General features: G+C 66.9%; 34 protein-coding genes. 19 read left to right on the top strand and 15 right to left on the bottom strand.

The window, feature by feature from the left end; all coding sequences use genetic code 11:
* Nucleotides 1–274: 274 nt before the first annotated feature.
* The 5 genes from NQ204_RS16455 to NQ204_RS16435 all read left to right on the top strand — a co-directional run bounded on the left by NQ204_RS16455 (nt 275) and on the right by NQ204_RS16435 (nt 8,554).
* Entirely contained in the window at nt 275–1,660 is a 1,386-nt protein-coding gene (locus NQ204_RS16455; RefSeq protein ID WP_256644435.1) for an NAD-dependent succinate-semialdehyde dehydrogenase, read from the top strand.
* Nucleotides 1,661–1,722: 62 nt separating this feature from the next.
* Nucleotides 1,723–3,363: an acetolactate synthase large subunit gene (locus tag NQ204_RS16450; protein WP_256644434.1), complete on the top strand. Its 1,641-nt coding sequence runs from the start codon at nt 1,723–1,725 to the stop codon at nt 3,361–3,363.
* Nucleotides 3,364–3,526: 163 nt separating this feature from the next.
* The gene (gene lysS / locus NQ204_RS16445; protein WP_116863617.1) at nt 3,527–5,038 is read left to right on the top strand and encodes a lysine--tRNA ligase; all 1,512 of its coding nucleotides are present in this window, start codon (nt 3,527–3,529) and stop codon (nt 5,036–5,038) included.
* A 202-nt stretch (nt 5,039–5,240) separates the two neighbouring features.
* Nucleotides 5,241–6,386: a cyclic di-GMP phosphodiesterase response regulator RpfG gene (gene rpfG, locus NQ204_RS16440; RefSeq protein ID WP_116863618.1), complete on the top strand. Its 1,146-nt coding sequence runs from the start codon at nt 5,241–5,243 to the stop codon at nt 6,384–6,386.
* Nucleotides 6,383–8,554, top strand: a complete 2,172-nt coding sequence (locus tag NQ204_RS16435) for a response regulator (protein ID WP_256644433.1) — start codon at nt 6,383–6,385, stop codon at nt 8,552–8,554. Before rpfG ends, NQ204_RS16435 begins: the two co-directional genes overlap by 4 nt.
* Before the next feature lie 57 nt (nt 8,555–8,611).
* Here the strand turns inward: NQ204_RS16435 and NQ204_RS16430 are convergent, their stop codons facing one another.
* From NQ204_RS16430 to NQ204_RS16390, 9 genes are all read right to left on the bottom strand, one after another.
* A complete protein-coding gene (locus tag NQ204_RS16430; RefSeq protein ID WP_108768755.1) occupies nt 8,612–9,484 on the bottom strand; it encodes a crotonase/enoyl-CoA hydratase family protein in 873 nt (290 codons plus the stop codon).
* 161 nt (nt 9,485–9,645) lie between these two features.
* A complete protein-coding gene (locus NQ204_RS16425; protein WP_116863620.1) occupies nt 9,646–11,322 on the bottom strand; it encodes a long-chain fatty acid--CoA ligase in 1,677 nt (558 codons plus the stop codon).
* Nucleotides 11,323–11,535: 213 nt separating this feature from the next.
* On the bottom strand, nt 11,536–13,218 hold the full coding sequence (betA, locus tag NQ204_RS16420; RefSeq protein ID WP_256644432.1) for a choline dehydrogenase: 1,683 nt from the start codon (nt 13,216–13,218) through the stop codon (nt 11,536–11,538).
* Between the two features lie 111 nt (nt 13,219–13,329).
* Nucleotides 13,330–14,802: a betaine-aldehyde dehydrogenase gene (gene betB / locus NQ204_RS16415; RefSeq protein WP_116863622.1), complete on the bottom strand. Its 1,473-nt coding sequence runs from the start codon at nt 14,800–14,802 to the stop codon at nt 13,330–13,332.
* Between the two features lie 45 nt (nt 14,803–14,847).
* On the bottom strand, nt 14,848–15,438 hold the full coding sequence (betI, locus tag NQ204_RS16410; RefSeq protein WP_256644431.1) for a transcriptional regulator BetI: 591 nt from the start codon (nt 15,436–15,438) through the stop codon (nt 14,848–14,850).
* A 160-nt stretch (nt 15,439–15,598) separates the two neighbouring features.
* Nucleotides 15,599–16,231, bottom strand: a complete 633-nt coding sequence (locus NQ204_RS16405; protein WP_256644430.1) for an ATPase — start codon at nt 16,229–16,231, stop codon at nt 15,599–15,601.
* Complete coding sequence (locus NQ204_RS16400; protein ID WP_116863625.1) at nt 16,231–16,605, bottom strand: type II toxin-antitoxin system Phd/YefM family antitoxin; 375 nt, start codon at nt 16,603–16,605, stop codon at nt 16,231–16,233. Before NQ204_RS16400 ends, NQ204_RS16405 begins: the two co-directional genes overlap by 1 nt.
* Nucleotides 16,606–16,781: 176 nt before the next feature.
* Nucleotides 16,782–19,535 (bottom strand): aconitate hydratase AcnA, encoded by a 2,754-nt coding sequence (gene acnA / locus NQ204_RS16395; RefSeq protein ID WP_256644429.1) that lies wholly within the window; start codon nt 19,533–19,535, stop codon nt 16,782–16,784.
* Nucleotides 19,536–19,706: 171 nt separating this feature from the next.
* On the bottom strand, nt 19,707–20,609 hold the full coding sequence (locus NQ204_RS16390; RefSeq protein WP_116863627.1) for a LysR family transcriptional regulator: 903 nt from the start codon (nt 20,607–20,609) through the stop codon (nt 19,707–19,709).
* Between the two features lie 109 nt (nt 20,610–20,718).
* On the opposite strand from NQ204_RS16390, the gene NQ204_RS16385 reads away from it, so the two are divergent.
* The 8 genes from NQ204_RS16385 to acnB all read left to right on the top strand — a co-directional run bounded on the left by NQ204_RS16385 (nt 20,719) and on the right by acnB (nt 29,472).
* Complete coding sequence (locus NQ204_RS16385; protein ID WP_256644428.1) at nt 20,719–21,840, top strand: 4-oxalomesaconate tautomerase; 1,122 nt, start codon at nt 20,719–20,721, stop codon at nt 21,838–21,840.
* Nucleotides 21,841–21,916: 76 nt separating this feature from the next.
* Nucleotides 21,917–22,978, top strand: a complete 1,062-nt coding sequence (locus NQ204_RS16380) for an ABC transporter substrate-binding protein (RefSeq protein WP_116863647.1) — start codon at nt 21,917–21,919, stop codon at nt 22,976–22,978.
* Nucleotides 22,979–22,992: 14 nt separating this feature from the next.
* A complete protein-coding gene (locus NQ204_RS16375) occupies nt 22,993–23,826 on the top strand; it encodes an ABC transporter ATP-binding protein (RefSeq protein ID WP_256644427.1) in 834 nt (277 codons plus the stop codon).
* Complete coding sequence (locus NQ204_RS16370; protein WP_116863630.1) at nt 23,810–24,586, top strand: ABC transporter permease; 777 nt, start codon at nt 23,810–23,812, stop codon at nt 24,584–24,586. Before NQ204_RS16375 ends, NQ204_RS16370 begins: the two co-directional genes overlap by 17 nt.
* A gap of 134 nt (nt 24,587–24,720) precedes the next feature.
* Nucleotides 24,721–26,145, top strand: a complete 1,425-nt coding sequence (locus NQ204_RS16365; RefSeq protein ID WP_256644426.1) for an OprO/OprP family phosphate-selective porin — start codon at nt 24,721–24,723, stop codon at nt 26,143–26,145.
* A gap of 65 nt (nt 26,146–26,210) precedes the next feature.
* Nucleotides 26,211–26,435 (top strand): AbrB/MazE/SpoVT family DNA-binding domain-containing protein, encoded by a 225-nt coding sequence (locus tag NQ204_RS16360; protein WP_256644425.1) that lies wholly within the window; start codon nt 26,211–26,213, stop codon nt 26,433–26,435.
* 6 nt (nt 26,436–26,441) lie between these two features.
* The gene (locus tag NQ204_RS16355; protein ID WP_116863633.1) at nt 26,442–26,840 is read left to right on the top strand and encodes a type II toxin-antitoxin system VapC family toxin; all 399 of its coding nucleotides are present in this window, start codon (nt 26,442–26,444) and stop codon (nt 26,838–26,840) included.
* Nucleotides 26,841–26,880: 40 nt separating this feature from the next.
* Complete coding sequence (gene acnB / locus NQ204_RS16350) at nt 26,881–29,472, top strand: bifunctional aconitate hydratase 2/2-methylisocitrate dehydratase (RefSeq protein WP_116863634.1); 2,592 nt, start codon at nt 26,881–26,883, stop codon at nt 29,470–29,472.
* A gap of 73 nt (nt 29,473–29,545) precedes the next feature.
* On the opposite strand, the gene NQ204_RS16345 is transcribed toward acnB, so the two are convergent.
* Nucleotides 29,546–29,917 carry a hypothetical protein gene (locus tag NQ204_RS16345; RefSeq protein ID WP_256644424.1) on the bottom strand — a complete coding sequence of 124 codons (372 nt, stop codon included), beginning with the start codon at nt 29,915–29,917 and terminating at the stop codon, nt 29,546–29,548.
* A gap of 141 nt (nt 29,918–30,058) precedes the next feature.
* Entirely contained in the window at nt 30,059–31,306 is a 1,248-nt protein-coding gene (locus NQ204_RS16340; RefSeq protein ID WP_256644423.1) for a LysR family transcriptional regulator, read from the bottom strand.
* Nucleotides 31,307–31,407: 101 nt separating this feature from the next.
* Here NQ204_RS16340 and NQ204_RS16335 point away from each other — a divergent pair, with 101 nt between their 5' ends.
* The 6 genes from NQ204_RS16335 (at nt 31,408) to NQ204_RS16310 (ending at nt 37,791) form a co-directional block, all read left to right on the top strand.
* Nucleotides 31,408–32,079, top strand: coding sequence for a 4-carboxy-4-hydroxy-2-oxoadipate aldolase/oxaloacetate decarboxylase (locus NQ204_RS16335; protein ID WP_116863638.1), 672 nt, complete (start codon nt 31,408–31,410; stop codon nt 32,077–32,079).
* Nucleotides 32,072–33,127 carry a 4-oxalomesaconate tautomerase gene (locus NQ204_RS16330; protein WP_256644422.1) on the top strand — a complete coding sequence of 352 codons (1,056 nt, stop codon included), beginning with the start codon at nt 32,072–32,074 and terminating at the stop codon, nt 33,125–33,127. The genes NQ204_RS16335 and NQ204_RS16330 overlap by 8 nt, the downstream gene beginning before the upstream one ends.
* 43 nt (nt 33,128–33,170) lie before the next feature.
* Nucleotides 33,171–34,484, top strand: a complete 1,314-nt coding sequence (gene dctA / locus NQ204_RS16325; protein WP_256644421.1) for a C4-dicarboxylate transporter DctA — start codon at nt 33,171–33,173, stop codon at nt 34,482–34,484.
* Nucleotides 34,485–34,571: 87 nt separating this feature from the next.
* Nucleotides 34,572–35,855, top strand: coding sequence for a carbohydrate porin (locus tag NQ204_RS16320; protein ID WP_165835705.1), 1,284 nt, complete (start codon nt 34,572–34,574; stop codon nt 35,853–35,855).
* 23 nt (nt 35,856–35,878) lie between these two features.
* A complete protein-coding gene (locus NQ204_RS16315) occupies nt 35,879–36,901 on the top strand; it encodes an amidohydrolase family protein (RefSeq protein WP_256644420.1) in 1,023 nt (340 codons plus the stop codon).
* The gene (locus tag NQ204_RS16310; protein ID WP_256644419.1) at nt 36,901–37,791 is read left to right on the top strand and encodes an amidohydrolase family protein; all 891 of its coding nucleotides are present in this window, start codon (nt 36,901–36,903) and stop codon (nt 37,789–37,791) included. Before NQ204_RS16315 ends, NQ204_RS16310 begins: the two co-directional genes overlap by 1 nt.
* Nucleotides 37,792–37,984: 193 nt before the next feature.
* On the opposite strand, the gene NQ204_RS16305 is transcribed toward NQ204_RS16310, so the two are convergent.
* From NQ204_RS16305 to NQ204_RS16290, 4 genes are read right to left on the bottom strand one after another with little or no spacing between them, the layout of a single operon-like run.
* On the bottom strand, nt 37,985–39,058 hold the full coding sequence (locus NQ204_RS16305; RefSeq protein ID WP_116863644.1) for a protein-glutamate methylesterase/protein-glutamine glutaminase: 1,074 nt from the start codon (nt 39,056–39,058) through the stop codon (nt 37,985–37,987).
* On the bottom strand, nt 39,055–39,651 hold the full coding sequence (cheD, locus tag NQ204_RS16300) for a chemoreceptor glutamine deamidase CheD (RefSeq protein WP_150455801.1): 597 nt from the start codon (nt 39,649–39,651) through the stop codon (nt 39,055–39,057). The genes NQ204_RS16305 and cheD overlap by 4 nt, the downstream gene beginning before the upstream one ends.
* Nucleotides 39,648–40,517: a CheR family methyltransferase gene (locus tag NQ204_RS16295; RefSeq protein ID WP_116863648.1), complete on the bottom strand. Its 870-nt coding sequence runs from the start codon at nt 40,515–40,517 to the stop codon at nt 39,648–39,650. Before NQ204_RS16295 ends, cheD begins: the two co-directional genes overlap by 4 nt.
* Nucleotides 40,518–40,550: 33 nt before the next feature.
* Nucleotides 40,551–42,836 (bottom strand): methyl-accepting chemotaxis protein, encoded by a 2,286-nt coding sequence (locus NQ204_RS16290; protein WP_116863646.1) that lies wholly within the window; start codon nt 42,834–42,836, stop codon nt 40,551–40,553.
* Between the last annotated feature and the right edge of the window lie 728 nt (nt 42,837–43,564).

Below are 43,564 nucleotides of genomic sequence, written 5' to 3'. Positions count from 1 at the left end.
ATGGATGCGGCGACCGAGCTTACAGGGACGTACTTGCAGCGTCCCCCTCAACCGGACCCACCCCGCCATCCCACGGATAGCCAGCTCTTGAATTTGACGTTGCTCTGGCCTGTGGCGGGTGCAGGGCGCAGCCCTGCCATGCCCCCCCCCCTCCCAATACAGGTAACTCCAGGTCACAGGATAAGCAGACGCCTTGTTGCTGCCATCGAACAGGTCCACATTCCTGTGCAGGAGGCGGGCTGCCCGCCCGTTCTCGAGACAACAGGAGACCTGCATGTCCGCTGCCCCCACCACCGCCATCTCCCGCGATCCGGCCACCGGCCAGCAGATCGCCAGCCACCCCTTCGCCACCGCCGCTGAACTGGAAGATCTCCTGCAGCGCGGCCAGGTCGGCTTCGCCGCCTGGAGCACGCAGTCGCTGGACGCGCGCGCTGCCGTCCTGCGTGCCATGGCCGCCGTCCTGCGTCGTGACCGGGAGCCGCTTGCCGCGATGGCTACCGCCGAGATGGGCAAGGTACACGCCGAATCGCTGGCCGAGATCGAGAAGTGCGCGCTGCTGTGCGACTGGTATGCCGACAAGGGTGCGCAGTTCCTGCGCGACGAGCCCACCCAGGTGCCCGATGACAAGGCCTACGTGTCCTACCTGCCTCTGGGCGTTGTGCTGGGCATCATGCCGTGGAACTTCCCGTACTGGCAGGTGATGCGCGCGGCCGTGCCGATCCTGATGGGTGGCAACGGCTTCCTGCTGAAGCCGGCCGAGAACATCGTCGGTAGCGCGCAGCTGCTCGATGCGGCCTGGCGCGAAGCCGGCCTGCCGGACGGCACCTTCATCGCCGCCAACATCAGCCGCGAGGGCACCAGCGCCGCCATCGCCGATGACCGCATCGCTGCCGTCACCCTCACTGGCAGCGTCGCCGCCGGTCGCAGCATCGCCGCCCAGGCCGGGCAGGCACTGAAGAAGGTGGTGCTGGAACTGGGTGGCTCCGATCCGTTCATCGTGCTCGCCGATGCTGACCTCGACGCCGCCGTCGATGCGGCCGTGGCCTCGCGCTTCCAGAACACCGGTCAGGTCTGCATCGCCGGCAAGCGCATCATCGTCGAAGAGGCTGTCTACGAGCGTTTCGTGGCGCAGTTCTGCCAGAAGGTGAAGGCGCTGACCATCGGTGACGGCCGCGAAGCCGCCAACCGCATCGGCCCGATGGCCCGCCAGGATCTGCTGGAGCAGCTCGACGCGCAGGTGCGTGCGTCGGTCGATGCGGGCGCGCAGCTGCTGGTCGGTGGCCATCAGCTGGACCGGCCGGGCAGCTTCTACGCGCCGACCGTGCTGGCCGGGGTCGAGCCGGGCATGCAGGCCTTCGATACCGAAACCTTCGGGCCGGTGGCCTCGATCAGCCGCGCCCGCGACGCCGACCACGCGGTGGAGCTGGCTAACCAGAGCGAGTTCGGCCTCAGCGGCAACCTGTGGACCGGCAACCATGAACGGGCCATGCAGCTGGCACGCCGGCTGCAGACAGGCGGCGTGTTCGTCAACGGTTTCTCGGCCTCCGACCCGCGCGTGCCGATCGGCGGCGTGAAGAAGAGCGGCTTCGGCCGTGAGCTCTCGCACTTCGGCATCCGTGAGTTCGTCAACGCGCAGACGGTCTGGTTCGACAAGCGTTGACGCGCGGCTTCCACCCTCTCTGCAACGATCCATCATCAGTCCAGCGAAAAGGACGGCATCCAATGTCCAAGGGTTCAGATCTGCTTGTCGCCGCGCTTGAGAACGAAGGCGTCGAGCGCATTTTCGGTATTCCCGGCGAAGAAAACCTCGACGTGGTCGAGTCGCTGCGCCATTCCAGCATCGAGCTGGTCATTACCCGCCACGAGCAGGCGGCGGTGTTCATGGCCGCCACCTACGGCCGCCTGACCGGCAAGCCGGGCGTGTGCCTGGCCACCCTCGGCCCGGGCGCGCTGAACTTCACCACTGGCGCGGCCTATGCGCTGCTGGGGGCGTGGCCGGTCATCATGATCACCGGCCAGAAGGGCATCGTTGCCAGCAAGCAGGCGCGCTTCCAGATCGTGGACATCGTCAGCACGATGAAGCCGCTGACCAAGCTGGCCCGGCAGATCGTCTCGGCGCGCACCATCCCGACCATCGTCCGCGAGGCCTTCCGCGTGGCCCAGGAGGAGCGCCCTGGCCCGGTGCTGCTGGAGCTGCCCGAGGACATCGCCGCCACCGAGGTGGAGGGCGTGCCCCTCATTCCGACCCACGCGGTGGACCGGCCGATTGCCAGCCCGGAAGCGCTGGACCGCGCGGCGGAGATCATCCGCGGTGCCAAGCGGCCGCTGCTGATGATCGCCTCGGCGGCATCGCGCCCGCAGTCCAGCGAGGCGCTGTCGGCCTTCGTGCAGCGCGCCGGCATCCCGTTCTTCACCACGCAGATGGGCAAGGGCGCGGTGGCGGGCGGCTCGGGCCTGTACATGGGCACCGCGGCACTGACCGAGCGCGACTACGTGCACATGGCCATCGACCAGGCCGACGTGATCGTGACCATCGGCCACGAAGTGACCGAAAAGCCGCCCTTCGTGATGCGCCCGGGTGGCCCGACCGTCATCCATATCGGCTATTCGCAGGCGGCGGTGGAGCAGGTGTATTTCCCGCAGGTGGAGGTGATCGGCGATATCGGTCGCTCGCTGACCCAGCTCGCCGACCGCATCGAAGGCGCCGTGCCGCATTCCGATGCGCTGCTGCCGCTGCGCGCGACCATCCTCGAGCACCTTGCCGACCGTGCCGAGGAGGCCGGGTTCACCCCGCAGCGGCTGGTGCATGACGTGCGCCAGGTGATGCCGCCGGACGGCATCGTGGCGCTGGACAACGGCATGTACAAGATCTGGTTTGCGCGCAATTACCGCACCCAGGTGGCCAACACGCTGCTGCTGGACAACGCCCTGGCGACGATGGGCGCGGGCCTTCCGTCGGCGATCCTGGCCTCGATCCTGTATCCCGAGCGGCGGGTGCTGGCGGTCTGTGGCGATGGCGGCTTCATGATGAACAGTCAGGAGCTGGAGACAGCGCGCCGGCTGGGCCTGAACCTGGTGGTGCTGATCCTCAATGACGGCGCCTACGGGATGATCCGCTGGAAGCAGGCGGTAGATGGTTTCACCGACTACGGCATGACCTTCAGCAACCCGGATTTCGTGAAGTACGCCGAGGCGTATGGCTGCAAAGGCCATGAGGTGACCGCCATCGAGCAGTTCATCCCGACCCTGGAAGCGGCGTTCAACGACGGCGGGGTGCATCTGGTCTCGGTGCCAGTGGACTACTCGGAAAACCAGCGGGTGCTGGTGGAGGAACTACGGCAGGCGTTCCCCGGGAACGGGTGAGGTAGCGCCGGGCCACGCCCGGCGGATTTTGGACGACTGACCGCCGGGCATGGCCCGGCGCTACCGGCTCCGGCGGGGCCCGGGGAGGGCAGTTTTGATATGCTGTCCAACCGGCTGCGCCCGGCGCTGTACCCCCCTCCCACTACACGATTCCCGCAGATCCATGAGCGAAGCTACCGATACCCCCCCCGTCGACGAAAACAAGTTGATCGCCGAGCGCCGTGAGAAACTCAAAGCGCTGCGTGGGCAGGGCATCGCGTACCCGAACGACTTCCGTCGCGAGGACTTCGCCGGGCAGTTGCAGGCCGACTTCGCCGATGCCGGAATCTGGACCGCCGAAGCCCTGGAAGCCAACGGCCGCCAGGTGAAGATGGCTGGCCGCCTGATGGCCAAGCGCATCATGGGCAAGGCCAGCTTCGCCCAGATCCAGGATGAATCCGGCCGCATCCAGCTGTTCCTGCAGGGCGGTGCCCTGGGCGATGCCTACACCGCCTTCAAGGGCTGGGACGTGGGCGACATCATCGCCGTCGAAGGCGCCCTGACCCGTACCAAGACCGGCGAGCTGTCGGTCAAGGCCGAATCGATCCGCCTGCTGACCAAGTCGCTGCGGCCGCTGCCGGACAAGTGGCACGGCCTGGCCGACGTCGAGCAGCGCTACCGCCAGCGGTACGTCGACCTGATCGTGACCCCGGAATCGCGCGCGGTCTTCATCAAGCGCTCCAAGATCATCCGCGCCATGCGTGCGTGGCTGGACAACCGCGACTTCCTCGAAGTCGAGACGCCGATGATGCATTACATCCCCGGCGGCGCGGCGGCCAAGCCGTTCACCACCCACCACAACGCGCTGGACCTGGATCTGTACCTGCGCGTGGCGCCGGAGCTGTACCTCAAGCGCCTGACCGTGGGTGGCCTGGAGCGCGTCTACGAGATCAACCGCAACTTCCGTAACGAAGGCGTCAGCACCCGCCACAACCCGGAATTCACCATGATGGAGCTGTACGAGGCCTATGCCACGTACAACGAGATCATGGACCTGACCGAAGGCGTGATCCGTGACGTGGCCACCACCGTCAACGGTGGCACCGAAGTGGAGTGGGACGGCGCGAAGATCGACCTGGGCCCGGCCTTCCGCCGCTGGCGCATGGACGAGGCGGTGCGTCACCACAACCCGGAAATCTCGGCCGCCGACTGCACCGACCGCGAGGCGCTGCTGCGCCATTGCGAGCGCCTGAAGATCCGCGTCAAGCCGTCCTACGGCTGGGGCAAGCTGCTGCTGGAGATCTTCGAGGCGACCGTCGAGCACACCTTGATCCAGCCGACCTTCATCACCGACCACCCGGTGGAGGTCTCGCCGCTGGCCCGTGCCAACGACAACGATCCGGGCTACACCGACCGCTTCGAACTATTCGTCAACGGCAAGGAACTGGCCAACGGCTTCTCCGAGCTGAACGACCCGGAAGACCAGGCGCAGCGCTTCCAGGCCCAGGTGGCCGCGAAGGAAGGCGGCGACGACGAGGCCATGCATTACGACGCCGATTACATCCGTGCGCTGGAGTACGGCATGGCGCCGACCGGCGGCCTGGGCATCGGCGTGGACCGCCTGGTGATGCTGCTGACCGGCAGCAGCTCGATCCGCGACGTCCTGCTGTTCCCCTACATGCGTCCCGAGCAGTAAGACGCAGTTCCGCTCCCGACTGTGCGCGCCGTCCCGGATCCGGGCGGCGCCATTGACGCGATCCGCACTCGGCGTATGGTTGTGGCACGGCCTTGACACCCGCTATGGCTTGATGGGGTCGGGGAGGGTGCGATGTGGAGAACCCGCTTCACATTGTGACGACGATCATGAACCGGGGGAGCTCGTGACGGGAGTCGTACCGATGCAGGGTGCCAGTGTGCACAGCGGCGGGGTATCCTCGCTGGCTGATCTTCCAGCGTGGTCGAGAAGGCAGGCAGAGAACGCCTTGAACATCGTCATCGTCGACGACCAGACGTCCGCAAGGACGATGCTGCGCCATGTCATTGAAGACATCGCGCCCGAATTGAGCGTACACGACTTCGGTGATCCGCTCACCGCGCTTGCGTGGTGCGAGTCGTACCCGGTCGATCTGCTGCTGCTGGATTACCGCATGCCGGAGATGGACGGGCTGGAGTTCGCCCGCCGTTTCCGCCGGCTGCCCAAGCACCGCGACATCCCGGTGATCCTGATCACCGTGGTCGGCGACGAGCCGATCCGGCAGGCCGCGCTGGAAGCGGGCGTGATCGATTTCCTGGTCAAGCCGATCCGGCCGCGCGAACTGCGTGCGCGCTGCTACAACCTGCTGCAGCTGCGCCAGCAGGCCGAGAACGTGAAGCAACGTGCGCTGTCGCTGGAACAGCGGCTGCTGGCCAGCATGCACGAGGTAGAAGAGCGTGAACGCGAGACCCTTTCGCGGCTGGCGCGCGCCATCGAGTTCCGTGATGCCGGCACCAGTGCCTACCTCGAGCGCATGGCGCGCGTGGCCGGTCTGATCGCCGAGCAGCTGGGCCTGCCCGAAGAGGAGGTCAAGCTGATCGAGATGGCCGCCCCGCTGCATGACATGGGCAAGATCGCCATTCCCGATGCGGTCCTGCTCAAGCCGGGCAAGCTCAATGACGAGGAGCTGGCGATCATGCGCCGGCATCCGCGCATCGGCCACGAGCTGCTCAGTGGCAGCCAGAACCGCTTCATCCAGGTCGGCGCGCTGATTGCCCTGCGCCACCACGAACGCTATGACGGCAGCGGCTATCCCGATGGCCTGGTCGGTGACGCGATTCCGCTGGAAGCGCGCATCGTCGCAGTTGCCGATGTCTTCGATGCGCTGATCTCGCCGCGCCCGTACAAGGAAGCATGGACGATGGAAGCGACCCTGGCGTACCTGTACGCCCAGCGCGGCCGCCTGTTCGACCCGCGCTGCGTGGATGCGCTGCTGCGGGGCCGCGAGCAGCTGGAACAGATCTGCGCCGAGCATTCCACCGCCTCGGCGCGGCCGGGGATGGGCGCGTGACATCCCTGCTGTCGCGGATCCGCCTGCGGTTGTCCCAGCGCCACGACAGCGAACACGGGCAGCAGATCGTCCGCATCGTCCTGATCAGCTTCATCCTGGCCTACGTGCTGCTGCCGGCGCCGCGCCACGACCTGCCGCACGACCAGTACGTGGGCGTGCTGGCCATCGTCCTGACCGGCCTGTCGCTGTCGCTGCTGCTGTTCGGCTGGCTGCTGTGGAAGCCGGGGCGCTCCGATCCACGCCGCGTGCTCGGCATGCTGGCCGACTACGGCCTGATCGCCGCGGGCATGGTGCAGATGGGCGAACCGCTGTCGTGGGTCTACATCGTGGTGATGTGGGTGACCGTCGGCAACGGCATGCGCTTCGGCAACAACTACCTCTACGTCGCCGTGGCGATGGCGATGGTCAGCTTCGGCAGCACCGTGCTGCTGACACCTTACTGGGAGCAGAACCTGCGACTGGCGATCGGGCTCTGGCTGGGCCTGGCTGCGGTACCGTTGTATTTCTCGACCCTGCTCAAGCAGTTGACCAAGGCCATGGCCGAGGCGCGGCGTGCCAGTGAAGCTAAGAGTCGCTTCCTGGCCAACATGAGCCACGAATTCCGAACCCCACTCAATGGATTGAATGGCATGACAGAAGTATTGGCGACGACTCGCCTGGACGATGAGCAACGTGAGTGCCTGAACACCATCCAGGCTTCTTCCCGCAGCCTGCTGGCGCTGGTCGAGGAGGTGCTGGACATCTCCGCGATCGAAGCGGGCAAGCTGCGCGTGGTGGCCGAGGATTTCGTGCTGGCCGACGTGGTCCAGGCCATCGGCCTGATCCTGCTGCCGCAGGCCAAGGCCAAGCACCTGGACTACAAGGTCAAGGTGGCCGCGAACGTGCCCGCCACGCTGCGCGGCGACGTCGGCCACCTGCGGCAGATCCTGCTCAACCTGGCCGGCAACGCGGTGAAGTTCACCGACCACGGCAAGGTGGAAGTGCGCGTGGGCCTCGTCCACGCGGACACCAATGGCTCGGTGCGCCTGCGCTTCGACATCATCGATACCGGTATCGGCGTGCCGGTGGCCATGCGGCCGCGGCTGTTCGAAGCCTTCGAGCAGGCTGACGTCAGCATGGCTCGTCGCCACGAAGGCACCGGCCTTGGCACGACCATCGCCAAGGGCCTGGTTGAGGCCATGCACGGTGAGATCGGTTACCTGGACAGCCCGCCGCAGGGCAGCCACTTCTGGGTGGAGCTGCCGTTCGCGCCGCCGGAGCCGGTGGTGCCGGGCGCGGTCCCCAGTGTGGCCGTCGGCGAGGAAGTCGGCCCAGGCGGCAACGTCATCGCCTTCACCGACCCGTTCCTGCGCCACCGCGCCCGCGTGCGCAGCATGCAGATTCTGGTGGCCGACGACCACGAGGCCAACCGCATGGTGCTGCAGCGCCTGCTGCAGAAGGCCGGGCACAAGGTGATGTGCGTCGATGGCGGCGAGGCCGTGCTCGATGCGCTGGCCGAGAGCGAATTCGACGCCGCCATCGTCGACCTGCACATGCCGGGCATGAGCGGCCTGGACATGTTGAAGGAACTACGCGTGATGCAGTCCGGCGGTGGCCCGCGCACGCCGGTGTTGGTGCTCAGTGCCGATGTCACCCCCGAAGCGATCCAGCGCTGCACCCAGGCCGGCGCGCATGCATTCCTGGCCAAGCCCGTCGTGGCCGTGCGCCTGCTCGATACGCTGGCCGAGATCGCCAACAACGCCCAGCTGAAGGCGTCGGCGCCGCCGATCGTGCGCACCGCCACCAACCTCGATGGCGTGCTCGACACCGGCGTGCTGGATGAGCTGGCCTCGCTGGGCATGGGCGACGGTTTCGAGCGTGAGTTCATCCGCCAGTGCCTGGAGGACGCCGGGAACTGCCTGCGCAAGGCCGAGATCGACGGCGAGGCAGGCCGCTGGGGTGCATTCCGCGAACAATCCCACGCGATCAAGGGCGTGGCCGGCAACCTGGGCCTGGTGCGTGCCGCCAACCGCGCCGGTGAACTGATGCGGATGGCCGACTGGCAGCTCAAGGCCGAATGGCGCCCGCGCCTGGCCGTGCTGCAGGGCGCGATCAAGGAAGGACGGCAGGCCCTGGATGCACGCGCCGAGCGCAAGGCACGCGGCGCGGCCGACGACATGGAACGGTAGCCACGAAAAAAAGCCCGGGGGCCAGCCGGGCTTGAACCCAGAGGGAGAGCAGAGCAATCAGGCGGCGTCGAGGCCGGCGCGACGGGTCTGTGCCTTGATCAGGCGATCCATCGTGCGCAGCGAACGGTCACCCAGGGCCAGAGCGGAGTCGACCCAGACCTTGGTGATTTCCAGCAGCTCGTCGTAGCTGACCGACTGCGCCAGGTTGCGCGCCGCGTTCATCGCCAGGTACGACTGCGGCAAGCGCTGCTGGTGGCGGATCATGTCATCGACGGCGGCGCGGCCTTCCCCCTTCTTCACCAGCACGTCGACCACGCCCAGGGCGTGCATTTCCTCGGACGAATAGATGCGGCCGTCGAGGATGATCTTCTCGGCCAGCTGCGGCGACACCCGGCGGCACAGGAACGAGTACGCGCCCATGCCCGGGAACAGGCCGAACAGCACTTCGGGCAGGCCCATGCCGCAGCCTTCCTCGGCCACGATGGTGTGGCAGGCCAGGGCCATTTCCAGGCCGCCACCCAGTGCATCGCCCTGGATCAGCGCAATCGAACGCACGTCACCGCCGAAGCCGGTGTGCAGATGGTGCACGCCTTCCACGCAGCGCTGCGCATAGGTCAGCAGCAGGTCGCGATTGCCTTCGCGGATCAGGCGGGTGAACAAGTCCAGGTCGCCGCCCAGGTTGTAGGCAGCCGCATCGGAGGCCAGCACGAAATGGCGCAGCCGACCGCTATGGCGCTGGGCCGGTCCACGGGTGATGGCGCTCATGTAGCTCCACATCTCGTCCAGCATGTCCTTCCGGCAGCAGGGACGGATGCCGGTGGCCGCGTCGGCGTGCATGAACAACCAGTGGGCGGAGTCGTCGTCGTTGTCTTCGGTACGGATGGTGGCGAACGGCGAACCGCTGGCAGACAGCTTTTCAATGGTGCTCATGGAAGGGTCCTCGGCATGCGGCCCGCAGAGAGAAGTGGTGGCCGGCGGGCCGAACGGTCCACACACGCGGCGATGCTACACCGGGCGCGGCGCCGCGCACGCGAAAAGGCCCGGGTTGTTTCCAACCCGGGCCCTGAAGGTATTCAAATTCGCCGAAAGCCTTACGTGGCGGGCGTATCGCGAAGCTCGCGTCGGAGGATCTTGCCCACGTTGGTCTTCGGCAGTTCTTTTCGGAATTCTACGATTCTGGGGTGCTTGTAGCCGGTGAGGTTGGCACGCGCATGGTCTTTGACCATTTCAGCGGTCAGGTTCGGGTCCTTCCTCACGATGACCACCTTCACCACTTCACCGGACTTCTCGTCCGGCACGCCGACAGCGGCCACTTCCAGCACGCCCGGCATCATCGCGATGACGTCCTCGACTTCGTTGGGGTATACGTTGAAGCCGGACACCAGGATCATGTCCTTCTTGCGGTCGACGATGTAGAAGAAACCCTGCTCGTCCATCTTCGCCATGTCGCCGGTGTGCAGCCACTGGTCGGCATCGATGGCGGTGGCGGTTTCGTCGGGGCGCTGCCAGTAGCCCTTCATCACCTGCGGGCCACGGATGCAAAGCTCGCCCACTTCGCCCATGGCCAGCGTGTTGCCGTTGTCGTCCTTGATGCAGGCATCGGTGGACGGGATCGGCAGGCCGATGGCGCCGTTGTATTCCTTCAGGTCCAGCGGGTTGATGCAGGCCGCCGGCGAGGTCTCGGTCAAGCCGTAGGCCTCGACCAGGGTCACCCCGGTCACCTTCTTCCAGCGCTCGGCCACCGCACGCTGCACGGCCATGCCGCCGCCCAGGGTCACCTTCAGCGAGGAGAAGTCGACCGTGTCGAAGCCGGGGGTGTTGAGCAGGCCGTTGAACAGGGTGTTGACGCCGGTGATGGCGGTGAAGCGCACCGACTTGAGCTCCTTGACGAAGCCCTTCATGTCACGCGGATTGGTGATCAGGTGGTTGCAGCCACCGAACTTCATGAAGACCAGTCCGTTCGCCGTCAACGCGAAGATGTGGTACAGCGGCAGGGCGGTGATGATCCACTCCTTGCCCGGCTCGATGCCCGATGCGCCGATCCAGGCCGAGGCCTGCTGCATGTTGGCGATCAGGTTGCGGTTGGTCAGCATCGCGCCCTTGGCCACGCCGGTGGTGCCACCGGTGTACTGCAGGAAGGCGACGTCGTCGTGGTCGATCTCGACCTTGGGCAGGGTGTGGCGGCTGCCGAGCTTGAGTGCCTGGCGGAAGCGCACCGCGCCCTTCAGATGGTAGTTGGGCACCATCTTCTTGACGTACTTGAGCACGAAGTTGACGATCGTGCCCTTCAGCCCGAGCAGGTCGCCCAGACCGGTGGTGACGACGTGCTTGACCGGGGTGTCGGCGATGACCTGCTGGACGGTGTCGCCGAAGTTGTCGACCACCACCAGCGCGCTGACGCCGGCATCGACCAGCTGGTGCTTCAGCTCGCGCGCGGTGTACAGCGGGTTGACGTTGACCACGGTCAGGCCGGCGCGCAGCACGCCGAAAGTGGCGATCGGGTACTGCAGGCAGTTGGGCATCATCAGGGCGACGCGGTCACCCTTCTTGAGCTTGAGCTCACCCAGCAGGTAGGCGGCGAACTGCTCGACAAGGGCGTCGGTTTCGCCGTAGGTGAGGACCTTGCCGAAACTGGAGTAGGCGGGACGGTCGCGGAATTTCGCGACGGAAGCGTCGAAGACCGAAGCTACCGAATGGAACTCGTTGATGTCGATCTCGGCGGGAACGCCTTTCGGATAGCTCTGCAGCCAGGGACGATCCAGACTCATATTCCCCCTCCAGGAATCGTTTTTGATGGGCGCGGCGCGGACAGTATCCGCCGAAACCGCTGCGGCCAGCATACCGTTCCGTAGGGAAAACGCGAAGGGGGCCTTGCGGCGCGGGTTGGTCGGATACGTCAGATGCCGCCGGGCATGGCCCGGCGCTACCGATCAGGGTGCGGAAACCGGTAGCGGCGGGCCGTGCCCGGCGGGTTTTATGCGTCAGCCGCGGCTGCGCGCCGGGGCACCGTTGGCCTTGTAGTAGGGCGCGGTGCTGCGGGCCAGCGGTGTGCGGCCGCGGATCACGTCGGCCAGCTTCTCGGCAATCATGATGGTCGGCGCGTTGAGGTTGCCGGTGACCACCTGCGGCATGATCGAGGCATCGACGATGCGCAGGCCGTCCAGCCCGTGCACGCGGCCCTGGCCATCGACCACCGCCATCGGGTCATCGGCGTGGCCCATCTTGTTGGTGCACGAGGGGTGGTAGGCGGTCTCGGCGTGTTCGCGTACGAAGCCATCGATCTGCGCATCGGTCTGCAGCTCGCGGCCGGGCGAGATCTCGCGGCCGCTGTACGGCGCCAGCGCCGGCTGCGCGAAGATCTCGCGGGTGATGCGGATGGCGGCGCGGAACTCGCGCCAGTCCTGCTCGTGCGACATGTAGTTGAACAGGATGCTGGGGTGCACGCGCGGATCCTTGGACACGACCTGGACGCGGCCGCGGCTGGGTGACCGCATCGAGCCGACGTGCATCTGGAAGCTGTGCGCCTTGATCGGGTTGGAGCCGTTGTAATTGATGGCCACCGGCAGGAAGTGGTACTGCAGGTTGGGCCAGTCGAAGGCCTCGTCGCTGCGGATGAAGCCACCGGCCTCGAACTGGTTGCTGGCGCCGATGCCGGTGCCCAGGAACAGCCATTCGGCGCCGATGGCCGGCTGGTTGTGCAGCTTCAGTGCCGGGGCCAGCGACACCGGCTTCTTGCATTCGTACTGCAGGTACATCTCCAGGTGATCCTGCAGGTTGGCGCCGACACCGGGCAGGTGGTGCACCACATCGATGCCCAGGCTTCGCAGCAGATCGGCCGGGCCGACGCCGGAGCGCTGCAGGATCTGCGGCGAGGCGATGGCGCCGCCACACAGCAGAACTTCGCGGCGGGCGGTTGCGCGCTGCGGCTGGTCGTTGTGCAGCCACTGCACGCCTACCGCACGCTTGCCCGAGAACAGAATGCGGTCGGTGAGGGCGTGGGTGACGATGGTCAGGTTCGGGCGCGGCCTGGCCAGGTCCAGGTAACCGCGGGCGGTGCTGGAGCGACGGCCTTTGGGCGTGACCGTGCGGTCCATCGGACCGAAGCCTTCCTGCTGGTAGCCGTTGAGGTCATCGGTGCGCGGGTAGCCGGCCTGCACGCCGGCTTCGACCATCGCGGCGAACAGTTCGTTGTTGCCTGCCTTGGGCGTGGTCACCCGCAGCGGGCCGTCGCCACCGTGGTAGTCGTTGGCGCCGATGTCGCGGGTCTCGGCCTTGCGGAAGTACGGCAGGCAGTCCAGGTAGGTCCAGTCCTCCAGGCCCGGCATGCTGGCCCAGTTGTCGTAATCCATGGCATTGCCGCGGATGTAGCACATGCCGTTGATCAGCGAGGAACCGCCCAGGCCCTTGCCGCGCCCGCAATCCATGCGGCGGTTGTTCATGAAAGGCTCCGGGTCGGTCTTGTACGCCCAGTTGTAGCGCTTGCCCTGCAGCGGGTAGGCCAGTGCAGCCGGCATCTGGGTGCGGAAGTCGAGGCGGTAGTCCGGTCCACCGGCTTCCAGCAGCAGCACGCTGACATCGGCATCCTCGGTGAGGCGGGTGGCCAGCACGTTGCCGGCCGAACCGGCGCCGATGATGATGTAGTCGTACTCGTTGGGGGTACTCATGGTTGTTCTCCTGTTGGCCGGGATGCGCGTTGCGCAGCTCTCCCGGCGGAATGTCGATCCGGCGTTCGCGCCCGGCGGCTGGCTCTGGGCGCGCTGATCAGAACACGCTGATCAGAACACGCTGGCGTAGTCGCCCAGTTCGACCTGCACCGACTTGATGCGGGTGTAGTGGCCCAGCGTGGACAGGCCGTTCTCGCGGCCGACGCCGGACTGCTTGTAGCCTCCGACCGGCATTTCCGCAGGCGATTCGCCCCAGGTGTTGATCCAGCAGATGCCGGCTTCGAGGCGGTGGATGATGCGGTGGGCGCGGCTGATGTCACGGCTGACCACGCCGGCGGCGAGGCCGAACGTGGTGTCGTTGGCGCGGCGCACGGCTTCGTCTTCGTCGTCGTAGGCGAGGATGCTCATGACCGGCCCGAAAATCTCTTCGCGGACGATGGTCATGTCATCGCGGCAGTCGGAGAACACGGTGGGCAGCACGTAGGCGCCATCGGCCAGCGCGCTTTCCTTGGCACGGCCTCCGCCGGTGAGCAGGCGCGCGCCTTCGGTCTTGCCGCTGTCGATGTAGCGCAGCACGTTCTGCATGTGCGGGAAGCTGACCATCGGCCCGAAGTTGGTCTCGGCGGCCTGCGGATCGCCGATGCGGATGCGCTTGACCCGCTCGACCACCGCGGCCTCGAACGCGGCCAGCATGCTGCGCGGCACGAAGACGCGGGTGCCGTTGGTGCAGACCTGGCCGGAGCTGAAGAAGTTGGCCATCACCGCGATGTCGGCGGCGCGGTCGAGGTCTGCGTCATCGCAGATGACCAGCGGCGACTTGCCGCCCAGCTCCATGGTCACTTCCTTCAAGGACGACGATGCGGCGGCGGCCATCACCTTCTTGCCGGTGGCCACGCCGCCGGTGAAGGAGATCTTCTCGATCACCGGGTTCTCGGTGAGCCAGTTGCCGATCTCGCCGCCCGGGCCCTGCACGACGTTGAACACGCCGTCCGGCACCCCGGCTTCGCTGTAGATCTCGGCCAGCTTCAGCGCGGTCAGCGGGGTCACTTCGGAGGGTTTGAACACCATGGCGTTGCCGGCGGCCAGCGCGGGCGCCGACTTCCACAGCGCGATCTGGATCGGGTAGTTCCAGGCACCGATGCCGGCGACCACGCCCAGCGGTTCGCGGCGGGTATAGAAGAAGCTCGACTCACGCAGCGGCAGCTGGATGCCCTCGATGGCCGTGGCCAGGCCGGCGTAGTACTCCAGCACGTCGGCGCCGGTGACGATGTCCACCGTGGTGGTCTCGGCCAGCGCCTTGCCGGTGTCCAGGGTTTCCAGCTGGGCCAGTGCATCATTGCGTTCGCGCAGGAGGTCGACCGCGCGGCGCAGGATGCGCGAGCGCTCCATCGCGGTCATCGCCGCCCAGACCTTCTGGCCTTCGGCCGCGCTCTGCACCGCGCGCTCGACGTCGGCCTTGCTGGCGATCTGCACCTCGGCCAGGACCTGGCCATTGGCCGGGTTGATGGACTGGAAGGTCTTGCCGCTGGTGGCATCGACGCGTTGGCCGTGGATGTAGAGCTGTTGGACGGGCAGGGCGGTCATGGGGGCACTCCTGGAAACAAAAAAAGGGGAAGGGCTTGAGGCTGCTTATACGCCCTCGGGCTGCAGCTGGAAGTCGATGTAGGCGTAGGCCAGTGCGCGGGCGGCGGCGGTATCGAACGGGCCGCCGACCAGGCTGCCGCGCAGCCACAGGCCGTCGATCATCGCGGCCAGGCCACGGGCGGCGTCGCGGGCGCGTTCGGCCGGCAGCGCGCGGTGGAACTGATGGGCCAGGTTGGAATACAGCCGCTGGTCGTTGATGCGCTGCAGGCGGGCCAGTTCCGGCTGGTGCATGCTCGCCGCCCAGAAGGTCAGCCAGACGCGCATGGCCGGGCCGCTGGTCTGGGTCTGGTCGAAGTTGCCATCGACCAGCGCTCGCAATTGGGCCCGCGGGTCGGCATCGGCCTTGGCGCGGTACTGGGCGAAGGCGTCTTTCAGTTCGTTGAGGATCTGCCGCATCGCGGCACTGAGCAGGCCGGCCTTGTCGCCGAAGTAGTGGGCGACGATGCCGGTGGACAGGCCGGCCTGGCGTGCGATGGTCGCCACGGTGGCGTCGGCCAGGCCAATGTCGTGGATTACCTGGAAGGTGGCCTGGATCAGCTGCTCGCGGCGGATCAGTTCGATGCCTTTCTTCGGCACAGTCTCACCTGGGGCATGGGCGTTGGCCCGAGGTGGACAGTATCGCGTTCGTTGATTGAACGTTCAATCAATAAAAAGTGAAGGGGGTGTATGGGCGGGGGTCAGGGTCAGAGCCCTTTCCTGCGGAAAGGGATCCCACCCCGGGATCCGACCCCTTCAGTTACAGGCGGAGGGCGACTTCCAGCAGTGGGGTGGCCCAGGCGGGCGTGGCCGCCAGCTGGGCGAGGTTGTCGGGCTCGGGGTACAGCAACTGGCCATCTTCCATCTGCAGCAGCAGCTGTGGGTCGGGCACGGCCTCGCCGGGGGCGGCGTCGGCGCTGTTGTCGTAGACCTGCAATTGGGCCAGCACCGGCATCAGCCGCACCAGGTTCTGCTGGGCCAGCGGCCAGCGCCGGCGGATATCGGCCTCGTTGATCGGATGCCCACCACTGCGCACCCGCGCCTGCACCCGCGCGATGTGCTGCTCGGGGCTGGACAGCCCGCAGAACCACATCAGGACATCGTGGCTGTGGCTGGCTTCATGCAGCAGGGCGGCGATGGAATTGCCGCCCAGGGTGGTCTCGAAGGCGTGGTTGCGGCCCTGGTCGAGGGCATCGCGTATGCGGTTGACGCCTTCCTGCCAGGCCTGGGCATTGGCTTCGGCCTGCGACAGGCCCGACAGCTCGCGCAGCCCGCGGGCGAAGGTATCCGGGTTGAACCAGTCCAGGCCGGCCTCGCGCAGTACGTGGCCGCCCACCGAACTCTTGCCGGCGCCATTGACGCCGGCAAGGACATACAGGAACGGTCGCGACATCAGTGCCCCGTGCCGGCCTTGACCTGACCCTTCAGGCGGGCCGGGCGGCGCAGCAGGGCGCGCGCGGTGTCACCGGCCTGGGCCTGCTGCAGCACGGCCAGGCGCTGGTCGAAGCCGGCACGCAGTTCGGCCAGGCCCGGAGCCTGCCCGCGCAGTTCCTCCAGCGAGGATTCCAGTGCCTCCACCCGTGCCTGCAGGGCGCGGTACTGCTCGATGGAGACGATGACCGCCTGCGGCTCGTTGTGGTTGGTGACCACCACCATGCGCTGGTCGCGGACCTCCTGCATGACCTTGCGCCAGTGCTCCTTCACCGACGAGGCGGTGGTGTGGGTCAGCTCGTTGATCGGGTCGAAGCGGACGGGGAGGTGAAGCATGGCGAAGCTCCAGCGGGGGTATGGGCCCACCTTACGCCTGTTTCATGCGAATTGCATGAATCGGGAAAAATATGAATATTGCATGGAGGGCCGTAGAGCCGAGCCTGCGCTCGGCTGATGCTGGCAGGTCGCCAACCGCAGCCGAGCATGGGCTCGGCTCTACAACAGCCGGGGCGTTATCTGCTTGCCAGCTGGCGCAGCACGTACTGCAGCAGGCCGCCGTGGCGGAAGTACTCGACTTCCTTCGGGGTCAGCAGCATCACCGACACCTCGAAGGTCTTCTTCGTGCCATCGGCCTTGGTCGCGGTCACCGTGGCGCGCTTGCTGGCGCCGTCGTCCAGACCGGTGATGTCGATCGTCTCCGAGCCGTCCAGGCCCAGCGACTGCGCGTTCTCACCGTTGCGGAACTGCAGCGGCAGTACGCCCATGCCGACCAGGTTGGAGCGGTGGATGCGCTCGAAGCTCTCGGCCACGACCGCCTTCACGCCCAGCAGCAGGGTGCCCTTGGCGGCCCAGTCGCGCGACGAGCCGGTGCCGTATTCCTTGCCGGCCAGCACCACCAGCGGCACGTTGTCGGCCTTGTACTTCATGGCCGCGTCGTAGATCGCCAGCTTTTCCGGCTGGCCACCGTTGGCCGGGTAGTACAGGGTGTTGCCGCCTTCCTCGCCTCCGAACATCAGGTTCTTGATGCGGATGTTGGCGAAGGTGCCGCGGACCATGACGTCATCGTTGCCGCGGCGGCTGCCGTAGCTGTTGAAGTCGGCCTGCTGCACGCCGCGTTCCTGCAGGAAGCGGCCCGCCGGCGAATCCTTCTTGATGTTGCCGGCCGGGGAGATGTGGTCGGTGGTGATCGAATCGCCGAACAGGCCCATCACGCGTGCGCCGTGCACGTCGTCGATGCTGCCGGTCTGCATGGTCATGCCATCGAAGTACGGCGGGTTCTTGATATAGGTGGAGGCGTCGCTCCACTCGTACAGGTTGCCGTCCGGCGAGGCGATGGTGTTCCAGCGGCTGTCACCCTTGAACACATCGGCGTAGTTCTGCTTGAACATTTCCGGGCCGACGGTCGCGGCGATGACGTCGCCGATTTCCTTGTTGCTCGGCCAGATGTCGCGGAGGTATACCGGCTGGCCATCGCTGCCGGTACCCAGCGGTTCGGTGGTCAGGTCGATGTCGGTGGTGCCGGCGATGGCGTAGGCCACCACCAGCGGCGGGCTGGCCAGGTAGTTCATCTTCACTTCGGGGTGCACGCGGCCCTCGAAGTTGCGGTTGCCCGACAGCACCGAAGTCACCACCAGGTCGCCACTGGCGATGCCGGCACTGACTTCGGTCGGCAGCGGGCCGGAATTGCCGATGCAGGTGGTGCAGCCATAGCCGACCACGTAGAAGCCGATCTTCTCCAGCTCGGTGAGAACGCCGGCCTTTTCAAGATAGTCGGTGACCACGCGCGAGCCTGGGCCGAGCGAGGTCTTGACCCACGGCTTGCGGTCCAGGCCCTTGGCGGCCGCGTTGCGGGCGAGCAGGCCGGCGCCGATCATCACCGCCGGGTTGGAGGTGTTGGTGCACGAGGTGATGGCGGCGATGACCACCGCGCCATCCTTCAGCCTCACCTTCCTGCCGTCCATCTCGATGTCGGCGTAGCCCTTGGCCAGCTGCTCGTTGCCCACTGCGGTGCCACCGCCTTCATTGACGAAGGTGGAGACATCCTCGCTGCGCTTGTCACGGTTGGCAGTCATGCCGACCAGGGCGTCGCGGTAGTTTTTCTGCACGTCTTCCAGCAGCACGCGGTCCTGCGGGCGCTTGGGGCCGGCCAGGGAGGGCTTGACCGTGCCCATGTCCAGTTCCAGCGTGGTGCTGTACTGCGCATGCGGGCTGTTGGCGTCGTGCCACAGGCCCTGCGCCTTGGCATAGGCTTCAACCAGTGCGATCTGCTCTTCGCTGCGGCCGGACAGGCGCAGGTAGGTCAGCGATTCGTTGTCGATCGGGAAGATGCCGCAGGTGGCGCCGTATTCCGGGGCCATGTTGCCGATGGTGGCGCGGTCGGCCAGCGGCAGGTGCTGCAGGCCATCGCCGTAGAATTCGACGAACTTGCCGACCACGCCGAGCTTGCGCAGCATCTGGGTGACGGTCAGGACCAGGTCGGTGGCGGTGGCGCCCTCGGGCAGCTTGCCGGTCAGCTTGAAGCCGACGACCTGCGGAATCAGCATCGAGGATGGCTGGCCGAGCATGGCTGCCTCCGCCTCAATGCCGCCCACGCCCCAGCCGAGCACGCCGATGCCGTTGATCATCGTGGTGTGGCTGTCGGTACCGAACACGGTATCGGGGTAGGCCACGGCGCGGCCATCCTTGTCCGCGGTCATCACCACGCGGGCCAGGTTTTCCAGGTTTACCTGGTGGACGATGCCGGTGTTGGGCGGCACCACCTTGAAGTTGTCGAAGGCCTTCTGGCCCCAGCGCAGGAAGCCGTAGCGTTCCTGGTTGCGCTGGAATTCGATCTTGCCGTTGAGGTCCAGCGCGTCGGGCTTGCCGAACACATCGACCTGCACTGAGTGGTCGATGACCAGTTCGGAGGGGATCTGCGGGTTGATCTGCTCGGGCTTGCCGCCCAGCTTGACCACCGCATCGCGCATCGCGGCCAGGTCGACCACGCAGGGCACGCCGGTGAAGTCCTGCAGGACCACGCGCGCGGGCATGAAGGCGATTTCGGTATCCGGCTCGGCGCTGGGCTGCCAACGCGCCACCGCTTCGATGTGGTCGGGTCCGACGGTGGCGCCGCCGTCCTCGTGCCGGAGCAGGTTCTCCAGCAGGATCTTCATCGAGTAGGGCAGGTGGGAGATGTCGAAGCGCTTGCCGAGCGTGGGAAGGCTGAAGTAGTCGTAGGTCTTGCCGCCGACGTCCAGCTGGCTGCGGGTGGAGAACGAATCGCTCATTCGGGATGACTCCTCTTGCGGATGGCTTGCACTGGCCCACCGTGGCAGGCCTGCTTGCGTTTGCCGGTGGCGTTGCGGCCGCCGGATCCCCGCCAGTATGGCCGAGCAGGGAGGGGCCGGAACGCCCTTGGCGCAGGACGCAAGGTTACAGGGCTGTATGTAGTGCCGATGTCACGGTTTGCCGCGCCACTGGCTCATCAGCATCTGCAGGAAACGCTCGGCGGTGGGCGAGAGCAGGGCGCCGCGGCGACGCACGATGCCGATGGTGCGCGAGACGACCGGGTTGCCGATCGGGCGGGTCACCAGGATCGGGTGGTCGCCATCGGGGGTGGCCATCTTCGGCAGCACCGACACACCGATGCCCGCTTCGACCATGCCCAGTGACGTGGACAGGTGGGTGACTTCGTAGTGCCAGCTCAGTTTCAGGTTCTCGCGCGCCAGGGCGCCATCGAGCAGGGTGCGGTTGCCGCTGGTACGGTGCACGGTGATCAGCTGGTGCTGGGCCAAGTCCGCCCATTCGACCTTGCGTTTGCGGGCCAGGGGATGGTCGCGGCGGCAGGCGAGCACGAAGGGGTCTTCGGCCAGCACGTCGAAATCCAGGTTGGGGTCGTTGGCACCCATGAAGTTGATGCCGAATTCCACTTCGCCGCGTTCCACCGCCTGCAGCCCTTCGGTGGCCGGAATGTCCAGGATGCGGAAGCGCACGTGGGGATGCGCTTCGTGGAAGCGTGCCATCACGCTGGGCAGGAAGTAGAACGCGGCCGTCGGCAGGCAGGCGATGGTCACCGTGGCGCCACGGGTGTCCTCGCGGCCGCGCAATGAGAACAGCGAGCCGTCGAATTCCTCCAGCATGCGCCGCACCAGTGGCAGCAGGTTCTCGCCGACGGCGGTGGTGCTGACGCTGCGCGTGGTGCGCTCCAGCAGCGGTGAGCCCACGGCCTGTTCCAGCTTCTGGATGCGGCGGCTGAGTGCTGGCTGCGACACGTGCAGGCTTTCAGCGGCGCGGTGGAAGCTGCGTGTCTCGGCAACGAGGAGGAAGGCGCGAAGGTCCAGAATCTCGCAATTGATGCTCATTGGGTATCAATCATCAAAAAATCAGCAATTCACAGATCAATCAGGGTAATGCCATTATCGAATCACAGAGGGGGTATTCATCCCCTGCACGCATCAATCTAGCACACGTATGTCCAACGATCTGCTCAGCATTCCCTGCGTCCTCATGCGCGGTGGTACCTCCAAAGGCCCCTTCTTCCTGGCATCGGACCTGCCGGCGGACAGCGCCCAGCGCGACCGCCTGCTGCTGGAAGTCATGGGCTCGGGCCACCCGCTGCAGATCGACGGCATTGGCGGGGGCAACGCCCTGACCAGCAAGGTGGCGATCATCGACCGGTCCAGCCGCGCCGACGCGGACGTGGAGTATCTGTTCGCCCAGGTGCGGGTGGAGCAGCAGGTGGTCGACACCTCGCCGAACTGCGGCAACATGCTGGCCGCCGTCGGGCCCTACGCCATCGAGCGCGGGCTGGTGCAGGCGCAAGACCCGCAGACCCGGGTACGCATCTTCAACGTCAATACCGGCAAGCTGATCGTGGCCACGGTGGAAACACCGGGCGGTGAGGTGATCTACCGGGGTGATACGCGGATTGCCGGTGCGCCCGGCTCGGCATCGCCGGTGCGGCTGTCCTTCCTGGATGCGGCCGGCGCCCGTACCGGCAAGCTGCTGCCCAGCGGGCATGCCCAGGAAACCATCGACGGCGTGGTGGTGAGCCTGGTCGACTGTGCGATGCCGATGATGCTGGTGCGCGCCGAGGACATGGGTGTGCGCGGCGATGCCTCGCCGGCCGAACTGAATGCGGATGCGGGCTTCCTCGCCCGTCTTGAAGCGCTGCGCATCGAGGCCGGCGCCCGCATGGGCATCGCCGATGCTGGCAACAAGGTGATCCCCAAGCCGGTGCTGCTTTCTGCACCGCAGCACGGCGGCCACCTGCAGGTGCGCTATTTCATGCCCCACCAGTGCCACACCGCGCTTGCGATCACCGGAGGGGTTGGCCTGGCGACGGCGGCCGTCACCCCGGGCACGCTGGCCAACACTTTTGTCGGATGCCTGGGCCCGCCCGGCAGCATTACCCTCGAACATCCGAGCGGGGCCCTGGACGTGGGCCTGAGCCGAAGCTCGGACGATGCGCCGGTGGTTGCCAGCGTGGTCCGTACCGCCCGCCGCCTGTTCGAAGGCCGCGTGTTCGCGACCTCGCCCGCAACCACCGAGACCTGTTCCACCCAAGCCCGCCAATGGACCTCAGCGGCATGACCTGAAACCGGTCGGGCCCGCGCAGCCGCGCGTGGCCGACCACCACAACGTAGATGCTTCACTCCTGGGAGGGATGATGTACAAGCAGATGTTCATGGCCGCGCTGTGCGCGGCTGGCCTGGCCATGGCCGGGTGCAGCAAGCATGGGGCCGATGCGCAGGGCACGGCCGCCGGCAGCGCCGACACCACGCCGGTGCGGATCAGCGTGGGGTCCTACAACCTCAACAACCTGCCGTTCTTCATTGCCGATTCCAAGGGCTACTTCAAGGACGTCGGCCTGGAGGTAAAGACCGAGAACTTCGCCCAGGGCGGTTCGAAGGTGCTGCAGGCGCTGGTGGCCAATTCCACCGACGTGGCCGTGGGCTTCTATGACCACACCATCCAGATGCAGGCCAAGCGCAAGGACGTGGTGGGCTTTGTGCTGCTGTCGCGCAACTCCGGCCTGGTGATGGCCGGCCGCGACGACGCGACCTTCGACCCGGCACGCCCGGACACGATCAAGGGCCAGAAGGTCGGCATCACCGCGCCGGGCTCCTCGTCCGATTTCTTCGTTCGCCACTTCCTGGCCCAGCATGACATTCCGGTGGACAGCATCTCGCTGATCGGTGTCGGTTCGGGTGCGGCTGCCGTGGCTGCACTGGAGCAGGGCAAGATCGACCTGCTGGTGAACTACGACCCGGCCGCCACCCTGATCACCGAGCGCAAGGTCGGGAAGATCATCATCGATGCACGCAGTGACGAGGGCGCACGCCAGGTCTACGGCGGCCTGTACCCGACCTCGGTGATGTATGCCAACCGCAGCTTCCTGGAGCAGCGCCCGGAAGCGGCCGAGAAGATCGCCCGTGCCGAGCAGATGGCCCTGAAGTTCATCGCCGACAACAGTGCCGAGGACATCGTCGCCGCACTGCCGGACAGCTACGTCTCCGGCGACCGCGCCACCTATGCGCGTGCCGTGGAGAACGCCCGCGCGATCTTCACCACCGACGGCCACTTCACCGCGGCCGATCTGGAGACGCCGCTGAAGGTGCTGCGCGAGTTCAACAAGGATGTCGCCAACGCTGACATCGACCTGTCCAAGACCTACACCAATGCCTTCGTCGAGCGTGCCCACGCTGCGACGCCGGCTGCCCAACCGTAAGCGGAGGTAACCCCATGGCCCTCAACGCCACCGTGCGCCAGCTCAACGGCGCGCCGCAGCTGGAGCCTGCACAGACCATGGTTGCCATCAACAAGGTGACCATGTCCTTCGGCGAATTCACCGCCGTGCGTGATGTCGACATCCAGGTAGGCGACGGCGAGTTCCTCGCCATCGTCGGCCCCACCGGTTGCGGCAAGAGCACCATCCTCAATTCCGTGGCGGGGCTGCTGAAGCCCTCGTCAGGTGACGTAGCCATCGACGGCCGCACGGTCAGCGGCGTGCAGGAGTCGGTCGGCTACCTGTTCCAGCAGGACGCACTGCTGCCGTGGAAGACCGCCTACCAGAACGTCGAACTGGGCCTGCGCTTCCGTGGCGTGCCCGAGGCAGAGCGCAAGACCAAGGCCAATGCGTGGCTGGCCAAGGTCGGCCTGACCGGCTTCGAGCACCGTTACCCGCACCAGCTGTCCGGTGGCCAGCGCAAGCGCGTGCAGATGGCGCAGGCGCTGATTGTCGAGCCGAAGGTGATCCTGATGGACGAGCCGTTTTCGGCGCTGGACATCCACACCCGCCACCTGATGCAGAACGAGCTGCTGCGCCTGTGGCAGGAGGATCGCCGCTCGGTGATTCTGATCACGCACGATCTTGAAGAAGCCATCGCCCTGGGTGACCGCGTGGTGGTGCTGTCCTCCGGTCCGGCCAGCCGCGTCGTGCGCAGCTTCGACGTGGGTCTGGAACGGCCGCGCAATGTTGCCGAAATCAAGCTGGACGAACGTTTTACCGACCTGTACCGCGACATCTGGGCCTGCCTGCGCGGCGAAGTGGAGAAGAGCTATGCACGCCAAGACTGACAAATTCATCCAGCTGGCCTTGGTCATCGCTGTGTTCGGGGGCTGGGAAGGCGGCATCGCGCTGGGCGTGATCGATCCGTTTTTCTTCCCCTCGCCGACGGCGATCATGCAGCAGGCCTGGACCTGGTTGTCTGATACCTCGTTCTACCAGCACGTCTACATCACTCTGACCGAGACCGCGCTGGGCTACCTGATCGGTACCGGCCTGGGCGTGGCCGGCGGTGTCTGGCTCGGCCTCAGCCGCCGCTCGGCGCGCATCCTCGATCCCTTCATCAAGGGCTTCAATGCGATCCCGCGCGTGGTGCTGGCACCGATCTTCGTGCTCTGGCTGGGCCTGGGCCTGTGGTCGAAGGTGGCCCTGGCGGTGACCCTGGTGTTCTTCACCACGTTCTTCAACGCCATGCAGGGCGTGCGCGAAGTGAACCCGGTGGTACTGGCCAATGCGCGCATCCTCGGTGCGGGCCGCAGTGACCTGCTGCGCCATGTGTACTTCCCCGCGGCCGCCAGCTGGATCCTGTCCTCGCTGCGTACCTCGGTGGGCTTTGCCGTGGTCGGCGCCATCATCGGCGAATACCTGGGTGCGTCGGCGGGCCTGGGCTACCTGATCGCGCAGGCCGAGGGCAACTTCAATGCCGTGGGTGTGTTTGCCGGCATCATCATCCTGGCCGCCTTCGTGCTGGTCATCGATGCGCTGCTCGACGTGGTCGAGAACAAGCTGATCACCTGGCGTCCCAACGCCCAGGCACAGGCCACCAGCTGACCGCGCTGCGCTGAGCCCGCATGCCGTGCCGCCGGGCTGATCCGGCGGCGCGCGCTGCCTCCCCCGATCTTCCCCCGCACCACCGCAACAGGCCAGCGCCAGGCCAGGGGGCCGGCTGGCCGGAGAGAGAACCCATGAACAAGCACACCGTGCTGCCCCGCGCAGCGCTGTCGGTTGCGCTCGGCCTGCTGTTGGCCAGCGGCCATGCGGGGGCGCAGTCCGCCCCGGCTCCGTTGAGCCAGGTCGAGCTTTCGGCGCTGGTGCAGCAGCAGGCGCTGCAGATCCAGCAGCTTGAAGCCCGCCTGCGCGCGGTCGAAGGCGGCCAGGGGGCCGCTGCAGCCCCGGTCGCGGCAGCGGCACCTGCGCTGGAAACCCGGGTGGCCGCGCTGGAGTCGAGCCAGTCCAAGTCGCCCAAGGTGTCGTGGGCCAAGGGCGCTCCGGAATTCAGCAGCGCCGATGGCAAGGTGGCCTTCCGCCCGCGCGGCCGCCTGTTCGTCGATGGCTCCACTACCGACGGCTCGTCGGTGGCCGACCGCAACATCTCCGGCACCGAGATCCGCTCGGTACGCCTGGGGGCCGAGGGCCGCTACGGCATCCTCGGCTGGGCGGTGGAGGGCGACTTCGCCGACAACGCGGTGGCCTGGAAATCGGTCTATGCCACCGTCGATCACCGCCTGTTCGGCTTGCCGGCCGACCTGACCGTGGGCAACCGCCTGAACGACCGCGGCATCGACGGCTCCAGCAGCACCTCCAACACGCCGTTCCCGGACCGCAACGTGGTCGGCACGCTGATGCTGCCGCAGCGCGGCCTGTTCGGCGTTGGCCTGACCGAGCGCGTGTACGGCAAGGGCTGGCACGTCAGCCTGTCGGTGGCGGGCAACGACTTGAACAACGCCGGCAACGACAACGACAGCCAGACCTGGGCGACCCGTGTGCACTGGAACCCGGTGGCCAGCAAGGCCGCTACCGTTCACCTGGGGGCCTGGGAGTTCCATGAGGAGATCGCCGCCGGCGCCAGCGGCGTGCTGCGCAGCTCGGCCATCGCCGGGCACTTCAACGATCTGGTGAAGATCGCCCCGGGCACCTTGGTGGGCGCCGAGCGCAGCACGGCCCATGGCCTGGAAGCGGCCGGATTCTTCGGCCCGGCGTGGGCCACCGGCGAGTGGGGCACGCGCAACCTGCGCGGGGTCGACGCCAGCGGCCGTTACGACCTGGACCACCAGGCCTGGGCGGTTTCGGCCGGCTGGTTCCTGGCGGGCGCGGTGCCGGCTTACTCCGGCAAGGCGGGCACCTGGGGCAAGGTGAAGGTGGCCGACCCGGTGACCGACGGCGGTGCCGGCGCCTGGGAGCTGAAGGCGCGGTATGAGGACGTGGACTACGCCGAGCTGCCCACCGGCGGCACCGGCCACGCCTGGACGCTGGGAACGAACTGGTACCTGAACGACTACAGCCGCGTGATGTTCGAGGCGATCCGCTGGCAGACCCGCAACCGCAGCGGCAGTGGGCAGGGCAGGGACGAGGGCGCCACCTTCAATACCCGCCTGCAGGTGGCGTTCTAAGTACGTGGCTGGCGGTATGGCCCTTTCGGTATGTATAATTCGTGCATACCGAAGAGGGCCTACCCATGGAAGCCACCGTTGCAGAGCGCGGACAGATCACCCTGCCCAAGGCAGTGCGTGACGCGCTGGGCCTGACCAAGGGCACCCAGCTGAAGGTCGAGCTGGACGGCAGCCGGATCATTCTGCGCAAGAGTGTTGACGATGCCATTTCACGGGCGCGCGGCAAGTTCGCGCTTGATGGCTTCGATTCGGCCGATGCGGCCGTGCGCTCGGTGCGCGACGAGGAATAAGCCGTGATGATCGCCGTCGATTCCCCGGTCCTGGTCGAGCTGCTCAGCAACGGCCCGCAGGCCGATGCAGTGGAAGCCATCCTGCGGCAGAGCCTGGTTGGCGGCCGCGTGGTGGTCTGCGGCGCGACCCTGGCCGAAGTCTGCGCCTCGCTGCGCGGCGGCGCCGAAGTGCTGGAAGCACTGGAAGAAATGGGCGTGCACTTCAATGCGCTGGAGGCCAAGTCGGCCCTGCGCGCCGGCGAGATGCACCGCCGTCATCGCCAGCGCGGCGGCAGCCGCCGCAGCCTGGACGAATTCATGGTCGGCGCCCATGCACTGCTGCAGTGCGATGGCCTGATCACCTGGAACGATACGTTTTACCGCGACTACTTCAAGGGCCTGAAGCTGATCGTGCCGCACGCCTGAGCCCACTTTTTTTCAACCTACGCATTACCCGGGAGTTGTCATGTTGGAAGCCTACCGCCACCACGTCGCCGAGCGCGCTGCGCTTGGCATCCCGCCGCTGCCGCTGAGCGCGCAGCAGACGGCCGATGTCATCGAACTGCTGAAGAACCCGCCGCAGGGCGAGGCCGAGTTCCTGCTCGACCTGCTGACCCACCGCGTGCCGGCCGGCGTCGACGATGCTGCCAAAGTCAAAGCCTCGTACCTGGCGGCCATCGCCCTGGGCAGCGAGCAGAACCCGCTGATCACCCGCGAGCGCGCCACCGAACTGCTGGGCACCATGCTGGGTGGTTACAACGTTGCGCCGCTGGTACAGCTGCTGGACGACACCAGCGTCGGCACCATCGCCGCTGACGGCCTGAAGAAGACCCTGCTGGTCTTCGATGCCTTCCATGACGTGCAGGAAAAGGCCAAGGCGGGCAACGCCAACGCCCAGTCCGTGCTGCAGAGCTGGGCCGATGCCGAATGGTTCACCAGCAACCCGGAAGTGCCGCAGAGCCTGACCGTCACCGTGTTCAAGGTGCCGGGCGAAACCAACACCGACGACCTGTCGCCGGCGCCGGACGCGACCACCCGCCCTGACATTCCCATGCACGCCCTGGCGATGCTGAAGAACAAGCGCGACGATGCACCGTTCACTCCGGAAGAAGACGGCAAGCGCGGCCCGATCCAGCAGATCCTCGACCTGAAGGACAAGGGTCACCTGGTCGCCTACGTCGGCGACGTGGTCGGCACCGGTTCTTCGCGCAAGTCGGCCACCAACAGCGTGCTGTGGTGGACCGGCGATGACATCCCTTACATCCCGAACAAGCGCGCCGGTGGCGTCTGCCTGGGTTCGAAGATCGCCCCGATCTTCTACAACACCATGGAAGATGCCGGCGCCCTGCCGATCGAGCTGGATGTGTCGAAGATGGAGCACGGCGATGTGGTCGAGCTCCGTCCGTACGAAGGCAAGGCGCTGAAGAACGGCGAAGTGATCGCCGAGTTCCAGGTCAAGTCCGACGTGCTGTTCGACGAAGTGCGTGCCGGTGGCCGCATTCCGCTGATCATCGGCCGCGGCTTGACCGGCAAGGCGCGTGAAGCGCTGGGCCTGGCCCCGACCGATATGTTCCGCCTGCCGGTGCAGCCGGCCGACAACGGCAAGGGCTTCTCGCTGGCGCAGAAGATGGTCGGCCGCGCCTGTGGCCTGGCGGAAGGCCAGGGCATGCGTCCGGGCACCTACTGCGAACCGAAGATGACCTCGGTCGGCTCGCAGGACACCACCGGCCCTATGACCCGTGACGAGCTGAAGGACCTGGCCTGCCTGGGCTTCTCGGCCGACCTGGTGATGCAGTCGTTCTGCCACACCGCTGCGTACCCGAAGCCGGTGGACGTGAAGACCCACCACACCCTGCCGGAGTTCATCTCCACCCGTGGCGGCGTCTCGCTGCGTCCGGGCGACGGCGTGATCCACAGCTGGCTCAACCGCATGCTGCTGCCGGACACCGTCGGTACCGGTGGTGACTCGCACACCCGCTTCCCGGTGGGCATTTCGTTCCCGGCCGGTTCGGGCCTGGTCGCCTTCGCGGCTGCCACCGGCGTCATGCCGCTGGACATGCCGGAATCGGTGCTGGTGCGCTTCAAGGGCCAGATGCAGCCGGGCGTGACCCTGCGTGACCTGGTCAACGCGATCCCGCTGTACGCCATCAAGTCGGGCCTGCTGACCGTGGCCAAGGCCGGCAAGAAGAACATCTTCTCCGGTCGCATCCTGGAAATCGAAGGCCTGCCGGAGCTGAAGGTCGAACAGGCGTTCGAACTGTCCGACGCCTCGGCCGAGCGTTCGGCGGCCGGTTGCTCGGTGCGCCTGAACAAGGAACCGATCATCGAGTACCTGACCAGCAACATCACCCTGCTGAAGTGGATGATTGCCGAGGGTTACCAGGATCCGCGTTCGCTGCAGCGCCGTATCGAGAAGATGGAAGCCTGGCTGGCCAACCCGGAGCTGCTGGAACCGGATGCCGACGCCGAATATGCCGCCGTCATCGAGATCGACCTGGCCGATATCCACGAGCCGATCGTGGCCTGCCCGAACGACCCGGACGACGTGAAGACGCTGTCTGAAGTCGCTGGCGCCAAGATCGACGAAGTGTTCATCGGTTCGTGCATGACCAACATCGGTCACTTCCGTGCCGCTGCGAAGCTACTGGAAGGCAAGCGCGACCTGCCGACCCGCCTGTGGGTGGCCCCGCCGACCAAGATGGATGCCTCGGAGCTGACCAAGGAAGGCGTGTACGGCACCTTCGGCGCCACCGGCGCACGCATGGAAATGCCGGGCTGCTCGCTGTGCATGGGCAACCAGGCGCAGATCCGCGAAGGCTCCACCGCGATGTCGACCTCGACCCGCAACTTCCCGAACCGTCTGGGCCGCAACACCAACGTGTACCTGGGTTCGGCCGAACTGGCCGCGATCTGCTCGCGTCTGGGCCGCATCCCGACCAAGGACGAGTACATGGCCGATGTGGGCGTGATCGCCCAGAGCGGCGCGGAGATCTACCGCTACATGAACTTCGACCAGATCGAGGAATACCAGGACGTGGCCAAGACCGTCGCTGCCTGATCCTGCTGATCGGTTGATGATGTAAACGAAGAACCCCCGGTGAAAGCCGGGGGTTTTTTGTGGGCGGCATCCGCTACTGCACGGTCCAGTCTGCGCTGCCTTGCAGACGACGGCCGTCGATCAGCACGTTGCCGTGCTTGCCGGAGACGTCCATTTCGAACCAGGGCAATCCGTCGTGGCGGAGCGGTCGCACGTGGGCCTGACGGCGGGCGCGATCGAATTCGATGTAATACCGGCGTTGCACGTTGGCAGGCTGCGGAATCGACAGACCTTTCCAGCTGACGTTGACCGCGCCGGGATCCTCACGGCCGACCAGCATCAGCGTGAAGACCACGTCGCCCTGGCCGGCCTCGAAGTAGAACAGATCGCCGCTGGCGCTTGCAGGCACCAGGGGCAGTGACAACAGCACGGCCGCCAGCGCGGCCTTCCGATTCCTTCTCATCATGCGCGGCCTTCCTTGTGCAGAGCTGTCATCAAAGCACACTGTAGAGCCGAGCCGATGCTCGGCGGCTTGTTGGCCCCATCGGGCAGCCGAGCGTGGGCTCGGCTCTACACTGGCGTCCGTCAGATGGCGCCCTGCGCGGGGTCAGCGATAGCGGAACGGCCAGGCGTCCGGGCCGTCGCTGCTGCGTTCGGCGCAGACGTCGCGGAAGGTCTGCAGGAACGCCTGCTGCGGACGCGTCGGGTGCCAGTCGGCGCGGGTGGTCAGGCCGATGCGGCGGCGCAGGGCGCGGCCGGCCAGGCCCAGTTCGGCCAGCAGGCCGGCCTGGCGTTCGATCAGGAACTGGTCGCGTGACATCAAGGTCAGCCAGTCATCCTCCAGCAGCAGGCCGCGGGTGATCACCAGCGAGCCGCATTCGATGCGCAGCACAGGTGGCTCGTGGCCGTTGTCGCGGAACATCCGCTCCCAGCGTGCACGCACCGGCGCGCCGGTGGCCGGGATCACCCACGGATAGTCCAGCAGTTGCTCGAAACGCCACGGCAGCTGCGCGGCGAGAGGATGATCGGCGCGGCCGACGATGACCGGATCATCGTCGAACAGGCCTTCCTGCACCACGTCGGGCACCGCGCTGAGGTCGCGCATGGCGCCGACCAGCAGGTCCAGGCTGCCTTCGCGCAGGTCGGACAGCAGCTCCGAGAACGGGCCCTCCACCACGTTCACCGTGGCGCCCGGCCAGGCGCGTGCGAACCGGGCCAGTGCCTGCGGCAGCAGCAAGGCGCGCGCCAGCGGCATCACTCCGATGGCGAGGCGGCCGCTGTGCTGGTCACGGGTGGCGGCCAGTTCGTCCAGACCGGTGGCCAGCTCGGAAAGCGCCAGGCGGACCCAGCGCAGCAGGCGGGTGGCGGCGGGCGTGGCCAGCAGGGCCTTGCCACGCCGTTGCAGCAGGGGCACCTCGATCACCGCTTCCAGTTCGCGCACCGCGCGGTGCATGGCCGGCTGCGAAACCCCGGCGCGCGCTGCCGCAAGCGTGAAGCTGCCCGCGCTGTCCACCGCGTTGAGGGCGCGCAGCTGGCTGAGTGTCAGCCGCCGTTCGATGGTTGCCAGTGCAGGCAGGCGCGCCGCACGCCGGGCCGCGCGTACGCCACGGGCGAGGTAGGCGAGGGTGCGTTCGATGCGCGGTGCCAGCAGGCGCATCGCCTCCGTGGCGACCATGCCGCCGGGCTGGCGGTCGAACAGCGGTGCATCCAGCTGACGTTCCAGCCGCGCGATGGCCTGGGTGAGTGCGGGCTGGGACAGATTGAGGTGCGGCGCGGCCGCGCTGATGCCACCGTGCACGTGTACCGCCACCATCGCGTGCAGGTGTTTCAGGTTCAGCTCGGGCAGTCCATTCATGGCACAACTATAACCAGATTGAATGGGTTGGACGAAAAACGATCTTGAGGGGTCTGCATGACGCGGAACAGACTGCGCCATCGCCAACGAAGGATGGATGGATGTCCCGCGTCATCACCCGCATCGAGCGCGCCGAAACGGCGCTGATCCAGTCACTGGCCGAGGCCGGCGTGGCCACCGTGCATGAGGCACAGGGTCGCAGCGGCCTGCTGCACCCGCGGCTGCGCCCGATCTACAGCGGCGCGCGCATCGCCGGCAGTGCGGTCACCGTTTCGGTGCCGCCGGGCGACAACTGGATGATGCACGTGGCCATCGAGCAGCTCGGCGAGGGCGACATCCTGGTGGTGGCGCCGACCAGCGACTGCACCGATGGCTACTTCGGCGACCTGCTGGCGACCTCGGCGCAGGCTCGTGGCTGCCGCGGCCTGGTCATCGATGCCGGCGTGCGCGATGTGCGCGAGCTGACCGCGATGGGCTTCCCGGTGTGGAGCCGGGAGGTGCACGCGCAGGGCACGGTGAAGGAAACCCTGGGTTCGGTGAACGTGCCGCTGGTCTGTGGCGGCGCCCTTGTGAATCCGGGTGACGTGGTGATCGCCGACGATGACGGCGTGTGCATCGTGCCGCGCGCCGATGCGGCCAGGGTGGCCGCCGAAGCGCAGGCACGCGAAGCACGGGAGGCCGACAAGCGCGAGCGACTGGCGCGTGGCGAACTCGGTCTGGACATCTACGCCATGCGCGAGCGCCTGGCTGCCAAGGGCCTGCGCTATGAGTGAGGGCGTGCGCGCGATGTGGATGCGCGGTGGTACGTCCAAGGGCGGGTTCTTCCTCGCCCGGGACCTGCCGGCCGATGCCGCCGCGCGTGATGCCTTCCTGCTGCGCGCCTATGGTTCGCCGGATGTGCGCCAGATCGACGGCATGGGTGGCGGCGATCCGCTGACCTCCAAGGTCGCCGTGGTTTCGCCCTCGCAGCGCAAGGATGCCGACGTCGATTACCTGTTCCTGCAGGTGTTCGTCGACCAGGCGCTGGTCAGTGACGCGCAGAACTGCGGCAACATGCTGGCGGGTGTGGGGCCGTTCGCCATCGAGCGCGGCCTGGTGGCAGCGCGCGACGGGGTGACCGAGGTACGCATTTTCATGGCCAACACCGACACCCTGGCCACGGCCAGCGTGCAGACACCGGGTGGCGTGGTGAGCTACGCCGGTGACGCGCGCATTGACGGCGTACCGGGTACCGCCGCACCGGTGCCACTGGCCTTCGAGGACACCGCCGGTTCCAGCTGCGGCGCGCTGCTGCCGACCGGCAACACGGTAGACGTGATTGACGGCGTGCGGGCCACCCTGATCGACAACGGCATGCCCTGCGTGGTGCTGCGCGCGTCGGACCTGGGCATCAGCGGGTACGAGGATCGCGCCACGCTGGACGCCGACGAGGCTTTGAAGGCCCGCCTGGAGGCGATCCGCCTGCAGGCGGGGCCGAAGATGAACCTCGGCAACGTGGCGGAAAAGTCGGTGCCCAAGATGATGCTGTTGGCTGCACCGGCCGACGGCGGCGCGATCTGCGTGCGCTCGTTCATTCCGCACCGCTGCCATGCCTCCATCGGCGTGCTGGGCGCGGTGACGGTGGCGACGGCCTGCCTGCTGCCGGGCTCGCCGGCCCGTGCACTGGCCCGGTTGCCGGGCGGGCAGGTACAGACCCTGGCGGTGGAGCACCCCAGCGGGGCCACCACCTGCGTGATTGAACTGGACGAGGACGGCCAGGTGGCCCGCGCGGCCATGCTGCGCACCGCACGGAAGCTGTTCGACGGCGAACTGTTCGACTGAACAGGCAGCGCCTTTCTATTCTCTGCGACCTGGGAGGGTTGTTATGACCGTGGTAGGGAAGCGGCCGGGCCGCTTTGGAATCTTTGGCCAGTTGTGGTTCCAGGTGCTGGCCGGCACCGTGATAGGCGTATTGCTGGGCTGGCTGCAGCCGGACCTGGGTTCGGCGATGAAGCCGCTGGGTGATGGCTTCATCAAGCTGATCCGGATGATGATCGGACCGATCATCTTCGTCACCGTGGTGCACGGTATCGCCGGCATGCGCGACATGCGCAGCGTGGGCCGGCTGGCGCTGAAGTCGCTGATCTACTTTGAGGGGATCACCATCCTCGCGTTGATCGTCGGTCTGGTGGCGGTGGATCTGTGGAAGCCCGGCGCCGGCATGAACATCGACGCGGCGACCATCGACATGGCCAGCATCCAGGGCTATGTGCACACCGCCCATGACCAGTCGATCGTGGCCTACATCATGGCCATCATCCCCAACACCCTGGTCAGCGCGTTCACCGAGGCGCACGTGCTGCAGGTGCTGTTCGTGGCCGTGCTGTTCGGCGTGGCCCTGGCTGCCGTTGGCGAGCGCGGCAAGCCGGTGATGGACGTGATCGAGAGCGCCTCTGGCGCGCTGTTCAAGATCATCGGCTACATCATGTACGTGGCACCGATCGGCGCGTTTGGTGCCATCGCCTTCACCGTAGGCCAGTTCGGTGCCGCCTCGCTGCTGTCGCTCGGCGAGCTGATCATCGAGTTCTTCGTGGTCTGCGGGCTGTTCACCGTGCTGGTGCTGGGCAGCGTGTGCTGGTGGACCGGTGCCAGTCTGTGGCGCCTGCTGGGTTACCTGCGCGACGAGATCATCATCGTTGCGGCCACCACCTCCACCGAAACGGTGCTGCCGCGCCTGATCGAGAAGATGAAGAAGCTGGGCTGCGAAGAGGGGGTGGTCGGTTTCGTGATTCCTGCCGGCTACTCGTTCAACCTGGATGGCACCTGCCTGTACCTGACCACGGTGGCGATCTTCCTTGCCCAGGCCACCAATACCGAACTGACCGTGTGGCACCAGCTGGGCCTGATCGCCGTGCTGCTGCTGACCTCCAAGGGTGCTGCGGGCGTGGCCGGTGCGGCGTTCGTGGTGCTGGCGGCGACCCTTGGCACCACCGGCACCATTCCGGTGGCCAGCATCGCCTTGATCCTCGGTATCCACCGCATCCTGGCTGAAGGCCTGACCTTCGTGAACCTGATCGGCAATGCCATCGCCGTGCTGGTGATCGCCAAGTGGGAAGGCAAGCTGGATGAAAAGACCATGGCCGCGCAGATCGGCACCCGCCGAACCCGGCAACGCCTGCTCGGCGTGCAGCCCGCCTGAGGCAATGGCCTGAGTCCTGACGGCCACTGCGGTGGCCTCCACTGAATGCATCACCCTGGCGCCGGCGGCGCCGGGAAGGGAGAGAACATGTCGCAGTTCCTGCGTACCCCGCTGTACCTGCTGCTTGCCAGCGCACTGGCAACGCCTGCGTTCGCCGCTGAACGCAGCATCCCCGAGGGCATCGACCTGACCCTGGACCTGGTCGGCAACGTGGCCCACAACCCGGTGGGCGGTGTTGAACAGGGCACCGAAGGTTCGTACTGGGTGATGGCCCAGTCGAAGTTCGACCTGGACAAACTGTTCGGCGTGCACGGCACCGAGGTGGATGCACAGTGGGCCTGGTTCGCCGGGCGCAACCTGGCGCGCGAGAAGATCGGCAATTCGATCAGCGCACAGCAGACCTGGCGACCGGTAGCCGGCGGCCGCCTGACCCGGCTGACCCTTCGTCACCGCTTCGACAATGGCCTGAGCATCCTCGCCGGCCGTGCGCCGGTGAACAGCTACTTCAACAACTCGCCGCTCAACTGCGTGTTCATGAGCAACGCGATGTGCCTGACGCCCTATGGCGCGATCACCGACCTGGGCATCACTGCCTACCCGAATTCGTCCTGGGCCGGCCTCGTGCGCTACGACGTGAATGACCGCTGGTATGCGCAGGCGGGCGTGTTCGACTACAACAACGAGCTGAACAAGCCCGGCAAGAACGGCCTGGATTTCTCGGTGGGCGAGGGCACCGGCACCATCAGCGCCTACGAAGTGGGCTACCAGACGTCCTTCGCGAACGATCGCCTGCCGCGTACCTACCGCATCGGCATGTACCGCAACAGTGATGGTGGCAAGAGCTCGTACTTCGATGCCAACGGCAATTCGGCGGCGCTGACCGGCAAGCCGACGGCCGTACAGGACGGTGCGCGCATGGGCGTGTACGCGATGGGCGACCAGACCGTCTGGCGCGGCGAGGGCAAGCGCAACCTGGCCGTGTTTGGCCGGGTCTACGTGAATACCGGCAACGAGGCGCCGGTCGATCATTTCGTGTCGGCGGGCTTCGTCAAGACCGGCACCTTCGCCGGCCGCGACCAGGACACCCTGGCCATGTTCGTCTCCAACACGCATTTCAGCGACGAACAGATCGGCTTCCTGCGTGATCGCCGCAACCGTTACGGCGGTACCGGTGCACCGCATGCCGACGAAATCATCACCGAGCTCAGCTACGGCTGGGCGGTGAAGAAGGGCATCCGCCTGATGCCGAACCTGCAGTACGTCATCAATCCAGACCCGATCTACGCGCCAACGCGCACCACCAACATCCCCGATGCGCTGATTGTCGGTCTGCGCGTGGATGTGCATTTCGCCCAGCTGTTCGGCTGGTGATCCATCGCCCCAGGAGATCCCGCATGATCATCGACTGCCACGGCCACTACACCACGGCCCCCGCCGGCCACGATGCGTTCCGCAAGGCGCAGGTGGCCCACTTCAACGACCGCTCGCTGCCGGCGGCGGTCTATCCCACGATCAGCGACGATGAGCTGCGCGACAGCGTGGAGGCCAACCAGCTGCGCCTGCTGCGCGAGCGCGGTGCGGACATGACCATCTTCTCGCCGCGCGCCAGCACCATGGCCCACCACATCGGCGACGAGCAGGTGAGCGCCGAGTGGACGCGCCACTGCAACGACCTGATCGCGCGGGTGGTGCAGCTGTACCCGGATCAGTTCATCGGCGTGTGCCAGCTGCCGCAGTCGCCAGGCGTACCGATTGCGCGTTCCGTGGCCGAGCTGGAGCGCTGCGTGAACGAGCTTGGTTTCGTCGGCTGCAACCTCAACCCCGATCCCTCCGGCGGCCACTGGGATGGCCTGCCGTTGACCGATCGTTCCTGGTACCCGTTCTTCGAGAAGATGGTGGAACTGGACGTGCCGGCCATGGTGCACGTGTCGGGCAGCTGCAATGACAATTTCCACGCCACCGGCGCGCACTACCTGAACGCCGATACCACCGCTTTCATGCAGTTCCTGCAGGGCGATCTGTTCCGTGACTTCCCGGAGCTGCGCTTCATCATCCCGCATGGCGGTGGTGCGGTGCCGTACCATTGGGGCCGCTTCCGGGGCCTGGCGGACATGCTGGGCAAGCCGCCGCTGGCCGAGCACGTGATGAAGAACGTCTACTTCGATACCTGCGTGTACCACCAGCCCGGCATCGACCTGCTGTTCGAGGTGATCGACATCGACAACATCCTGTTTGGTTCGGAAATGGTGGGCGCGGTGCGTGGCATCGACCCGCAGACCGGCCATTTCTTCGATGACACCCGGCGCTACGTGGATGCGCTGCCGTTGTCCGAGGGCGATCGCCATAAGGTGTTCGAAGGCAACGCGCGGCGGATCTACCCGCGGCTGGACGCACAGCTGAAGGCGAGGGGGCTGTGATGGCCGCGTTCCAGAAGGATGCCGACTGGCTGGACTACTGCGCCAACCCCAGCCGCCCGACGTTCGTACCGCCGCCAGGTGCGGTGGACGCGCACTGCCATGTGTTCGGTCCGGGCGATGTATTCCCGTATGCACCCGAGCGCAAGTACACGCCCTGCGACGCGGGCAAGGCGCAGCTGTTCGCGCTGCGGGATTTTCTCGGGTTCAGTCGCACCGTGATCGTGCAGGCGACGTGCCATGGTGCCGACAACCGCGCCCTGGTCGATGCGCTGCAGGCCAGCGGCGGCCTGGCCCGTGGCGTGGCCACCGTGCGCGATACGGTCAGCGACGAGGAGCTGCAGCAGCTGCATGCAGCGGGCGTGCGCGGCGTGCGCTTCAACTTCGTGCGCCGGCTGGTCGATCCCAAGCCGGATGCCTATTACCGCGCCATCATCGACCGCATCGCGCCGCTGGGCTGGCACGTGGTGGTGTACTTCGAAGCCGCCGACCTGGGCGAGCGCTGGAAGTTCTTCACCTCGTTGCCGACGACGGTGGTGGTCGACCACATGGGCCGGCCGGACGTGAGCCAGCCGGTGGACGGGCCGGAGTTCCAACGCTTCGTGAAGTTGATGGCCGAGCACGGCAACGTGTGGAGCAAGGTCAGCTGCCCGGAGCGGCTGTCGCGGGTGGGGCCGCCGGGGTATGCCGACGTCGTGCCGTTCGCGCGGCACCTGGTGGAGCGTTTCCCCGATCGTGTGCTGTGGGGCACGGATTGGCCGCACCCGAACATGAAGGACCACATGCCCGATGACGGGCGCCTGGTGGATGTGATTCCGCACATCGCGCCGACGCCGGAGCTGCAGCAGAAGCTGCTGGTGGACAACCCGATGCGGTTGTACTGGGGCGGGTAGAGCCGAGCTCACGCTCGGCTGCTTTCTACGGGGTGCCTTGAGCCGAGCGTGGGCTTGGCTCTACGTGGGGCAACCGGCGCGGTCTGTCTCTGGCCGTAGAGCCGAGCCTGTGCTCGGCTGCTTTCTGCGGGGGGCCTTGAGCCGAGCATGGGCTCGGCTCTCCAAAGGCATCCACGCATGGCGTGGATCTATTTCAGCCGCGCGCCAGCGCCAGCAGCCGCCCGGCGATCCGCTCCAGCGGAACCTGCTCCTCCGCCGCCCCCAGCTTGAACGCTGAACCGGGCATGCCCCAGACCACGCTGGTGGCTTCGTCCTGCACCAAGGTCGGGGCGCCGGCCTGGCGCATCTCCAGCAGGCCGCGTGCGCCGTCGTCGCCCATGCCGGTGAGGATGGCGCCAATGGCATTGCCACCGGCGGCCTGCGCCACCGAGCGGAACAGCACGTCCACTGCTGGCTTGTGCCGGTTCACTGCAGGGCCGTCATCCACGCGGCAACGCCAGCGCGCACCGTCGCGGATGATGCGCAGGTGCTTGCCGCCGGGCGGCAGGTAGGCATGGCCGGGCAGTACGGCTTCACCGTCGCTCGCCTCGCGAACGGCCATCGCCGAGTGGCGGTCCAGGCGTTCGGCGAAGGCGGTGCTGAAGCTGGCCGGCAGGTGCTGGGTCATCACCACGGCCGGGGCGTCGGCCGGCAGGCCTTCCAGCACCACGCGCAGCGCTTCGGTGCCGCCGGCTGACGAGCCGATCGCAATCAGGCGGTCGGTGGTGCGGAACTGCGGCGCGGCCGGGCGCACGGACGGCGCCGCATCCAAGATGAGTTTGGGTGCGGCGGTGCGCACCAGCGGGCGCACGCGAGAGCGGGCGGCCATCTTGACCTTGGCGATGATCTCATCGGCGTAGGCCTGCAGGCCGCGCGACACATCGAGCTTGGGCTTGGAAACGAAATCGACCGCACCCAGGGCCAGCGCCTGCAGCGTGGTGTCGGCACCGCGCTCGGTCAGCGAGGAGATCATCACCACCGGCAGCGGATGCAGGCGCATCAGGTTTTCCAGGAAGGCCAGACCGTCCATGCGTGGCATTTCCACGTCCAGGGTGATCACGTCCGGGGCCAGGCGCTTGATCTTCTCGCGTGCGAGCAGCGGGTCGGCGGCGGTGCCGACCACGTCGATGCCCGGATCGCTGGACAGGATCTCGGTCAGCATCTGCCGTACGACGGCGGAGTCGTCGACGATCAGGACCCGGCAGGGGGCGTTGCCGGGCAGGCTCATTCGAACAGCTCCACGCCACCGGTGACCGGGGCCCTGGACAGGCGCGCACGCACGGCCGATTCGGTCGCGGCCACCTCGGCTTCGTGCGCATGCGGCAGGCGCTGCACCACCACGCGGCCGGTATCGGCGAAGAACCAGATCTTGCGCGGATGGATGCCGCACAGGTCTTCGGCGATGATCGGGATGTGCTCGGCCTGCAGGTACTGGCGTACGAATTCGGCATTGCGCGTGCCGACCGGATTGCTGGTGAAGCCCTTCAGTACGTTGGCGCCGCCGAACACCTTGGCTTCGATGCGCTTGCGGTGTGCGCCGCGCTTGAGCATGTCGTTGATCAGCAGTTCCATCGCATAGCTGCCGTAGCGCGCGGGCGCGCCGTCGCCGGCGTTGCCTTCGGGCAGGAGGAAGTGGTTCATGCCGCCGATCTTCAGCACCGGATCGCGCAGGCAGGCGGCCACGCAGGAGCCCAGCGTGGTGGTCAGCGCGGTGGTGTCATCGACCACCAGGTACTGGGTCGGCAGCAGCTTGGCGGCGACGGTCTTGAACCGCGCGTCCTGATAACGCATCACCTCGTCGGTGCGCAGGACGGCGCTCATGCGCCGGCCCCCTGTGCGCGGCGGTACAGGGTGCGGCCGCAGGGCTGGATCAGGTCGGCGGCGTGCAGGTAGTTCTCCGAATGGCCGGTGTAGAGCAGGCCGTCATCGTTGAGGTGATGCACCAGGCGGCCGAGGATGGCGCGCTGGGTCGGCTTGTCGAAGTAGATCATCACGTTGCGGCAGAACAGTGCGTCGAACGGACCGCCGACGTCGTAGCGTGGGGCTAGCAGGTTCAGCGGACGGAAGTCGATCAGTTCGTGCAGGGCGGGCAGCACCCGGCACTGGCCCTCGTTAGGACCGCTGCCGCGCTGGAAGTACCGGCGACGCAGGTCCGGGTCGAGATTGGTGACGCGGTCGATGTTGTAGACGCCGCGGCTGGCGGTGGCCAGCACCTGAGTGTCGACGTCCGTGGCGACGATGCGCACCGGCGGCTTCAACGTACCGAACGCCTCGCAGGCGGTGATGGCCATGGAGTAGGGCTCCTCACCGGTGGAAGCGGCGCACGACCACAGCAACAGCGGGCTGCGACTGGAGCGCTGCTGCAGTTCCTCGCGCAGCTTGTCGAAGTGGTGCGGCTCGCGGAAGAACGAAGTGAGGTTGGTGGTCAGCGCGTTGGTGAACGCCTGCCACTCATCGCCGCCGTCCTGTTCCAGATGGTCCAGGTACTGCTGGAAGCTGCGCATGCCCAACGTACGCAGGCGGCGCGACAGGCGGCCGTACACCATGTCGCGCTTTGCCGGCGCAAGGGCGATGCCCACGCGCTGGTAGATCAGGTCGCAGACACGGCGGAAATCACGGTCGGCGAACTCGAATTCGCGGGGGCCGGTGACGATGGGGGTGGGACTGTTCACGGGGGACGTGTCCATCGGCGGGGGCGGCGGCACAAGCCGCCGCCGGGATCAGAATTCCTGCCAGTCGCCGTCGCTGGGGGCGACGAAGCTGGAGCTGGAGGACGGGCTGGCACTGGAACGTCGGGCCGGCGTCGGTGCGGTGGACGGCTGCGGGCGACGCGCCACCGCGGCGGGTGCCGGCGCGACGCGGGCGGTGACCGCCTTCACGGCAGCGGCCACCTGGTTGTCGAGGCGGAAGATCGCCACGGCGTCGGCCAGCTGCGCGGCCTGGTCTTCCATCGCGCGTGCGGCGGCGGTGGCTTCTTCGACCAGTGCGGCGTTCTGCTGGGTGGTTTCGTCCATCTGCACCACGGTCTGGTTGACCTGCTCGATGCCGGCGGACTGTTCCTGCGACGCGGCGGAGATCTCGGCCATGATGTCGGTGACGCGCTGCACCGAGGCGACGATCTCGCCCATGGTGCTGCCGGCCTGGTGCACCAGGCTGGAGCCTTCGGCGACCTTGCCGACCGAGTCGTCGATCAGGCCCTTGATCTCCTTGGCTGCGGCGGCCGAGCGCTGGGCGAGCGTGCGCACTTCGCTGGCGACCACGGCGAAGCCGCGGCCCTGTTCACCGGCACGCGCTGCTTCCACCGCGGCATTCAGGGCCAGGATGTTGGTCTGGAACGCAATGCCGTCGATGACGCTGATGATTTCAGCGATCTTCTTCGAGGAGGCTTCGATGGCCGACATGGTGGTGACCACCTGGTTGACCACACTGCCGCCCTGCGACGCCACGCCCTGAGCGCCGATGGCGAGCTGGTTGGCCTGGCGGGCGTGCTCGGCGTTCTGGCGCACGGTGGAGGTCAGTTCCTCCATCGACGCTGCGGTTTCCTCCAGGTTGGCAGCCTGCTGCTCGGTACGGCGCGACAGATCGCTGTTGCCCGAGGCGATTTCGCCGGCGGCGAGGGTGATGCTGGAGGCGCTGGCCTGGATCTGGCCGACGATCTGGGTCAGCTGGCTGACGGTGCTGTTGGCATCGTCGCGCATGCGGGCGAACACGCCCTGATAGTCACCCTGCATGCGCGTGGTCAGGTCGCCTTCGGCGATCGCCGACAGCAGTTGCGAGAGCTTGCCGAGGTTGTCATCGCTGACCGCCATCATCGCGTTGAGGTTTTCCAGCATCAGGCGGAAATCGTGATCGAAGTGCTGCGTATCGCCACGGCGGCTGAAGTCACCGGCGGCGGCTGCAGCGGCCAGCTGCTTGATCTCTGCGTTGATGCGGCCGAGGTTGGCCTTGACCGTGTCCACGGTGGTGGTCATGGCGGCCTTCTCGCCCGGGTAGCGGGCGACGTCGCGGCTGAGGTCGCCGACGGCGTACTGCTTCACCACGTCCAGAACGTCGTGCAGGGTCTGCACGTGGCTGCCGACCAGGGTGTTGGTCTCCTGCACCATGAGGCCGTACTCGCCGGGGAAGGCGCTGGCGTCCATGCGATAGCTCAGTTCACCATCGTCGTGGCGGCGGGCCATCTCGCGCTGTCCGCTGATGACCGCGTGCAGCTGCTGCTGCATGCCGGACATGGCCTCCAGCAGGCGACCGGTTTCGTCATGCGGCTGCGGGCCGATGTGGCTGTCGAGCTTGCCGCGCGCGATGCCTTCGGCAACGGCGGTGGCCTGCTTCAGCGGGCCGGCGATGCGGTTGCCGATGATCCAGCTCAGGGCGAGCACGATCAGCACCAGCACGCCGCCGGCCACGGTCATCACGCCGGTGAAGGCCCAGGCTTCGTGCTGCACGTCGTCCATGTAGACGCCGGTGGTGACCACCCACTGCCACGGTGCGTACATGCCGGCATAGGTGACCTTGTCGATCAGGCCTTCGCTGCCGGGCTTGCCGGTCTTGTAGTAGGTGAAGCCGCCGCCGAGGCGTGCCATGCCGACCTGCAGGTAGTAGATCGGCACGCCGTCATCGGAGGTGTAATCCTTCTGCACGGTGCCGACGCGCTTCGGCGCGAACGGGTGCATCAGCACGCGGTACTGGGTATCCAGCACGTTGTAGTAATCGGCATCGTGATTGGCGCGCATCACGTTCAGCGCCTGCAGGGCGGAGGCCTTGGCGGCTTCTTCGCTGAGCTCGCCGCTCTCGGCCAGGCGCTTGTAGTGGTCGAGCACGCCGTAGGTGAGTTCGACCTGGGTCTTCAGGGCGTCCTTGCGGGTCTTGGTGAGGTCCAGGTACTGCATGCGGGCGGCGATCACCGACAGCGCGATCACGCCGATCGCGATGAGCAGCGTCAGCAGGTTGAGCTTGCGCCGGACGGAGAGGTTGCTGAAGTAGTGTTGCCAGCGATGCAGGAGGTTCATGAAGCAGACCAGGTCGAGACGGGCGGGCGGCGCCAGTACCGGTCAGGGCGCGGCAGGCCGTGACAGAACGGTTATCGGCCGGGAGCGGGGAGATTTGAGGGTTACGCACTTTGGGTATTCAGGGTTCCTTGCAGCGGCGGCTGCGGCGCTGCCTGCGGCAGGCTCTTTGAAGCCACGGCGAAAGCAACGGCAACAGCGGTCTGTCGGCGTTTCTCTATGTCGAGGGAGGCGGGCCGGGGTGGGCAGGCGGGACACGCGGTGAATACGTCCATGTAGCTCGTAGGCGCCTTGCTCGTGTGCGCAGGACAGCGCACACGAGCAAGCGGCGACCGAGCTTACAGGGGGGAGGGCGCTTTGCTTGCGAAGCACTGCTTCGCAAGCGCCCGAACGCACAGCCGCCAGCGGCTGGGCCGGGCCCCGGAGGGGGACTTGCAGCGTCCCCCGCGCAATCCACCCGCCCGGCCAACCTCAGAATCGCAGCACAAAGCGCATCCACCCCGAGGGGCTTCGCCGTTGGCTGTCGAACCGGAAACACGGGAACCCCGGAAACAAAAACGCCCCGGCGCGGGGCCAGGGCGTCTTCAAAGCCTGCGGCAGCAGGAATCAGAACTCCTGCCAGTCTCCGTCCGCCAGCTCGGCAGCCATCGGGCGACCGCCGGTGCTGCGACGTGCCGGCGGTGCGGCCGGTGCCGTTGCCGGGGCGGCCACGCGCGGGGCCGGGGCCGGGG

Origin of the sequence: Stenotrophomonas testudinis, assembly GCF_024499815.1 — a bacterium.
Taxonomy (GTDB): Bacteria; Pseudomonadota; Gammaproteobacteria; order Xanthomonadales; family Xanthomonadaceae; genus Stenotrophomonas.
This window is presented reverse-complemented; position numbering and strand designations above follow the sequence as displayed.

Coding starts and splice junctions, on each gene's coding strand:
- NQ204_RS16455 (WP_256644435.1), top strand. CDS start 275: ATGTCCGCTGCCCCCACCACCGCCATCTCCCGCGATCCGGCCACCGGC.
- NQ204_RS16450 (WP_256644434.1), top strand. CDS start 1,723: ATGTCCAAGGGTTCAGATCTGCTTGTCGCCGCGCTTGAGAACGAAGGC.
- lysS (WP_116863617.1), top strand. CDS start 3,527: ATGAGCGAAGCTACCGATACCCCCCCCGTCGACGAAAACAAGTTGATC.
- rpfG (WP_116863618.1), top strand. CDS start 5,241: ATGCAGGGTGCCAGTGTGCACAGCGGCGGGGTATCCTCGCTGGCTGAT.
- NQ204_RS16430 (WP_108768755.1), bottom strand. CDS start 9,484: ATGAGCACCATTGAAAAGCTGTCTGCCAGCGGTTCGCCGTTCGCCACC.
- NQ204_RS16425 (WP_116863620.1), bottom strand. CDS start 11,322: ATGAGTCTGGATCGTCCCTGGCTGCAGAGCTATCCGAAAGGCGTTCCC.
- betA (WP_256644432.1), bottom strand. CDS start 13,218: ATGAGTACCCCCAACGAGTACGACTACATCATCATCGGCGCCGGTTCG.
- betB (WP_116863622.1), bottom strand. CDS start 14,802: ATGACCGCCCTGCCCGTCCAACAGCTCTACATCCACGGCCAACGCGTC.
- NQ204_RS16405 (WP_256644430.1), bottom strand. CDS start 16,231: ATGTCGCGACCGTTCCTGTATGTCCTTGCCGGCGTCAATGGCGCCGGC.
- NQ204_RS16400 (WP_116863625.1), bottom strand. CDS start 16,605: ATGCTTCACCTCCCCGTCCGCTTCGACCCGATCAACGAGCTGACCCAC.
- acnA (WP_256644429.1), bottom strand. CDS start 19,535: ATGAGCGATTCGTTCTCCACCCGCAGCCAGCTGGACGTCGGCGGCAAG.
- NQ204_RS16390 (WP_116863627.1), bottom strand. CDS start 20,609: ATGAGCATCAATTGCGAGATTCTGGACCTTCGCGCCTTCCTCCTCGTT.
- NQ204_RS16385 (WP_256644428.1), top strand. CDS start 20,719: ATGTCCAACGATCTGCTCAGCATTCCCTGCGTCCTCATGCGCGGTGGT.
- NQ204_RS16380 (WP_116863647.1), top strand. CDS start 21,917: ATGTACAAGCAGATGTTCATGGCCGCGCTGTGCGCGGCTGGCCTGGCC.
- NQ204_RS16375 (WP_256644427.1), top strand. CDS start 22,993: ATGGCCCTCAACGCCACCGTGCGCCAGCTCAACGGCGCGCCGCAGCTG.
- NQ204_RS16370 (WP_116863630.1), top strand. CDS start 23,810: ATGCACGCCAAGACTGACAAATTCATCCAGCTGGCCTTGGTCATCGCT.
- NQ204_RS16365 (WP_256644426.1), top strand. CDS start 24,721: ATGAACAAGCACACCGTGCTGCCCCGCGCAGCGCTGTCGGTTGCGCTC.
- NQ204_RS16360 (WP_256644425.1), top strand. CDS start 26,211: ATGGAAGCCACCGTTGCAGAGCGCGGACAGATCACCCTGCCCAAGGCA.
- NQ204_RS16355 (WP_116863633.1), top strand. CDS start 26,442: ATGATCGCCGTCGATTCCCCGGTCCTGGTCGAGCTGCTCAGCAACGGC.
- acnB (WP_116863634.1), top strand. CDS start 26,881: ATGTTGGAAGCCTACCGCCACCACGTCGCCGAGCGCGCTGCGCTTGGC.
- NQ204_RS16345 (WP_256644424.1), bottom strand. CDS start 29,917: ATGATGAGAAGGAATCGGAAGGCCGCGCTGGCGGCCGTGCTGTTGTCA.
- NQ204_RS16340 (WP_256644423.1), bottom strand. CDS start 31,306: ATGAATGGACTGCCCGAGCTGAACCTGAAACACCTGCACGCGATGGTG.
- NQ204_RS16335 (WP_116863638.1), top strand. CDS start 31,408: ATGTCCCGCGTCATCACCCGCATCGAGCGCGCCGAAACGGCGCTGATC.
- NQ204_RS16330 (WP_256644422.1), top strand. CDS start 32,072: ATGAGTGAGGGCGTGCGCGCGATGTGGATGCGCGGTGGTACGTCCAAG.
- dctA (WP_256644421.1), top strand. CDS start 33,171: ATGACCGTGGTAGGGAAGCGGCCGGGCCGCTTTGGAATCTTTGGCCAG.
- NQ204_RS16320 (WP_165835705.1), top strand. CDS start 34,572: ATGTCGCAGTTCCTGCGTACCCCGCTGTACCTGCTGCTTGCCAGCGCA.
- NQ204_RS16315 (WP_256644420.1), top strand. CDS start 35,879: ATGATCATCGACTGCCACGGCCACTACACCACGGCCCCCGCCGGCCAC.
- NQ204_RS16310 (WP_256644419.1), top strand. CDS start 36,901: ATGGCCGCGTTCCAGAAGGATGCCGACTGGCTGGACTACTGCGCCAAC.
- NQ204_RS16305 (WP_116863644.1), bottom strand. CDS start 39,058: ATGAGCCTGCCCGGCAACGCCCCCTGCCGGGTCCTGATCGTCGACGAC.
- cheD (WP_150455801.1), bottom strand. CDS start 39,651: ATGAGCGCCGTCCTGCGCACCGACGAGGTGATGCGTTATCAGGACGCG.
- NQ204_RS16295 (WP_116863648.1), bottom strand. CDS start 40,517: ATGGACACGTCCCCCGTGAACAGTCCCACCCCCATCGTCACCGGCCCC.
- NQ204_RS16290 (WP_116863646.1), bottom strand. CDS start 42,836: ATGAACCTCCTGCATCGCTGGCAACACTACTTCAGCAACCTCTCCGTC.